This window comes from Jiangella ureilytica, from assembly GCF_004348545.1.
Classification (GTDB): domain Bacteria; phylum Actinomycetota; class Actinomycetes; order Jiangellales; family Jiangellaceae; genus Jiangella; species Jiangella ureilytica.
Genome location: NZ_SMKL01000010.1, coordinates 57672 through 113525, shown reverse-complemented (window position 1 = coordinate 113525; position 55854 = coordinate 57672). Strand labels below are relative to the sequence as shown.

The 55854-nt window shown below is 69.7% G+C and carries 46 protein-coding genes and 2 pseudogenes (1 of these 48 cut by a window edge); 29 read left to right on the top strand and 19 right to left on the bottom strand.

What is annotated here, in order from left to right; genetic code table 11:
* A partial coding sequence (locus E1212_RS30715; RefSeq protein ID WP_162605355.1) for a DDE-type integrase/transposase/recombinase occupies positions 1-379 on the top strand: 379 nt, incomplete at its 5' end.
* A pseudogene (locus tag E1212_RS06490) lies at positions 307-912 on the top strand (transposase); the annotation flags it as partial. The gene E1212_RS30715 and the pseudogene E1212_RS06490, both read left to right, overlap by 73 nt.
* Positions 913-1056: 144 nt before the next feature.
* Here E1212_RS06490 and E1212_RS06485 read toward each other — a convergent pair.
* The 5 genes from E1212_RS06485 to E1212_RS29285 form a co-directional block, all read right to left on the bottom strand.
* Positions 1057-1713, bottom strand: a complete 657-nt coding sequence (locus E1212_RS06485; protein ID WP_203416510.1) for a class I SAM-dependent methyltransferase — start codon at positions 1711-1713, stop codon at positions 1057-1059.
* A gap of 260 nt (positions 1714-1973) precedes the next feature.
* Positions 1974-2342: an IS110 family transposase gene (locus E1212_RS06480; RefSeq protein WP_131980515.1), complete on the bottom strand. Its 369-nt coding sequence runs from the start codon at positions 2340-2342 to the stop codon at positions 1974-1976.
* Positions 2343-2576: 234 nt separating this feature from the next.
* Complete coding sequence (locus E1212_RS29290; protein WP_162605354.1) at positions 2577-2747, bottom strand: hypothetical protein; 171 nt, start codon at positions 2745-2747, stop codon at positions 2577-2579.
* Between the two features lie 121 nt (positions 2748-2868).
* Entirely contained in the window at positions 2869-4404 is a 1536-nt protein-coding gene (locus E1212_RS06475; protein ID WP_162605353.1) for an Ig-like domain repeat protein, read from the bottom strand.
* Positions 4405-4962: 558 nt separating this feature from the next.
* Complete coding sequence (locus E1212_RS29285; protein ID WP_162605352.1) at positions 4963-5145, bottom strand: hypothetical protein; 183 nt, start codon at positions 5143-5145, stop codon at positions 4963-4965.
* A gap of 9 nt (positions 5146-5154) precedes the next feature.
* On the opposite strand from E1212_RS29285, the gene E1212_RS06470 reads away from it, so the two are divergent.
* The 10 genes from E1212_RS06470 (at position 5155) to E1212_RS29280 (ending at position 16827) form a co-directional block, all read left to right on the top strand.
* Positions 5155-6306 (top strand): ABC transporter substrate-binding protein, encoded by a 1152-nt coding sequence (locus E1212_RS06470; RefSeq protein ID WP_162605351.1) that lies wholly within the window; start codon positions 5155-5157, stop codon positions 6304-6306.
* A 114-nt stretch (positions 6307-6420) separates the two neighbouring features.
* The gene (locus E1212_RS06465) at positions 6421-7368 is read left to right on the top strand and encodes a carbohydrate ABC transporter permease (RefSeq protein WP_131980509.1); all 948 of its coding nucleotides are present in this window, start codon (positions 6421-6423) and stop codon (positions 7366-7368) included.
* 3 nt (positions 7369-7371) lie between these two features.
* Positions 7372-8241: a carbohydrate ABC transporter permease gene (locus tag E1212_RS06460; RefSeq protein WP_131980507.1), complete on the top strand. Its 870-nt coding sequence runs from the start codon at positions 7372-7374 to the stop codon at positions 8239-8241.
* A 110-nt stretch (positions 8242-8351) separates the two neighbouring features.
* Entirely contained in the window at positions 8352-9884 is a 1533-nt protein-coding gene (gene arfA / locus E1212_RS06455) for an arabinosylfuranosidase ArfA (RefSeq protein WP_131980505.1), read from the top strand.
* Between the two features lie 170 nt (positions 9885-10054).
* Positions 10055-12091, top strand: a complete 2037-nt coding sequence (locus E1212_RS06450) for a family 43 glycosylhydrolase (protein WP_162605350.1) — start codon at positions 10055-10057, stop codon at positions 12089-12091.
* Positions 12092-12264: 173 nt separating this feature from the next.
* On the top strand, positions 12265-13053 hold the full coding sequence (locus tag E1212_RS06445; protein ID WP_131980501.1) for an IclR family transcriptional regulator: 789 nt from the start codon (positions 12265-12267) through the stop codon (positions 13051-13053).
* A 409-nt stretch (positions 13054-13462) separates the two neighbouring features.
* Positions 13463-14245: a FadR/GntR family transcriptional regulator gene (locus E1212_RS06440; protein WP_162605349.1), complete on the top strand. Its 783-nt coding sequence runs from the start codon at positions 13463-13465 to the stop codon at positions 14243-14245.
* Positions 14242-15411: a mandelate racemase/muconate lactonizing enzyme family protein gene (locus tag E1212_RS06435; protein WP_131980497.1), complete on the top strand. Its 1170-nt coding sequence runs from the start codon at positions 14242-14244 to the stop codon at positions 15409-15411. The genes E1212_RS06440 and E1212_RS06435 overlap by 4 nt, the downstream gene beginning before the upstream one ends.
* 23 nt (positions 15412-15434) lie before the next feature.
* Positions 15435-16355 carry a U32 family peptidase gene (locus E1212_RS06430; RefSeq protein ID WP_131980529.1) on the top strand — a complete coding sequence of 307 codons (921 nt, stop codon included), beginning with the start codon at positions 15435-15437 and terminating at the stop codon, positions 16353-16355.
* 304 nt (positions 16356-16659) lie between these two features.
* Positions 16660-16827, top strand: a complete 168-nt coding sequence (locus tag E1212_RS29280) for a hypothetical protein (protein ID WP_162605348.1) — start codon at positions 16660-16662, stop codon at positions 16825-16827.
* A gap of 18 nt (positions 16828-16845) precedes the next feature.
* On the opposite strand, the gene E1212_RS06425 is transcribed toward E1212_RS29280, so the two are convergent.
* Complete coding sequence (locus tag E1212_RS06425) at positions 16846-17493, bottom strand: DUF305 domain-containing protein (protein ID WP_162605347.1); 648 nt, start codon at positions 17491-17493, stop codon at positions 16846-16848.
* A gap of 194 nt (positions 17494-17687) precedes the next feature.
* On the opposite strand from E1212_RS06425, the gene E1212_RS06420 reads away from it, so the two are divergent.
* Positions 17688-19430, top strand: coding sequence for a hypothetical protein (locus E1212_RS06420; RefSeq protein WP_203416504.1), 1743 nt, complete (start codon positions 17688-17690; stop codon positions 19428-19430).
* Between the two features lie 236 nt (positions 19431-19666).
* Here the strand turns inward: E1212_RS06420 and E1212_RS06415 are convergent, their stop codons facing one another.
* Positions 19667-20047, bottom strand: coding sequence for a nuclear transport factor 2 family protein (locus E1212_RS06415; protein WP_131980491.1), 381 nt, complete (start codon positions 20045-20047; stop codon positions 19667-19669).
* A 604-nt stretch (positions 20048-20651) separates the two neighbouring features.
* Between E1212_RS06415 and E1212_RS06410 the strand changes: the two genes are divergently transcribed.
* A complete protein-coding gene (locus E1212_RS06410; protein WP_131980489.1) occupies positions 20652-21728 on the top strand; it encodes an NAD-dependent epimerase/dehydratase family protein in 1077 nt (358 codons plus the stop codon).
* Between the two features lie 593 nt (positions 21729-22321).
* Positions 22322-24910, top strand: coding sequence for an immunoglobulin-like domain-containing protein (locus E1212_RS06405; protein WP_131980487.1), 2589 nt, complete (start codon positions 22322-22324; stop codon positions 24908-24910).
* Between the two features lie 364 nt (positions 24911-25274).
* On the opposite strand, the gene E1212_RS06400 is transcribed toward E1212_RS06405, so the two are convergent.
* Genes E1212_RS06400 through E1212_RS06390 form a run of 3 tightly spaced genes read right to left on the bottom strand, consistent with a single transcriptional unit; the run spans position 25275 to position 28098 of the window.
* On the bottom strand, positions 25275-25985 hold the full coding sequence (locus E1212_RS06400; RefSeq protein WP_162605346.1) for a GerMN domain-containing protein: 711 nt from the start codon (positions 25983-25985) through the stop codon (positions 25275-25277).
* Positions 25982-27346, bottom strand: coding sequence for an ATP-binding protein (locus E1212_RS06395; protein WP_131980483.1), 1365 nt, complete (start codon positions 27344-27346; stop codon positions 25982-25984). Before E1212_RS06395 ends, E1212_RS06400 begins: the two co-directional genes overlap by 4 nt.
* Positions 27347-27381: 35 nt before the next feature.
* Positions 27382-28098, bottom strand: a complete 717-nt coding sequence (locus E1212_RS06390; protein ID WP_203416502.1) for a response regulator transcription factor — start codon at positions 28096-28098, stop codon at positions 27382-27384.
* Between the two features lie 113 nt (positions 28099-28211).
* Here E1212_RS06390 and E1212_RS06385 point away from each other — a divergent pair, with 113 nt between their 5' ends.
* A complete protein-coding gene (locus E1212_RS06385) occupies positions 28212-28595 on the top strand; it encodes an STAS domain-containing protein (protein WP_162605345.1) in 384 nt (127 codons plus the stop codon).
* Positions 28592-29119 (top strand): hypothetical protein, encoded by a 528-nt coding sequence (locus E1212_RS06380; protein WP_131980477.1) that lies wholly within the window; start codon positions 28592-28594, stop codon positions 29117-29119. The genes E1212_RS06385 and E1212_RS06380 overlap by 4 nt, the downstream gene beginning before the upstream one ends.
* A gap of 154 nt (positions 29120-29273) precedes the next feature.
* On the opposite strand, the gene E1212_RS06375 is transcribed toward E1212_RS06380, so the two are convergent.
* The gene (locus E1212_RS06375) at positions 29274-29744 is read right to left on the bottom strand and encodes a hypothetical protein (protein WP_131980475.1); all 471 of its coding nucleotides are present in this window, start codon (positions 29742-29744) and stop codon (positions 29274-29276) included.
* Positions 29745-30210: 466 nt separating this feature from the next.
* Between E1212_RS06375 and E1212_RS06370 the strand changes: the two genes are divergently transcribed.
* The 6 genes from E1212_RS06370 to E1212_RS06345 all read left to right on the top strand — a co-directional run bounded on the left by E1212_RS06370 (position 30211) and on the right by E1212_RS06345 (position 35672).
* A complete protein-coding gene (locus E1212_RS06370; protein ID WP_203416500.1) occupies positions 30211-30777 on the top strand; it encodes a TetR/AcrR family transcriptional regulator in 567 nt (188 codons plus the stop codon).
* Positions 30770-31498, top strand: a complete 729-nt coding sequence (locus E1212_RS06365) for an ABC transporter ATP-binding protein (protein ID WP_131980473.1) — start codon at positions 30770-30772, stop codon at positions 31496-31498. The genes E1212_RS06370 and E1212_RS06365 overlap by 8 nt, the downstream gene beginning before the upstream one ends.
* A complete protein-coding gene (locus E1212_RS06360) occupies positions 31495-32253 on the top strand; it encodes an ABC transporter permease (protein ID WP_131980471.1) in 759 nt (252 codons plus the stop codon). The genes E1212_RS06365 and E1212_RS06360 overlap by 4 nt, the downstream gene beginning before the upstream one ends.
* Positions 32254-32323: 70 nt before the next feature.
* The gene (locus E1212_RS06355) at positions 32324-33013 is read left to right on the top strand and encodes a TetR/AcrR family transcriptional regulator (RefSeq protein WP_203416498.1); all 690 of its coding nucleotides are present in this window, start codon (positions 32324-32326) and stop codon (positions 33011-33013) included.
* Between the two features lie 92 nt (positions 33014-33105).
* Positions 33106-34020, top strand: coding sequence for an ABC transporter ATP-binding protein (locus E1212_RS06350; RefSeq protein WP_131980469.1), 915 nt, complete (start codon positions 33106-33108; stop codon positions 34018-34020).
* Positions 34017-35672 carry an ABC transporter permease gene (locus E1212_RS06345; protein WP_131980467.1) on the top strand — a complete coding sequence of 552 codons (1656 nt, stop codon included), beginning with the start codon at positions 34017-34019 and terminating at the stop codon, positions 35670-35672. The genes E1212_RS06350 and E1212_RS06345 overlap by 4 nt, the downstream gene beginning before the upstream one ends.
* A gap of 222 nt (positions 35673-35894) precedes the next feature.
* Here E1212_RS06345 and E1212_RS30340 read toward each other — a convergent pair.
* From E1212_RS30340 to E1212_RS06330, 3 genes and pseudogenes are all read right to left on the bottom strand, one after another.
* A pseudogene (locus E1212_RS30340) lies at positions 35895-36299 on the bottom strand (four-helix bundle copper-binding protein).
* A 160-nt stretch (positions 36300-36459) separates the two neighbouring features.
* Entirely contained in the window at positions 36460-37830 is a 1371-nt protein-coding gene (locus E1212_RS06335) for a serine hydrolase domain-containing protein (RefSeq protein WP_203416496.1), read from the bottom strand.
* Positions 37831-37947: 117 nt separating this feature from the next.
* Positions 37948-39615: a PucR family transcriptional regulator gene (locus tag E1212_RS06330; RefSeq protein ID WP_131980523.1), complete on the bottom strand. Its 1668-nt coding sequence runs from the start codon at positions 39613-39615 to the stop codon at positions 37948-37950.
* A gap of 275 nt (positions 39616-39890) precedes the next feature.
* Here E1212_RS06330 and E1212_RS06325 point away from each other — a divergent pair, with 275 nt between their 5' ends.
* A complete protein-coding gene (locus E1212_RS06325; RefSeq protein WP_131980463.1) occupies positions 39891-42176 on the top strand; it encodes a S9 family peptidase in 2286 nt (761 codons plus the stop codon).
* A 270-nt stretch (positions 42177-42446) separates the two neighbouring features.
* On the opposite strand, the gene E1212_RS06320 is transcribed toward E1212_RS06325, so the two are convergent.
* The 4 genes from E1212_RS06320 to E1212_RS06305 form a co-directional block, all read right to left on the bottom strand.
* The gene (locus E1212_RS06320) at positions 42447-43448 is read right to left on the bottom strand and encodes an ABC transporter ATP-binding protein (protein ID WP_131980461.1); all 1002 of its coding nucleotides are present in this window, start codon (positions 43446-43448) and stop codon (positions 42447-42449) included.
* Positions 43445-45448 carry a dipeptide/oligopeptide/nickel ABC transporter permease/ATP-binding protein gene (locus E1212_RS06315; protein WP_131980459.1) on the bottom strand — a complete coding sequence of 668 codons (2004 nt, stop codon included), beginning with the start codon at positions 45446-45448 and terminating at the stop codon, positions 43445-43447. The genes E1212_RS06320 and E1212_RS06315 overlap by 4 nt, the downstream gene beginning before the upstream one ends.
* A 3-nt stretch (positions 45449-45451) precedes the next feature.
* On the bottom strand, positions 45452-46444 hold the full coding sequence (locus E1212_RS06310) for an ABC transporter permease (RefSeq protein WP_131980457.1): 993 nt from the start codon (positions 46442-46444) through the stop codon (positions 45452-45454).
* Positions 46445-46591: 147 nt separating this feature from the next.
* A complete protein-coding gene (locus tag E1212_RS06305) occupies positions 46592-47332 on the bottom strand; it encodes a TetR/AcrR family transcriptional regulator (RefSeq protein ID WP_162605344.1) in 741 nt (246 codons plus the stop codon).
* Positions 47333-47432: 100 nt separating this feature from the next.
* On the opposite strand from E1212_RS06305, the gene E1212_RS06300 reads away from it, so the two are divergent.
* Genes E1212_RS06300 through E1212_RS06280 form a run of 5 tightly spaced genes read left to right on the top strand, consistent with a single transcriptional unit; the run spans position 47433 to position 55230 of the window.
* The gene (locus tag E1212_RS06300) at positions 47433-48821 is read left to right on the top strand and encodes a serine hydrolase domain-containing protein (protein ID WP_131980453.1); all 1389 of its coding nucleotides are present in this window, start codon (positions 47433-47435) and stop codon (positions 48819-48821) included.
* A 17-nt stretch (positions 48822-48838) separates the two neighbouring features.
* Entirely contained in the window at positions 48839-50446 is a 1608-nt protein-coding gene (locus tag E1212_RS06295) for an ABC transporter substrate-binding protein (RefSeq protein ID WP_131980451.1), read from the top strand.
* Entirely contained in the window at positions 50443-52050 is a 1608-nt protein-coding gene (locus E1212_RS06290) for an ABC transporter substrate-binding protein (RefSeq protein ID WP_131980449.1), read from the top strand. Before E1212_RS06295 ends, E1212_RS06290 begins: the two co-directional genes overlap by 4 nt.
* The gene (locus E1212_RS06285; protein WP_131980447.1) at positions 52047-53891 is read left to right on the top strand and encodes a CocE/NonD family hydrolase; all 1845 of its coding nucleotides are present in this window, start codon (positions 52047-52049) and stop codon (positions 53889-53891) included. Before E1212_RS06290 ends, E1212_RS06285 begins: the two co-directional genes overlap by 4 nt.
* A 4-nt stretch (positions 53892-53895) precedes the next feature.
* Complete coding sequence (locus E1212_RS06280; RefSeq protein ID WP_131980445.1) at positions 53896-55230, top strand: amidohydrolase family protein; 1335 nt, start codon at positions 53896-53898, stop codon at positions 55228-55230.
* On the opposite strand, the gene E1212_RS06275 is transcribed toward E1212_RS06280, so the two are convergent.
* Positions 55217-55854: the 3' portion of an ornithine cyclodeaminase family protein gene (locus tag E1212_RS06275; RefSeq protein WP_131980443.1), read on the bottom strand. It continues 358 nt past the right edge of the window; only the last 638 of its 996 coding nucleotides appear in the window; its start codon lies beyond the right edge, outside the window — the gene reads right to left on this strand; it ends in the stop codon at positions 55217-55219. The two genes, E1212_RS06280 and E1212_RS06275, sit on opposite strands and share 14 nt — an antisense overlap.

The following is a 55854-nucleotide window of genomic DNA, read 5'->3' as shown; positions in this document are numbered from 1 at the left end:
CGGGTTCTGCTACGTCGCGTTCGTCGTCGACGTGTTCTCCCGCCGCATCCTGGGCTGGCGGGTGAGCACCTCACGAGAGGCCTCGCTGGTCATCGACGCGTTCCGGCAGGCCCTGCACACCCGCCACCGCGCCGACGCGGCCTGGACCACGACCGGGCTGGTCCACCACTCCGACGCCGGCAGCCAGGGTGGATTCAAGTGGTCGTCGCAACACCTCGATGATGGAGGTGTGCGGTGGGAGGGCCGAGGAAGCAGTTGCCGGAGGCGCCGGCGGGGGCGCGGCGGCAGTGGGCCGCGGATCGGGCGATGCGGGTGCCGATGCGGTCCCCGGGCCGGCCGGAGCCGTCGCGTGCGGTGCAGCGAGAGTTCTGGCGCCTGATCGCGTCGGGGGTCACGACCGTCGAGGCCGCCGCTGGGGTGGGCGTGTCGGCTCCAGTCGGGATCCGATGGTTCCGTCACGCTGGCGGGATGGCGCCGCTGAGCCTGGAGGAGCCCTCGGGCCGCTACTTGTCGTTCGCCGAGCGGGAGGAGATCGCGCTGCTACGAGCCAAGGACGTCGGCGTGCGGGAGATCGCACGCCGACTCGGGCGTGATCCCGGGACCATCTCCCGGGAACTGCGTCGCAACGCCGCGTCCCGGAGCGGGAAGCAGGAGTATCGGGCACTGGTGGCGCAGTGGAAGTCACAGCAGGCCGCGAAGCGACCGAAGACCGCGAAGCTGGTGTCCAACGATGAGTTGCGTGAGTACGTGCAGGAACGCCTCGCCGGGAACGTCCGCCGACCCGACGGCACGGTCGTCGCAGGCCCGACGCCGCCGGCATGGAAGGGGCTGAACAAGCCACACCGGCAGGATCGGCGCTGGTCGCTGGCGTGGAGCCCGGAGCAGATCTCTCACCGGCTGAGGGTCGACTTCCCCCGATGATGAGGTCATGGACGACGAACGGACGGTGACGTGGCCGGTGGCAGGTTGGAGGTTCGCATGAGTATTGACGGTTGGGGTGCGAACCTGAGCATCCTCGGTGCTGGGAGCGGGCGTGGAGGCTCGAGCTCGCCGTGCCTAGGCCCCGATCCTCTGCGCGTTGGGCAGAGGGGCGGCGTCCAAGAGGTAGTCGGCGAGGAAGCGATCGTCGCTGTACTTCGCCTCGCGGATCTCGAAGCCTGCCGCCTCGATCATCGGTTCCAGGAGCCACGAGTAGGTCGAGTGCTCGTCGCGCACGTGCTCCTCGGCATCTTCGCGGGTCCATTCGGTGTCGTCTGCTCCGATGACGGCGCACCACTTCTCGATCCGCTCCTCGGCTTCGCCCAGGCCGAAGGAGAACACGACGTCGGACAAGCGCAGGAGACCTCCAACCGGGAGCATCGCCCGCATCCGGTGCAGCGCGATGGACTTCCAGAAGTCGGGCAGGTGGTGAAGAGCCCAGCGGCTGTAGACGACGTCAGGTGCCACACCCTGATGCTGATACGTCAGGAAGCCGGCTTCGACGACCTCGAGGTTCGAGGCGCGGTGCCGGACAGACTCGCGCAATCTGGCCAGCATCACCGGAGACGGATCGACCGCCACGACTCGGCCGAACGTCCGAGCGGCCTCGAGGGCGAACTGACCGGTACCGGCTCCAAGGTCGACGAGCACGGTCTGGGTCCCATATCCCAGCGACTCGAGCAACGCAACCTCCTGCGCTGCTCCGGCATCCTCCTTGTCGTCGTATCGGGCCACGTGAGCCGGGTCCAGGTTCTCTCGGCCGATGGACGCCACCTCGTCGATCTGCCAGCCGGCCCGTGTCGTTGTCATATCCGCACGATAGCCCGCCCTTTGTACCTCACGACCCGGGCAGGACGGGATGATCGAGACTCCACCCGATCTCAGTCCCGGCCGCTGATGGTGAGGTCGGCAGATGCGGCGGATGTCTCCGCCGGTGACGTGGATCTCGTGCAGAAGCGGTCTTCGCGCAGTGCCCGGGGGCGACGAGGTCGACATCATCGGTCTTGACCCTGGACCCGCCGCTGCTCGGTGACATGGGCCGCGTTCAGCTCCAACAGCTCCCACCCGGCCGGCCACGCCGCCGGCGTCAGGAGCGGCTGGTGATAGTGGCCGGCCGCCTCGAGGCCGACCTTGACGCCTGTCTGCGGCGCGATCACCTCACCGATCCGCGCCAGCGTCGCCTCCAGACCCGAACGGGTCATCGCGACATCCACCGGCCCCAACAGCCGGTGCCTCTTCTCATCGGTCACCGACGACGCGACCGTGCTCTTACCCACGTCCACAGCCACCACCACCGTCGATGCGCGATCATCGACAGACATGGACGACCTCCGGAGGTCAGCCAGGAAGACCGGCGCGCCCACGCCAGATCCTCGAAGGAATCGGACCGATCCCTTCTGGCACCTCCGGAGGTGTCTTGTGAAGGACTACAGACCTCTATCAGCCGTCGTTGGTTGGCCGTAGGGCACGTGTGCGGAAAGGGGCGTGGCACCCGTCCGCAACCGTACGGGGCACGCAGCGGCGGAGTTGCTGTAGCGCACCCGGTCACGGCGCCACCTCGGCGACGACGTCGCCGAAAGAATCGCCGCCGGCCGCACCTACAGCGACATCGCCGACCTCGTGCGCCGCGCCGAGGTCCCCAGCCCGCCCTCGACGCGCTCGCCACCGCCGGCGCGTTCGCATGCTTCGGCCTGGATCGCCGCGCCGCACTCTGGAAGGTCGGCGGCCCAACCGGCGCCGGGCTGGCCGGCCGGGCCACCGTTGGTCATCTAACTACACAAGATCGCGTCGTACCCGGCATCCACCGACACCGATTCCCGTTCGAGACATGCGCCGTCACCATCGCCCGACCCGGACACGCTGGGTGTACGCCACGGCCGACATCTCCAACTACGGCGCATCATCCGTGGGCCCGCTGTCAGAGCCGTTGAAGAGATCGTCGCCCAGATAACGGGCCTCGATGCCCTCCGCCGCCCCGGGAAGGGGCGGGCGTAGGCGGGCGGTACCACGGGCGTTCAGTTTGGCGACGCCCAGGACCTCGTCACCACGGCGGAACTCCACGAGCCCGGTCGGAACCGCCTGACTGGTGCCCAGTGGTTCGACAGTGGCGGAGACATGGGTGACCCTGTGGCCGCGGGTCTCGACCAAGAGGGACGTCTCCGTGGTACGGAAGACGACGCTCTTCAGGAAGTCCTCGAGGAGCGGACGGGCGGCAACCCAGGTATGGGTGCCGTCCACGTTGTGTTCCACCACCTCAAGGCCATGGCTCCGCAGGGTCGCCGCCCGCGCAATCGAGTTCGGGCCGATGTTGCCGACGAAGTCCTGCAGACCCGTGCCCATGTGGATGCCGCCGCGCACACCTCTCATGTTCTCGACCTGGGTCGCGTTGGGGTTGCCGCCCCCAGCCGCTGCCCACAGGCCGTAGTAATGGAAGGTAGGTGTGTGGTTGTACAGCAGGCTGATGCCTCGTTGCGCGCCCATCGACTGCCCGCCGAACGCCCTGTCCTCCGGGAGCGTGGACACGTTGTACTCCCGCTCGATGAACGGGATGACGTTGTCTATCAGGTCCCGCGCATAGCCTTCGTCGCCACCCGGGATCCCGTTGAAGTTGGTCGCGACGATGACCATCGGCTGCACGTGGCCGTCGGCGACGAGGTTCTCCATGAGGTAGTTGGCGAGAGCCTGCACGAAGAAGTGAGATTCGTTGCCCCCGAAGCCGTGGCTCAGATAGAGCGTGGGATAGGGCACTCGACGGTCGGCGTCGTAGCCGGCGGGCAGGTATGCCACGAGGTGGTGCTTGCCCGGCGGATTCGTCGAAGCCGGCGAGACATATTCGCGGTGCTCGAACGTCCCGGTGAGCTCCGGCGGCGTCGGTGCATGGTTGCGGGTGTCGTAGGTCGGGAAGTCCGGGTGCTCCGGCACGAAGACCGAGCTCAGTGTCTGGGCGCCCGTAGGGGTCAGCCCAGCCGACCACGGCGGATTCGCCGGGTCGTAGTGATAGGTGCAGCCGTCGATGCCCGCAGGCCCCCCGCAGTCATGGACGAAGCGGTAGGAGTGCATCCCGGAGGGCAGCGGCGTGGTCCAGGTCCATACGCCATCCTCCCCCAGGGTCATGTCCGAGGCTGGGAAGGCGGGGAAGAACCCGGGACCGGCAGCGGCCACAGTGTCCCCTGGCCTCCAGTCCCATCCCATGCGGCCGTCTGAAGTGCGCGTGTTGACGAGGGTCTCAATGCTGGAGAACTGCCACTCCCCCCAAATCCGCACCTGCTCGACATCGTCGGGCGCCTTGTATCGGAACGTGACGGCGTACCCAGTGGGACCCTCGTCCGTCTTTATCACCTGGGGACCGAGGTCGAGGTCGTCGACGGTGTTCGCGACAGCTGGGGCGGCGGCTCCGGCGAGGAGAAGACTGCAGCCAACCGCCACCGCCGCAAGGCTCTGCGCGCGAGGCTTGTCGACCTTCGTCGTCCCCCCACGAGAGCGAGTCCGTGCGGCAGAGCGGCAGGCTGATTCGATGCGAGTGGCCAACCTCGTGATGATGCTTCGACGTTTCATGAGTCCCTTTCCTTCTCGACGGACCGGCTGACTTCAACGAGTCCACCTGTCGGGAGTGACATGGCCGCCTCGCGCATCGCGAACCTGTTGACCTCGAACTGGTCGGCGCGCGTACTCAGCACCTCCTCCCGCGCCATACTTATCAGACAGGTCGGACCGCGCTCCAGCGTGACAATGATCGCAACGGGACGATCCTAGGCCACCATCGGCAGGGCGTTCCTCAGGAAAATAGCATTGCTGGAAGCTGGGCGTAACGAAGAGGTAACGAAGCCTATCAGATGTCTTGACCGTGATCTGGGTCACGACTAGCTTTCGAGCTGTCCGATGACCCGGACGGGATCCGCCCCATCGGACGAAGTCGTGTAGCTGCCCTCCGCGGCGAACTGCGTTCCAGTCAGGTCAGGCTCAACGTCGAGAGGATCGAGCATGTTAGCGATCACAGGATTCGGTCGCCGTCGGCTTCGATGGAAGGCGGTCCTGATTGCCGGACTCCTCGTCGCCGCGAGCTGTGGGTCGGGTGATGACGACTCGGCTGCGGACGGAGATGGCGGCGCGGCGAACGGTGAGGCTCAGGACATCGAGCTCGAGTTCTGGACGTTCGTCGACGCTCATACCGACTTCATGCAGGCGCGGGCGGACGAGTTCAACGAGCAGAGCGACGAGTACAACATCATCCTGAACGCCTCGAGTGCCGACTTCGAGGACATGCACGACCGGCTGCTGGTCGCCCTCCAATCCGGCTCCGGCGCCCCGGACATCGTCGACATCGAGATTCAGCGCTTCGCGACGTTCCTCCGCGGAGACGTGCCACTGCACCCGCTGACCGACATCATCGACAACCACCGCAGCGAGTTGGTCGAGGAGCGGACCGCACCGTACCGGGCCGACGGCGTCGAGTACGGCATCGACTATCACCTCGGCGCGTGGGTCATGTACTACAACTCCGAGATCCTCGACGCGGCGGGCGTCGACGTCGACTCGATCGTGACCTGGGACGACTACATCGCGGCCGGGCAGCAGGTCGTCGAGAACACCGATGCCTGGATGGCGTCGATCGAGACGACCGACCGCTTCTCCGTGCTCGGCCCCATGTTGCAGAACGGCGGCGGGACCTACGACGAGAACAACGAACTCATCCTGGACAGCCCGGAGAACATCGAGGCGCTGCAGCTCATCTCCGACATGGTGCACGAGCACGAGATCGCCACGGCCAGCGCCGGCGGCCAGCACCACAGCGAGCCCTACTACCAAGCATTGAACGAGGGCCAGTACGCCTCGGTGTGGATGCCGTTGTGGTACGTGACGCGCTTCAAGGACTTCATGCCCGAGACCGAGGGCAAGATCCTCATCCGGCCGATGCCGGAGTTCAGCCCGGACGGGTTCATCAGCACGATGGGCGGCGGCACCGGGACTGCGATCACCACGCAGATCGAGGAGGACAAGCTCGAAGCGGCCAAGGCGTTCCTCGAGTTCGCCAAGCTCACCTATGACGCCCAGGTGTCGTTGTACACCGACCTCGGTTTCGACCCGTTCCGTAACGACGTGTACGACGACGAGGCCCTGACCGCGCCCGACCCGTGGTTCGGCAACGAGCCGGTGATGACCAACGTGCAGGCGATGTTCGACCGGCTGGCGCCCGAGTTCACCGGGCCTCGGTACCCGGAGGCCGTGCTCCAGTTGCGCGACGTCGTCGCCTATCAGGTCGTCGAGGAAGGCGCTGATCCGGCCGAGGCACTTCGCCAAGCGGCCGAGGAGATCCGCTCACTCGACTAGGGAGGCCGGCGGACGACGCCGAACGACCTCCATCTCCGTCCGTGGCTCGGGGCTCGTAGCCAGGCTGCGAGCCACGAGCGCGGACGGTATCAGCGGGACGGAAGGAAGCAGTCGATGGCGACCGACACCACACACGCCGATGCGCGATCCGGCACCTCCCCGCGCGGGCGCAAGCCGAAGAGGCCGTTCCTCCACCGTCCGGCAGTCGTGGCGATGGTGTTCCTCCTGCCGTTCCTCGTGCTCTACGTCGTCTTTCGTGTCTACGCGGTCGGCTACGCCGTGGTCCTGAGCTTCCAGGAGATCCAGGGAATCGGCTCGTCCGAGTGGACGGGCCTGGACAACTACCAGCGAGTTCTGACGGATCGGACAGGCTTCACGGCACTTCGGAACACCATGCTGTACACGATCGGAACGCTGTTGGTGCTGATCCCTGTACCGTTCGTCCTCGCCGCGATCCTGCGCTCGCGCTGGGTGGCACGACAGTCGATGTTCCGCTCCATCCTGTTCCTGCCGGTGCTCACCTCGCTCGTCGTGGTGGGCGTGGTGTTCTCCCTGCTGCTGTCCACGAACGGCTTGCTGAACGGCTTCCTCGGACTGTTCGGAGTGCCCGCACAGGCGTGGCTGGAAACCCGGCATCTGGCGATCCCGGCGATGATCATCATGGCCACGTGGCGGTGGACCGGGATCAACATCATCTACTTCACCACCGGCCTGTCCAACATCCCGAACGAGCTCTACGAGTCAGCTGCTGTCGATGGCGCCGGACCGATCCGGCAGTTCTGGCATCTCTCGGTGCCGCTGTCGAAACCGATCATCCTGTTCGTCACCGTCCTGACGATCTTCGGCGGATTCCAGCTCTTCGTCGAGCCGCTGGTCCTCTGGGGCTCTGGCGGTGGGCCGGGCCAAGGTGGGCTGAGCGCCGTGGTGCACCTCTACCGCACGGCGTTCACGTCCTTCGATCTCGGCTACGCGTCCGCGATCGGGGTCGTCCTGGCCGCGATCATCATGGTGTTCTCGTTGATCATGCTGAAGGCGTTCGGCTTCTTCGCAAAGGACCGATGAACGATGACCGTTGCCCAGCGAAAGCCACTCATCAGCAGCGGTACGTCTCATCGGCCGACGGTGAAGAAGATCGCCATGACGTCGGTGGTCGCGGTGATCGCGATAGCGTTCCTGATCCCGTTCTACTGGCTTCTGGTCAGTTCGCTGCGCGAGCCGCAGCGCATCTTCGCCGACGCGGGTCAGTTCTTTCCGTCGTCGCTCACGCTGCAGAACTTCCGGACCGTGTTCAACGAAACGCCCGTCGTCTCGTGGTTCGCGAACTCGGTGATCCTCACCGTGGGGTCGACGGTCGGCTCCCTGGTCGTCGTCACGATGGCTGCCTATGCGCTGGCGCAGATCAGGTTCCCGTTCCGCAACACGATCTTCGTGTCCATCCTCGCCTCGCAGATGTTGCCGTTCCATCTGTTGCTGATTCCCTTGTTCCTGCTGATGATCCAGCTCAACCTGATCGACACGCATCTCGGGGTCATCGTGCCGATGCTGGCGCATCCGTTCGGGCTGTTCTACATGCGCCAGTACATGCTCGGCCTGCCACAGGCGGTGTTCGACGCGGCGCGGGTGGATGGAGCGTCGGACTACCGGATCTTCTTCCGGATCGTGCTCCCGATGGTGAAGCCGGCGCTGGCAACGCTGGCGATCATCTTCGCGCTCGAGCAGTGGAACGATCTGCTCTGGCCGCTCATCGTCATGCGATCCGAGGGCAACTACCCCCTATCCGTCGGCATGACCACGCTCGTCGGCCTGTACCGGCCGCGATGGGACCTGGTGATCGCTGTCGCAGTCATCGCGGTAGTGCCGATCATGCTCATGTTCGTGCTCCTCCGAAAGCAGTTCATCAACGGACTCGGGCAGTTCGGCACTGGCACCAAGTGACCCTCCGCCCGCGGAAGAAGCTCAGTACGGCCCAGCGCGACCTGTCCGCGGTGCCGGCTGCCCTTCTCCGGCCACCGTGCTCCAGCCCGAACGATGAGGAGTGACCTTCGGTGCAAAGCGCAATCCTGACCATCGACCCTGAGTTCCGCATCGCCGAGGTGCCGCCGCGATTGTTCGGCTCGTTCGTGGAGCACCTGGGCCGGTGTGTGTATACGGGGATCTTCGAACCTACTCACCCATCGGCCGATGACGATGGGTTCCGAACCGACGTGCTCGATCTGACCCGAGAACTCGGAGTGTCCACGGTGCGGTATCCAGGTGGGAACTTCGTGTCCGGGTATCGGTGGGAGGACGGCGTCGGGCCGCGGGAGACCCGGCCGCAGCGGCTGGACCCGGCATGGCGCTCGACCGAGACCAACGCCTTCGGCCTCGGCGAGTTCGCCGCCTGGAGTCATCGGGCGGGCATCGAACCCATGATGGCGTTGAACCTCGGCACGCGCGGCGTCCAGGACGCCTGCGATCTGCTGGAGTACTGCAATCACCCGGGCGGCACCTACTGGTCCGACTTGCGCAAGGCGCACGGCCACACGAAGCCATTCGACATCCGTCTCTGGTGCCTCGGCAACGAGATGGACGGACCGTGGCAGATCGGTCACAAGACGGCCGCCGAGTATGGCCGGCTGGCCGCGGAGACCGGCCGCGCGATGCGGATGATCGATCCGTCGCTGGAGCTGGTCGCCTGCGGGAGCTCGCACTCGGGAATGCCGACCTTCGGCGCGTGGGAAGCCACGGTTCTGCAAGAGGCTTACGACCAGGTCGACTACATCTCGCTGCATGCGTACTACCACCTGCAGGATGGCGACCTGGCCAGCTTCCTGGCATCGGCTGTCGACATGGAGGCGTTCATCGACGACGTCGTCTCGACCGCCGACCACGTGCGGGCCAAGCGGCGGGCGAACAAGCGCATCGATCTGTCGTTCGACGAGTGGAACGTGTGGGACCAGACCGACTGGCGGGAGCAAGGACCTCCGGACGACTGGCCCGAGGCGCCACCGTTGATCGAGGACACCTACACCGTGGCGGACGCTGTCGTGGTCGGCAGCCTGCTGATCGCGCTGCTGCGGCACTGCGACCGAGTGACGGTCGCCTGCCTCGCCCAACTCGTCAACGCGATCGCGCCGATCCGCACCGAGCCGGGCGGACCGGCATGGCGACAAGCGAGCTTCCACCCTTTCGCGCTCACCGCCCGGCTGGCCCGTGGCCGCGTACTGCGCGTCGACCCGGTGGCACCAGTCATGGCGACTGCCCGCTACGGCGACGTGCCGGCGGTCCACGCCGTCGCCACCTACGACGACGACTCCGGCGACGTGGCGATCTTCGCCGTGAACCGGAACCCGGCCGAACCGGTCGAGCTCACGATCCGGCACGACGCGTTCGCACGACACCGGATCACCGAGCACACCGTGCTGTCCGGAGACGACCTCGCAGCGACCAACAGCAGCACGAATCCGGACCGTGTGATCCCCGTGTCCGTGCCCGTCGACACCTCCGGCCACGGCTCCGCACGGGCCTACCTGAAGCCCGCGAGCTGGAACGTCGTCCGGCTCACCGATCCAGACCGACCGCGTGACCGAGAGGAGTGAGCTGAGCATCAGCGACAAGGCCATGTACGCGCCGGGCTGCCGTTGCACGCATGACGAATGAGTGGGCGGGCCAACGCGGCAGATCAGGAAGGTAGCTGGTAATGCTGGCAAAACACGATACTGCAGGACCGCACCGGCCGTGGCGCACCCAGGCTGCGGCGATCCTAGCGGTGGCCGCGATCCCGGCGGCGCTGCTCACCCAGACCGCGACGGCCGCGGAACCGCCGAAGGCGACGGCCGAGGCAGCACCGGCGGACCAGGCCGGCGAGCTGATCGATGAGTCGCCGGGCCAGATCCCGTTGACCGGGTCCGTCTCGCTGCACGACCCGACCTTGTGGAAGGACGACGACACCTACTACGTGTCGGCAACCGGAGGCCTGGTGCGCAGCGCCCCGAGCCTCGAGGGGCCCTGGACCAACCTCGGCAGCGTGCCGGCGGCGGGCTGGGCACCTCACGTGCAGCGTATCGAGGACACCTATTACTACTACTACTCGAGTTCTTCGTTCGGCACGAACAACTCGTCGATCAGGCTCAAGACCACGAAGACGCCCGACGACCCAGCGAGTTATGTCGAACGCGGCACGGTGATCAGATCTGGTTCGCAGGATCCCGGCCACGCGACCTTCAACGCGATCGACGGCGCGATCTGGCCTGATGAGAACGGTGACTGGTGGATCGTGTGGGGCTCGCACTTCGACGGCATCATGATCCAGCAGCTGGGTGAGGACATGGTCTCGGTCGTGGGCGAGCGCCGAATGATCGCTCATCGGGAGAGCGATCTGTTCCCCATCCTCACCCCGGGGTGTCCGTATCCGCAGCCGAGTTGCCCGAACTTCAACCGCATCGAGGGGCCGTCCATCTTCGAGAAGGACGGCTACTTCTACCTGATGGCGGCCTGGGACTGGTGCTGCCGCGCGAACGGGAACGACAACACGTACAAGATCATCGTCGGTCGCTCCGAGAACATCTACGGACCGTACGTGGACAAGAACGGTGTCGACCTTGCCGAGGGCGGCGGCAGCATCATCCTCAACAGTCGGGTGGCGGCTGCCGATGTGACCCCATCAGGGCTGTACCGGGCTCCTGGAGGTGCGGACATCTTCGTCGAGGACGACGTGTACCACCTCGTCTACCACGCGTACCGGCCCCAGAACACACTGGGCATCTGGCCGATGAGCTGGCACGACGGCTGGCCGTACCTGAATGAACCGGACGGCGGCCCGTACGACCTGCAAGACGGCGCCCACTACCGGCTGGTCAACCAGGACGGGAGCATCAGCGACCCGAACAGCCTGCAGAACCCGGTCGTCAGCGACCGCTGCCTCACAGCGGACGACCGCAACGTGATCCAGGCACACTGCGACGACTCGGCACCGGAGCAGATCTGGGAGATGCACGCCGCACCTGACGGCACATGGCGCCTCCGAGGCATGGGCGCCGACGGCGAGCTCTGCCTCGCCATGGCGGACGACTCGGGCGAGATCGCCACCGATGTGGTGACCGCGCCATGCGACGAGTCGTCGGATCTGCAGAGGTGGAACCTCGACGACACCGGACACGGCTTCCATCGAGCCGTGTCCGAGGGAACCAACCTCGCCGTCGAGATCGAGAACGTCTGCGACCCAGCCGCCTCGTACAACTGCGACGGCGACATCGGCACCGACGTCGTCGGCGGCATCCGGCGCGACGGCGACCACACCGCGGGCAACCTCACCCAGGCGGCGAAGTGGCCACCGCAGCAGTGGAGGTTCACCAGGGTCGACGAGCTTCCGTGCTTCGATGTCGTGACCGGACGCCATGCCGGCCCGATGACCATTTCGCACGGCGTGACCTGCCTCGATGGCGCGACGGTCAACGGACCGATCACCGTCGCGGCGGGGGCGGGGCTACGTTCGGCGGACTCTCGTGTGTCCGGGCCGGTCCGTGCCACTGATGCGCTCGAGATCGAGTTCTGCGGTTCACGGATCACCGGGCCGGTCACCATCGCCGGCGGAGCCCGCGTAGCGCTCGGGAGCCCTCAGGACGGCTGCGACGGCAACATGGTCACCGGCCCGGTCAGCGTCACCGGGGTCCGTGGTGTCACCGTGATCGCCGACAATCGGATATCTGGTCCACTCGCCTGCTCGGACAACGAGCCGGCGCCCGTCGACCAAGGCTTCGCCAACGTCGTCCGGGGACCGACGAGCGGTCAGTGCGACGACCTGTGACAGCCGGCGACGAGTGATGGGCAAGAGTTGACGGTGGCGACCCCGTCGGCGGATCGGCCGGCCGTGGTGCGTACGCGCATGCGGCCGGCCGATCGTGGCCGGTCGACCGGACCGGGCAGCGATACGAGTGGTGCGCGGGCGCTGACGGGCCACCTGGGCGAATGGCGGTGAGGATGGCTGGACCAGGACGTGAGGTGCCCGCAGTAGCGCGGGCGCTGGAGCTGCTGGGTCTCTTCCTCGACGGGCAGGGACCGCGATCGGTCCCGGAAATGACGGCGGCGCTGGGACTGCCGCGTAGTACGACCTACGAGCTGGTGCAGACTCTCGTGGCTCGCAACTGCCTTCGCCCGACGGACCCGACCGGGCGCCGATTCGGCCTCGGTCTGCGCCTGTTCGAGCTCGGCAGCGCTTACGCCGAGGGAATCGATGTGACCGAGCAAGGCCAGCAGGTGGCCGACGACGTCGTGCGGCAGTGCGATGAGACCGTCCACATCGCCGTCCTCGACGGCACAGAGGTGGTCTATCTCGTCAAGGCCGACAGTCCGCAGGCGGTGCGCATGGTGTCGGCCGTGGGCAAACGTCTCCCCGCTCATTGCACCGCGGTGGGCAAGGCGATGCTCGCCGGCTTGAGCGACAGCGAGGTGGCGGCACGCTACGCCGGCCCATTCGAGTGGGCGCAGATGACTCCGCACTCCCTCGCGGGGCTCGACGCCCTGCTAGCGGAGTTGGCCAGGGTGCGACAGCGCGGACTCGCCTACGACGACTGCGAGTCCAACCTCGATGTGCGCTGCGTCGCCGCCGCGGTTCGGGACGCCAGCGGAAAGGTCGCTGCGGGGTTGAGCATTTCCGTACCGGTGCACCGGTCGGATCGGCTTGAGACCGCGCTGGGGCGCTACGCTGCCGTCGCGGCCGAGGAGTTGTCGGCGCGGCTTGGACATCGTCGATTCGTTGGGCGCCCCTGATGGCGACCGTGATCGGGTCGCTCCGTTCCGGCTGCGGCCCGCGCCGGGCCAGGTCTACCGCGGACTCCGCCACGGCCTCACGCCGCTGGCCCCCACAATGAGCAGGTTGACATGGAATGCGTTCTGGGCGCCGACCCGCAGCATTCCCGTCGCCTCATCAGATCTACCGTTCTCGGGCCGGTCCACATCTGTCCGTCGCCAGAATGTGCTGACACCTATCAGATGCGTAGCCGACCCTTTACGATCACGGGTGCCGCCGAGGTCTCCGCCGCCACCGCCTCCAAGCGGTCAGTTGACGCCGGATCCCCGCCCTCCACCAGTGGATATAGCGCGCACAACCTGATAGCGCCGATCCAATAACCGCGACCACCACTTGGAAGCTCATCAGATATCTGTCATAGTGACTCACGTGGCGGAGAGCATTGCGGCGAACAACCAGGACGGCGACGATCGATCCGAGCCCCTGACCGATCGAGCGGTCCGGCACCTCGAGGACCTGATCTTCGCCGGTGACGCGCAACCCGGTTCCGCGCTGCCCTCGGAAGCCGAGCTCGCGGCGCACCTGGGCATCAGCCGGCTCACCGTGCGGGAGGCTGTGCGCAACCTCAGCGCCCGCGGCCTGCTGGAGATCCGGCAGGGCCGCCGGCCGACGGTGTCCTTCCCCAACGCCGCACCGGTCAGCGGGTTCTTCACCGCGGCGCTGCGCCGCGACCCGCGAGCCCTGCTCGACCTGCTCGAGGTGCGGATGGCCATCGAGGTCCACGCAGCCCAGCTGGCCGCCACCCAGGCCAGCCGGACCGATCTGACCGCTCTCGAACTGAGCCTCGAGTCCATGTACCGGGCCGAGGGAGAGAAGGCGCTGAACCTCGCCGATGTCCGTTTCCACGCCGCTGTCGCCGCGGCCAGCGGCAATCAGATGCTGAGCTTCCTCGTTGAGGGCATGGAGGAACCGCTGCACAACAGCCGGTTGGAGAGCCTGCGCGGCTACCTCGTGCGCGGCAAGTCCATCGACGCTCTGCTCGCCGAGCACCGAGCCATTCTCGACGCCATCAGCTCACGCGATCCGGAAGCGGCGTCCGCGGCCATGCGCTCGCACCTCGTGCACACCCGACACGACCTGCGAACGGCGATCTCCCGCCCGATCGACCTCTCGACCCCGAACATCGATTCCACCGGCAGGGAGCTCGCGTGAAGATCACTGATGTCCGAAGCACCGTCGTCGGCACGCCGTGGCGTGAGCTGACGTTCGTCGAGGTCCACACCGACGACGGACGCACTGGTCTCGGCGAGGCACGCATGCTGAACAAGACCGACACGCTGCTCGCCTGCATCGCCGAGTTGTCCCAGCGCCACCTCATCGGCTCCGACCCGTTCGACGTTGAACGGCTGGCATGGAAGGTGTCGTGGGAAGAGTACGGCCGGGTCGGCGAGGTCACCGCCACCACGCTGGCCGTGCTCGACATGGCCTGCCACGATCTGATGGGCCAGGCGCTTGGCGTGCCGATCCACCGTCTGCTGGGCGGCACCATGCGCGAACGGATTCCGGCGTACGCGAACGGCTGGTACCAGGGGAGCCGCGATCCCGAGCAGATCGCCGAGCTCGCTGCCGCCGTGGTGAAACGCGGCTACCGCGGGTTGAAGATCGATCCGTTCGGCGCCGCGACGGCGGAGTTGTCCGCCGCGGAGCTGCGCCGGGCGATCGACATCGTCGGAGCCGTGCGCGATACCGTCGGCCCCGATGTCTCGATCATGGTCGAGATGCACGGCCGATTCACCGGCGCGGCGGCGGCCCGTATTGCCCGTGAGCTGACGCCGTTGAGCCCGGAGTGGCTGGAGGAGCCGGTCCCTCCGCACGACGTCGACGGGTTGCGGCTGGTGCGCGCGGCTACCGCCGTCCCCATCGCCACCGGTGAGCGGGTGCACACGGTGCCGGAGTTCCGCGAGCTGATCTCCGGCGGGTTGGTCGACGTCATCCAGGCCGACCTCACCCACATCGGCGGCTTCACCGGCCTGCGCAAGCTGGCCGGCTGGGCCGAGGCGTACAACCTGCAGCTCGCCCCGCACAACGTCTGCGGTCCGGTCGGAACGGCGGCGAACGTGCACTTCGCCACCAGCGCCCCAGGCCTGAAGGTGCTCGAGCACTTCAACGACTTCGCCGATTCGTGGGTGTCCGGGCTGACGACCGATTCCCCGACGGTCGACGCCGTCGACGGCGCGTTCGCAGCTCCGACGGCACCCGGCCTCGGGCTGCGGCTCGACCACGACGCGTGCGCCGAGCACCCGCGCACGCACGTGCACTTCAACCTCGTCCGCGAGGGCTGGGAGCGGCGCGACTCTCTCGCCGGGGCGCACTCGTGACGGCGCCGACGCAGGCCACGCCGATGGAGCTGGTGAGCCGGGCGGGGCTCCCCGGTGAAGACGCCTACAACCTGCCGGCCTCGGCACTGCGGTTCGCCGACGGCGCCGAGTACCGGGTCGAGATCCCCAGCGTCGAGGGCCCGGCCTGCCTCGACGCCGTCCTCGACACCGCCCGCACACTGGAGGTGCCCGTCACCCGAGTCTCACAAGGCACCGGCGTCGGACTCATGACCGACACCGAGCTGGACCGCATGGCTGCCACGGCCGCCGCCGCCGACATCGAGGTCAGCCTGTTCGCCCGGCCTTGCGCCGGCTGGGACACCTCGGCAATGGCACGCTCCGCGGCCGGCGCGGTGCTCGCACCCACCACCCGCGGGCAAGACCAGCTGGCCGCCGTCGTCGACGAAATCGTCCGAGCCGCCGAACACGGCATACGCAGCGTCCTCATCGCCGACATCGGCGTCCTGGACGTCTTCAGCCGGCTACGCGCCACCGGTGATCTCCCCGCGGACATGCAGGCCAAGACCTCCGTGATGCTGCCGGCCGCCAACGCCGCCACCGCCCGCGTCCTCGAGGACCTCGGCGCCAACACCATCAACGTCCCCACCGACCTCACGCTGCCACAGCTGGCCGCGATTCGGGCCACCGTCGACGTCCCGCTCGACGTCTACGTAGAAGCACCGGACAACATCGGCGGCTTCGTCCGCCACTACGAGATCGCCCGCATCGTCGAAATCGCGGCGCCCGTCCACGTGAAGTTCGGCCTACGCAACGCGCCAGACGTGTATCCGGCCGGCACGCACCTCGAGGCAACCACGGTCGCGCTCAGCCAGGAGAGAGTGCGCCGGGCCCGGCTGGGATTGGATCTACTGACCCGGCAGCGCCCGACGTCGGTGGGTTCGCGGCCCGGCGCGGCCGGCCTCGCGATCCCGACCATCCCATGACGCCCCATGTGGGTCGTACTCGATGGGTGTGAGTCGACCGAGGCGTGCTTGGCGGCGGTAGCTGGGTTCGAACCAGGTGAAGCGCCCCAGGTTCTCTGCCGCTCTGATACGGGTTGCGGGTCTTGGTTGAGAGCAGCGTAGTGGGCGTGCTCGTACTCGACGGGCGGGAACATCCCGAAGCTCGCGTGGAGCCCGCGGTCCCCGCCCGAGCGGCCATCATGAGCGCGACCCAGCGCCCCGTCACCGAGCTCGCCATGACTACCGGACTGCCCACCGACAGCCCGGCCCGGCGGACGATCCCGTCGTGCACCGCTTCATGGCCGACCGGGCCGGCGCCAAGTCCGTCCGTGAACTGGCCGGCGCCTCGGTCGTGATCGGCGTCTCGGACTCGCCGTCCATCGAGGACGACATCGCCCCGCGCTTCTTCGAGACGTCCACGCGGCACCTGCTCGCCACGGAACGCGAGGTGTGAGCGTGAGTAGCCGGTCGCTCAAGAGCCCGGGGATGCGGCTATCTCTGCCAGCAGGCTCTTCATCCGGGCGATCTCGATGCTCTGGTCGGAGTCGATGTGCTGGGCGAGCTGGAACAGCGCCGACTCCTGGCCGCCTTCGCCCCCGGAGAGCAGCTCGCCGACCATGACCAATGCGCCCTCGTGGTGGCGGATCATGTACAGGAGGAACAGCTCGTCGAAGTCCCGGCCGGTTGCGGCCTCCAGCCGGGCCAGGTCGTCGTCGGTCAGCATGCCGGGCATCGACTGGCCATCCTCGCCATGCTGACCGTGCTGGCCGTGCTCGCCGGACGCGTCGGGGACGTCCTCGCCCCGGTTCTCCAGCCACTCTTCCAGTTGCGCGATCTCGTCGCGCTGGGAGACGTCCATCCGCTCGGCCATCAGGGAGAGGTCGTCGCTACCGGCGCGGTCGGCGACGAGGTCGGTCATGACCAGCGCCTGCGCGTGATGCTGGATCATGCCCTGGACGAATGCGACGTCCGCATCGGTGTACTGGGGCTGGTCCAGCCCAGTGACCTCGTCGTCGGTGAGTGGTGTGCCCGTCTCGCCCGGCGGGCCGAGCTGGACGACCGGAGGTGGGTCCGCCTCGTCGTCGGACGTACACCCCGCGGCGACGCCGACCGCCAGCACGGCGAGGAGCGTTCGACGAGCGATCAACATCGGCAATGATCTCCCCAAATGTCTGAAATAAGAGAATAGTAGGCTTTCGCAGCTCAAGCCCGGATCGGTACTTCGGAGGTGGAGAGCCCGTGGCAATGAAGCCAGCAGTTCCCACGCGGAAACCGCGCATCAGACGCCGCCGCAGCGTCACGGTCATCGGGGCCATGGTCCTGCTCGGCGGCCTTCTCCCCGCGGCGGCTTCCGCGCAGGACGACGACCCTCGGGTCGGCCTCGAGCCGGGATATTTCCCCTGGTCAGAAGCCAGCAGCAACCTCGACCTGCTCGACAACGACCCGCGGGTGGCGCCGTTCGACGGCCCGCCGGGCAACTTCGGGTTCGCCAACTCCGACCTGGCATTCACCGGCGACCACGCGATCGTCGGCAGCTTCAACGGCTTCCAGATCTACGACATCTCCGACCAGACCAACCCGGTCCTGCGCAGCTCGTTCGTCTGCCCGGGCGGTCAGGGTGACCCGTCGGTGTTCGGCGACCTGCTCTTCATCTCGGTCGAGGAGACGCGTGGGCGCATCGACTGCGGCACGCAGGGCGCACCCGGCGCGGTGAACCCGGAGCGGTTCCGCGGCGTGCGCATCTTCGACATCAGCGACCTCGACAACCCGGTCCAGCTGCCTGGCGTGCAGCTGTGCCGCGGCTCGCACACCCACACGCTCGTGACCGACCCGGACGACCCGCACAACCTCTACGTCTACAACTCGGGCACCGCAGGGGTGCGCTCGCCGCTGGAGTTGGCGGGGTGCGAGAACGCTGCGCTCACTCAGGACCCGGTGACCAGCGGGAACCCGACGCAGTGGCGCATCGACGTCATCAAGGTCCCGCTGGACGCTCCCGAGGACGCCGAGGTCGTCAGCCGACCGCGGATCTTCACCGACCCCGACACAGGCGCCTTCAACGGCCTGCAGAACACCCTTCCTGGCGCGCTGCACCCGTCCGGTACGGCCTACTCGCCGCTGCCCAACACCAACACCTGCCATGACGTCACCGCGTTCCCGGAGGTCGGGCTGCTCGCCGGCGCCTGCCAGGGCAACGGCATCCTGCTGGACATCTCCGACCCGGTGAACCCGGTGCGCCTGGACGCGGTCTCCGACCCGAACTTCTCCTACTGGCACTCGGCCCAGTTCAGCAACGACGGCACCAAGGTCATGTTCACCGACGAGTGGGGTGGCGGCACCGCCGCCCGCTGCCGGGTGACCGACCTGCCGGAGTGGGGTGCCGACGCACTGTTCGACATCGTCGACGGACAGATGGAGTTCGCGAGCTACTACAAGATGCCCGCAGCGCAGACGTCGCAGGAGAACTGCGTGGCGCACAACTCGTCGGTCATCCCCGTGCCCAACCGCGACATCTATGTCCAGGCCTGGTACCAGGGCGGCGTCTCGGTCGTCGACTTCACCGATACCGCGAACCCGGTCGAGATCGCGTTCTTCGACCGTGGCCCGATCAACTCCCCGAACCCTTCTGGGCTCAACCTCGGTGGCTTGTGGTCGGCCTACTGGTACAACGGCTTCATCTACGGCACCGAGATCGCCCGTGGCTTCGACACGTACGGCCTGTCGGCGAACGAGCAGCTGACCGCGAACGAGATCGAGGCGGCCTCCGAGGTACAGCTGGACCAGTTCAACTCCCAGCTGATGTCTGAGCTGGTCGCGGCGCCGAGCTTCGCCGTGGTGCTCGCCAACCTCGACCAGGTCGTCCGGGCCGCTGACATCGATGCCAAGTCCGCCGTCAGGGTCCGACAGGCTGTCGACAAGGCCGAGGAGCAGGTCGACAAGGGACACACCAGGCCGGCCTTGGCTCAGCTGAACAACGCCCTCAGGCAAGTCGACGACTCTGCCGGCCAGGCCACGCTCAAGCAAGCACTGCTGGATCTGATCGACGCGCTCGGCTGAGTCACCGGGCCCACCGGCGGACGCGGCGCGCCAGGCATCACGCCTGGCGCGCCGCACCTGCCGCAGCGATTGCGCCGATGGCTGCCGGATCAGTACGTCAGGAGCCTTGGCGCCACGCGATCCTGCGCGGCGCGGAACAGATCGTCGTCGACCAGTGGCTCATGAGTGCGGTTCGCCGGTGCGACCCTCACTGAACCCGCCGGACCCCGCAGACCGGTCAACTGACAGACCCCCAGTCACTGCTGAGCAGGAAGGAACGCAGCGGTATCGAAGTAGGTGGCGAACCGGCGTACCTTGGCCTGGTCGTCGAAGGTCAGCACCGAGACACCGTCGTACTCGATCGACCGGCCGGCGTCCAGCCGAGCACGGGTGTGCCACTCGAGCACTGCGAGGTCGCCGCCTTCCTGGATCGTCGTGAACTCGGTCCGCACCTGGGAGAACTGGTTGCGGTAGCTGCTCCAGAACTCGGCCACGTCCTGCGGGGTGGACCTGTTGCTTTCGGATCGGACCAGCTCGGGCGACTCGGCGAAGCAACCGACGAGCTGGTCCCCGTCGCCGCTCTCCTCGAACTGTTGCAGGGCATCCGCGAACGTCTGGGCGCGGCCATCTGTGCTCATGAACGGACCGGTGCCCGAGTCACGGCTTCCTAAACAGTCTCTGCTGTCCCAGCCCCGGTTCAGTCAGACCTGCACCCCTCGGGCTTCCGGGACCGGGACGCCCGGGAAGGTCTCCGATCGTTCCCGACCCGGCACACGCCCGTTTACCGGAAGACACAGGCGTGTCTGCCCGAAACAGCTGGGTATGGAAAGACCCCATCGCCCTGGTTCGTCATGCACACCCCTGACTACGCCAGCGAGCGACGGAACTGAAGAGCCGACCCGTCCGGACCCGTCATCGCACCAACTCGACCGCGCGAACGGCGAAGTGAAGGAACCGCACGATGACACACGACAGAACCCCCCGGCGCCATCGGCGCCACGAGTGTCGTCCGTGGGACCGGCAAGGTCGCCATCGGCCTGGCGACGGGGCGGGAAGAACGGGACCGGCAGGCGACACCCCGACCACACTCGGTGACGCACCGCCGGGTCGCTGCTGTTGGAGCGCGTCGTCTGCAGCCCCTCGTCCGGCGACATGGTCCGGTCGGCCACGCGCGCCGCGTGCTGCCGGTCTCGCCGGACGGGACCGCTGGCCTGCGTCGGCGGCACGGCACGGAGGCTCGCCATGAGGATCGTCATCACCGGCGCGACCGGCAACATCGGCACGGCGCTGCTGCGTCGGCTCGTGCGCGCCGGCGGGCACCAGATCGTCGGTCTGGCCCGTCGGCTGCCGGACGACCCCGAGGTCGTGCCGGGCGGCGACGCGGTCGAGTGGCACGCGGTCGACCTCAGCCTCGACGAGTCCGTGCGCACACTCATCGAGGCGTTCCGCGGGGCCGACGCCGTCGTCCACCTTGCGTGGGGCTTCCAACCCTCCCATGACCTGAAGTACCTCGAGGAGCTCGGTGTCGGGGGCACCCGGCGGGTCCTCGAGGCAGTCACCGCATCCGCCGTACCGCACCTCGTGCACATGTCCTCGGTCGGCGCCTACTCCCCCAAGTCCGACGACGTGCGCGTCGACGAGTCCTGGCCGACCAGCGGGGTGCGCAGCTCGCGCTACAGCGTCCACAAGGCCGCGGCCGAGCGGCTCCTCGACCACCACGAGGCGACAGGCCACAGCACCGTGATCAGCCGGATGCGGCCCGGCATCGTCGGGCAGAAGACGGCGGGGAGCGCGCTGCTGCGGTACGGCGTACCTGCGATCGTCCCCGCGAAGGTGCTCGACCACATCCCTGTCGTCCCGCTCGACCGAGGCCTCCGTTTCCCGGTGGTTCACGCCGACGACGTGGCCGACGCGGTCGTCCGCGAGCTGGACCGGATGGTCGGCGGGGCGTTCAACCTGTCAGCCGAGCCGCCGATCACGACCGACCGGATCGCCGAGGTGCTCGGTGCGCGCCCGATCCATGTGCCGTCGCTCGTCGTGCGCACGGTGATGTCCGCGGCCTGGCACGCCCGACTCCAACAGGTGGACACCGGGTGGCTGGACATGGGGTTCGCGCTGCCGCTGCTCGACTGTTCGCGGGCTAGTCGTGAGCTCGGCTGGTCGCCCAGCGTCGACGCCGTGACGGTGTTGCGCGAGATCGTCGATGGCATGCGCGAGACCGCCGCGGCCCCAACCCCCGCGCTGCGGCGCCGCAGCGTCCCGCGTGCCCTGCGCGACTTCGTCCGCCGGGGGTCAGTGGGCCAGCGGAACCGGCCCTGACCACCGCCACGGTACGACTCGCGCCCCGCTTCCCTGCTGCAAGCCGCCCACATCGCCGGCGGTCAGCACCGTAGTCGGTCGTCTCGTGCGTCAGTGACGTGCCCGGCCGACGCCAGGCCACGCACGAGCCGCCGCGCCGTGCATGGCACACGATCGTCAGGGCTGAGCACGTCGGCGTCCCCTCGTCCACGGCAGCGGCAGCGCGTGGACCTTTCCGACGATCCACCGGTCCAGCATCGGCGGCTCGCCGACCGGCCGCCCAGTCGATCGCGGGTTCCTCGCGTACGGGTCCTGATCCCCGTCACCGTCGTGGCCGACGGACGCGGCGTTGCTGAGCTGTGCGTGGATCCGGCCCCCGGTCGCTCGAGACCCGGGCTCGCGGCCCGCCGCACAGACGGCCTCGAGACGACCCTCGATGCCCGCGTTATCAAACCGTGATCTGAGCCAGCCCCCCTCCACTCGTGTTACCGCTATCATCGGCACAATGTGAGCGCTCACATCACACTGTCCCCCGCAGCGGGCAGTACGAGCATGATTCCCGTCGACCGCTCCGTCGCGCGGCGGAGCGCGAGTGCTCCACAAAGGAGTGAGCAATGTCGAATCCCCTGTCGCCCTCCTTCCGCAAGAGGTGGAAACTACGCAGCCGTGCCGCGGCCGGCCTCCTTGCCATGGGCACAGCAAGCGCTCTCTGTTTCGGGACGCCGGGAACGGTGTCGGCGTCGGCCCAGCTGACCGAGCCCTTCGACAATGAGAAGGCGCAGCTGGATTGCACCGCGGCGATCAAGGCGGACGTGTCCGATGTGCGCGGGCATCTGATGCTGCCGACCGTCGGCACGGAGTGGGGTTCGACGATGTCCTGGGAGTCGAGTGCACCGAACGTTGTCTCGACATCGGGCTGGGTGACTCGTCCAGGGGCGGGTGCGTCCCCTGCCATGGTGCAGTTGACGGCCACGGCGACTCAGAATGCGGCGGTGGCGACTTGCGACTACGACGTGACGGTGACGCCGTTGCCGGAAGAGAAGACTTATGACCATTACCTGTTCGCGTCCTTCCATGGTGGGGACGATGGCGGCAGGAACGGCGAGCAGATCTGGCTCAGCGCGTCGAAGGGCAACGATCCGTTCAACTGGTATGAGCTGAACTACGACCAAGGAACAGCCGTCTCACAGCCGATTCTGCAGACCGTGAATCCGCCTAAGGGGCAGACCGGTTTGCGTGATCCGTCGTTGATTCGTTCCGCCGACGGCGACCGCTTCTATCTGCTGGCCACTGATCTGAAAACCTTCCAGGACGGCCAGTCGTGGTCTTACCGGCAGTCCAGAGGCTCGCGGAATCTTGTGGTCTACGAGTCGGACGATCTAGTGAATTGGTCTGAGCCGCGGTTTATCAAGGTTGAGGATGACCATGCGGGAAACGTGTGGGCACCAGAGGCCTTCTACGATGCCGAGTTGGGTCAGTACATCGTGTTCTGGGCGTCGAATCTGTACCCGGACGACAATATCGCCACGCGTAACACTTCGCAGATCTCCTACAACCGGATTCGAGTTTCAACGACCAGAGATTTCGTGACATTCACTGAACCGACCACCTGGATCAACCTGGACCGGTCGACCGGCCAGCAGGGGTGGGGCATGATCGACTCGACGATGATCCAGGCCAATGACAAGATCTACCGCCTGACGAAGGACGAGAACGGGTTCCGGGTTCTGCTGCAGTACATCGATTCCCTGGACGACCTCTACGACACGTGGGGCGTGGAAGAGACCACGCCATATGTGACGAACCGAAATCCCATCACTGCATTGGCCGAGAGCCCGAACGCGTGGACCATGGTCGGCAATCCCAACGGCTCCAGCAAATGGCAGATTCCGGGCCTGACCGGCGGCAACCTCGAAGGTCCGCTGGTGTTCAAGGACAACACCGAGGACATGTGGTACGTGTTCATCGACTACGCGTCCGGCGGCGGCTATGTGGCCTGGCGCTCGGACAGCATGGACAAGGCGCCGAACGAGTGGGAATTCCTGGGCCAGTCCTGGTGCAACATCACGGGTCGTTCCACCGCGTGCACAGCGCAATCGCCGACGTCGCCGCTCTGGTCGCTGCCGGTCAGCCCGCGCCACGGGTCGGTGCTTCCCATCACGTCCGAGGAGTGGGAGGCCGTGATGACGAGCTTCAACTCCCCGGTTCACGTGGACGCCTCTGTGGTCAAGGCCGACGGCACCGTGGTGGAAGACGGCGCCTGGGTGAACGAGGTGCCGCGATTGAAGGTGGACTGGACCGACTTCAACGGCACTGGCCTGGCACCGGCATGGTTGCAGTTGATCGAGGGCCACAATGGCGGGCCTCGGATGATCTCGCCTGAACAGATCACTACCGGGATCGTTCAAGGCATGACGTTGCCTCTGAATGCTGAAGAGGGCACGAACTGGGCTCAAGTCGAGTATCGAGACGCTTCCCTGGGTGGCGACGCGGTCAGGTTGTGGACTCCTGATGTGTCGTACAACGTGGACACGGTCGCGCCGGTGCTGGAGCCGCTGGACGACATCGAGGTCGAGTCGACCAGCTTCTCCGGAGCGACGGTCGACTACGCCGCCAACGCCACTGACGCTACCTCGGGCGTAGCCGGCGACGTCGCCTGCACGCCCGCGTCGGGCAGCGTGTTCCCGCTGGGCACGACGACAGTGGAGTGCTCCGCCATGGACAACGCCGGCAACACCGTGTCCGACCGCTTCGACGTGACGGTCAGGCTGAAGGTGCTGTGCGATCGGACGATCACGGACCGGGTGAACCGCGGCCTCCAGGTCACAGAAGGCGTCACCTGCGTCACCGAGGGCGCTCGGGTGCTCGGGGGCGTCACGGTGTCCGAGGGCGCCGGTGTGATCGTCGACGGCGCCTTCGTCAGCGGCGGCCTCACCGCGACCGGTGCCACGGTCGTGGACGTCCAGAACACGTCGATCAACGGCGCGGTCGCAATCACCGGAACCACCGCGAGCGTCACGTACGTAGGAAACACCGTGCGCGGCTCGGTCACGATCAGCGGCAACGCCACCGGCATTCTCCCGATCGTCATCGGCGGCAACACCTCGACGGGACCGCTGTCCTGCACCGGCAACACCCCCGCCCTCGTGAACGGTGGCACACCCAACACGGGCGTCCGGACAGGGCAGTGCTCCGGCCTGTGATCATCGCCGGCTCGGTGCTCTGGCGCTGAGACCGATCACGGTGAGGGGCGAGAGCCAGGAGGCGCTCGCCCCTCACGCCTGTTGCTCGCCGTGACTGGCGGTCCCGACCATCACACGATGGCCACTCCCGACGTGGCGCCCATGCCGACAACGGCCCGACCGTTGCACCACCAGGTGGGACGTCACCCTGACGGGCGGTTCACTCGAGCACGAAGCTCGTCGGACGGTGGTCGTGGACCCACGGATGGTCGCCCTGACCCTCGACGACAAGGGCGAGGTGTGCAGGCGCGGTGGCGACCGGTCGCCCGAGCCGTGCCGGCGGCGCCCGTGCCGGCGGCGCCCGTGCCGCCGGCTCGTGCCGGTGCTACTGCACGGGGGTGGCGGGTGAGGGACAGCTGAGGTCGCTTCCCAGGGCAGAGCCGGTGGGTGGTGGGTCCTGGGGTGTCGCGAGAAGGGTTGCGTAGTCAGAGGCGCCCAGTGGACCGGTGGCCAGTTCGCCGTCTGGCAGCGGCACCTGGAGCTCCTCCTGGTCGTGGAGGAGCTCGACCCGGCTGATGCCGGCGATCGAGGTGACCGAGAGCACGACCTGCGCGGCGGCGAGAGTGACGCGGCCGGCGCCGATCGCGTCGTTGGGTGTGACCTGGAGTCGTGCGGTGTCGCCGTCGAGGTCGGCTAGGGTGACCCATTCCTCGGGTGGGAGTGCGGTGCCGATGCCGGCGGTCCGGTCATTCTCGGGAGGACCGGCCTCCAGCTGCTCGAGGACTTCCTCGACGACCTCCGCACGTGTGGCCACGCAGTAGCCGGCCGGGGTTCTGGCCACCAGGTGCTCGGTGGTGTCGACCCAGTACAGGTGAGGTGTCAGGGACTGCTCGGGGGCCGGCCCCGTCGGCGGTGTCTGTTCCGGGTCTTCCAGGAGTTGATAGGGCACCTCGGCGTCGTTGATGACTCGGACGGCGTCGTCGGAGGGTACGCCGCACCCGCCGAGCGGACACAGCAGCACGGCCAGTAGTGCCGCGGTGCCCGACGGAGACGGTCCGGCTCGCTCGGTGGTGCGTCTCCTGGCCCGCGGGGTCACGGCTGCCCTCCGGATGCGGGGAGGGAGAAGACGAAGTCGGCGCCTCCGGTGGCGCTCTCTCGACACCACACCGAGCCGCCGTGGACGGCGACGGTCCGCTCGACGATGCTCAGCCCGAGTCCGCTGCCGCCCGTGGCGCCGCGCGCGCCGATTCGGGCGAACCGTTCGAAGATGCGCTCCCGCTCCCCGGGTGGCACGCCCGGGCCGGCGTCCTCCACGTGAATGTCGATGAACCGGCCACGGGCGGCGATCCGGATGCCGGTCAGCCCGCCGCCGTGGGTGTCGGCGTTGCGAATCAGGTTGGACAGGGCGCGGCGGGTCTGGAGCCGGTCGACCCGCACCCGCAGGCCGGTCGCCTCGGGCTCCGTCGTCACCACATCGGTCGTCTCGACCTCGGCCGGATCTGCGGTGGTCGCGGTGCGGTTGTCGGCGAGGGCCAGGCGGACGAGCTCGGTCACCGGGACGGTCTCCCACTCCGATTCGCGGACGCCTGAGTCGAGGCGGCCGAGGGCGATCAGGTCCTCCAACGCTTGGCGGAACCGCTCGAGTTCGGTGCCCATCAGCTGAACCGCAAGCGCGGACGACCCCGACAGGCCGGGCGTGCCCTCCAGCACCCCGAGGGCGGTGATGAGGGTGGCCAGCGGAGTACGCAGCTCGTGGGCGACGTCCGCGGCGAACCGGGCGTCGCGATCGATCCGTTCGGTGACGGTGTCGACCATGTTGTTGAACGATCCCACCAGGGTGGCGAGATCGGGGTCGTCGATCGGATCCAGGCGGGTGGCGAGGTCGCCGCCGGAGATCCGGGCGGCGGCGATCGTGACCTGGTTGAGCGGGCGCAACACGGCGCGGGCGGCATACCACCCCAACAGCGCGCCGGCGAGCGTCGTGACCAGCGCGGAGACGATGAGTGCGGTACGCAGGGTGTGCAGTGTCCCGTCGAGCTCGTCAGCCACGGTGACCTCGTAGTACTCCGCATCCACCGCGGCAAGCGGCATGCCGACCACGATGGCGGGCGGATCGGTCGCGCGGGTCCAGCTCAGGCCGGCAGACCCGTCGGCGACGACCCCCGCGACGTGCTGGGTGGCCGCGTGGCCTTCCTCGGCCAGGCCGGAGGAGTACCACTCCCCGCCGGTGCGCACGTAGGCGATGGTGCGGTTGGGCAGCGCGACCGCATCGAGCACATCGACCACGCTAGCGCCGGAGGTGCGCAGCCCGTCCTTGACCAGGGCGGCGTCGGTGTAGGCCTGCTGCAAGGCGGTACGCTCGCGCTGCTCGATCAGGTAGTGCCGGGCCGAGAGATACGTGCCCAGGGCGAGGATCACGCTCATCAGCAGCGCCCCGGCGGCGAAGGCGGCCAACACCGAGGACCGCAGTCCTCGCGGGGCCAGCCGAGCCCTCACCGCAGATCCAGCCGGTAGCCGAGACCGCGGATCGTGAGAACGATCGCGGGGGCACCGGGGTCCTGCTCGATCTTGGTCCGCAGCCGCCGAATGTGCACGTCCACGATCCGGTCGTCGCCGAAGTGCCCGTCGGTCCAGACCCGCGAGAGCAGGCTGCCGCGGCCCATCACCTTCCCGGCGTTCTCGGTCAACGCATGCAGGAGCTTGAACTCGGTGTGGGTCAGGTGCACCTCCTCCTCGCCGCGCTTGAGGGTGGCCGCGACCGGGTCGAACACCAGCGGACCGTGCCGAGAGTCCAGCACCACCGCGGTGCCCGGGTCGGACGCCCCGTGAGCGGCGATGTCGGGCCGTCGCAGCGCGGCCCGTAGCCGGGCTTGGACCTCGGCGACGTCGAACGGCTTGCGGACATAGTCGTCGGCGCCTGCCTCGAGTGCCGTGACGACGTCCCGGGAACCGTCCCGGGCGCTGATCACGATGATCGGGGCGGTCGTCTCTGGCCGGGCGCTGCGGATGAAGGTGTACCCGTCCAGACCGCCCAGCATCAGGTCGACCAGCATCACATCCACGTGCTCGGAGCGCACGAGAGCCAGGGCGGTCACCGCGTCGGCGGCCTCGGCAACGGTGTATCCGTCCTGCTCCAGCACCAGCCGTAGCGAGGTGCGCAGGCCGTAGTCGTCCTCCAACACCAGCACTCGCCTCGACACACCCGGCATCGTCTCACCGACCCCGAACCCGCACGCCCGCAGCAGCGACCCGGGCCGGCATTGTCATGGAATTGCAAAGCGGCCGTCGGGGCACCTCCACCTGGCCGGGGAAGCCTGTGCGCATGCACCAGAACCCCCCACCGCCGCGTCCGCACCGAATGCCGGCCCGTCGAGCGGTGTTCTACACACGGGGCGACTGGGCCGTGGTGCCCCTGTCCGACCGGACCTTGCGCGAGTGCATCCACGACCTGCGCTGGCGTCTGGAGGAGATGCTGGCCGACGGTCCGTCCGCCCTGGTCGTGGACGTGTCCGGGCTGACCAGGCTCTCCTCTCCGACCATCGCCGCGCTGCTGTGGGCCAAGCGGCGCTGCACCGCCCGCCGGGTCCGGGTGATGCTCAGCCAGCCGGACCAGGCCATGGTGGATCTCCTGCACCGCGCGGGACTCGACGACGTCCTGGAGATCCAACCTCCCCGCGATTCGGCCCTCGGAAAGGCAACCCGATGAACAACCACACCCGGGGCGACTACGGCGTCCACGACGGCACTCCCTCGCCGGGAACCGTCGAGCTGATCACCCCCCAGGAGGCGATGGACAAGGTCCACGCCTGGACGGATTCCCGGGTCGTCGGCGAACGCGCCGCCACCCATCTGGAGATCCTCGCCGCCTTCGGCGTGCACCTGGGCATGTCGGCCTCGTCGAGGGAGATCACCGTGAACCTCGCCTGGCGCGACCCCAGCTGCGTGGAACTGACCATCGCCTGGTCGCCTTCCCACAACGGACCTGTCGACGACCCCGAGCCCTACGTCGCTGACGCCCTCACCGTGCTCACCAAGGAATGGTCCCTCCACCACACGCGGCACACGGCGGAACTGGTGTGCGTCGTCGAGGACAACGAGAACGCCGACCGCAGCGATCAGGCCGAAGCGGAAGCCGGACTCATCTTCGAGGTCGATGAACCGGAGGCGGGAGCACCTTCACGGTCTGCTCTCGGCCGAGGCCGACGCCGTGTGGCACCGCATACGGCATGACCTCGCGGTCCCGGACGAACCCGGGCCGACCGGCGCAACGGGTACCGCGCCGTCGGCGCGCGGGTCAGCGACACCCGGGCGAGTCCTGACGCCACGATCCTCTGTCCGGGTCCTCGCGGATCCACCGTCGCATCCGTGATGGCGAACTTCGTGATCAAGGCAAGGTGGGTCGGCTCGGCCAGATGACCTTGACCGGAACCCTGCGCCAGATCGCTTCACGGATGACGTCGGCGGGGCCGCCGGCCGTGTCGGGATCGCGCCTGTCCCAGACCGCGACGAGTTGATCGGCCCGTTCGAGCATGTGGCGCGCGGCAGCCAGGTACGCCTCGGCTGTGGGCTCGCCGAACCGAAGACTCACCACGTCGAATGCCCGGCGCACCAGGGCGTCGTAGTTCTGTCTGGTGGATGGCGGCAGGTTCTCTCGATGCCCTTCCGCTGGGACCACCACGAGGAGCTGACCGCCGGCTTCGAGAACGGCCCTGGCGAAGATCTGCTCGGCGCCATCCGTCAAGCAGGAGATGCCGACGAGTCGGTCGATCGTGGCAAGGTGCTCTCGAAGCGCCTTGTCCACCCCGTCGGCGGTCGGCCCGTCCAGTTGACGATGACCACAGACAGCGACTCGCATCGACGACGTCTTCTCCCCCCGGACTCGGCAGACCTCGCTCGCGCATCATGAATACGGCAGACGAACACCCACAACCGTGCCGAACCGCGCCAAACCGCGCAACCCGAGGAAGGGCGCGCCTTGTCGCCCCGTCCAGCGCCCCGGCGGGCTGGAGTCGGTTGGCCGGGCCGTCGACGCCACCGCCCTCCGGACCTCAGCTGCGGGCGGTGGCGGGCCAGGCAGGTCGAGCTCACCCTTCCACCGGTCCCGCAGTTCGACCGCCCATCGATCCTGCAGGCGCTCCAAGGCCGGCCGCCGACCACGCACGCAGCAGGAGTCGCGGGGTCCGATCGACGAACCTTCGACCACCACGCGATGCTCGCTGCCCATGCCGCGGACGTACCCCCGGCGATGCCCCAGGTGGGGGCTGGACGACGGCCCCTTGGACGACTGGCGGGGACAGAATGTTAGTGGCTAACATGAGAAGGTGCGTACGGAGCAGCAGGGCAAGCGCGAGCGGACCCGCGCGCGCATCGCGGAGAACGCGCTCGAGCTGTTCGAGCGCCAGGGATTCGAACGAACGACGGTCGCCCAGGTGGCAGCGGCGGCGGGAGTGACGGAGATGACCGTCTTCCGGCACTTCTCCAGCAAGGAGCAGCTGCTTTTCGACGATCCCTACGATCCCGTCATCGCGGCCGCGGTCGGCGATCAGCCGCGAGCCTGGAGCCCGCTCGCGCGTGCCGTGGGCGGTCTCCGTCAGGCATGGGCCCAGCTCCCCGAGCCCGAGGGTGACACCGTCCGCCGCCGGGTTCGGATCGTCGCCGAGAACGACTCATTGCGGGCGGCCGCGTGGCGCAACAACGCCGAGACCGAGCGACTCATCGTCGAACGGCTCGTGCACGACGGCACCGATCCACTGCGGGCGCGTGCGGCGGCCGGTGCGGTCCTGGCGGCGCTGATGGCGGCCCTGTTCGAGTGGGCGCGCCACGACGACCACACACTCAGCGAGGCGGTCACCGTCGCCCTGGACACCTTGGACGAGAACCATGGCTGAGGCCCGACTGGCCGCGCGCGGGCTGGTGCGCGAGTACGCACCCGGCACCGGCGTATCCGGCATCGACCTCGAGGTCGGCGCCGGCGAGATCCATGCTCTGGTCGGACTGAACGGAGCCGGGAAGACGACGCTCATGCGATTGCTGCTCGGGATGCTCCGCCCGTCGTCGGGGGTGGCGACCATCGACGGCCATGACGTCGTGACGGCGCCCGCCGTCGTCTGGGCGGGGGTGGGGCATCTCGTCGATCACCCGCTGGCGTACAGCGAGCTCACCACCCGAGCCAACGTCGCCGTCGCCGCGCGGCTACAGGGGCTGCCCCGCCGGCAGGTCGATGCCGCTGTCGACCGGGTCATGGCCGAGCTCGATCTCGGTCGCTATGCCGATGGCCGGGCAGGCACTCTGTCGCAGGGCAATCGGCAGCGTATCGGACTCGCAGCCGCCCTCGTGCACGATCCGTGCGCGATCGTCCTGGACGAGCCGACCAACGGACTCGACCCGGCCGGCGTCATCCTGCTGCGCGAGCTGCTGCTGCGTCGCGGCGCCGCTGGTGCGGGGATCCTCGTATCGAGCCACCATCTCGACGAGGTCGCCCGGGTGGCCGACCGCATCACCGTCGTCAACCGAGGCCGTCTCGTCGGCGAGCTCGACCCGGCCGGTGTCGACATCGAACGAGCGTTCTTCGCGCTGGTTCACGCGGCCGAGGAGCGTCGGACCCCATGAGCGGTACGAACGCGGCCATCGCCGTCGAGATCGTGAAGACCACCGCCTCAGGGGTCGTCAGGTCCGCGACGATCTTCCTGGTCGCCGGCATCGTCGCACTCGCCGGGTCCCTCACCTGGGCCGCCGAACGGGGCAACGAGCAGGTGCTCGCCCAGCTGGGCGGCCTCGCGAACGCCGAGGGCTGGGATCGCTTCCTCGGCGTGGCCGCGCAGGTCACGGCGGCCGGCGGCGTCCTCGGCTTCGGTGTCGTGCTGAGCTGGATGGTCGGCCGGGAGTTCGCCGACGGCACTGTGGCCGGACTGTTCGCCCTCCCGGTCAGCCGCTCCGCCGTCGCTCTCGCGAAGCTGGCGTCCTACGCCCTGTGGGCGGTAGCGGTCGCCGCGATTCTCGTCGTTCTTCTGGCCATCGGCGGCGTCGTCCTCGGCCTCGGCCGGGTCGACGCGGAGGCACTGGACGGCCTCGGTCGTCAGCTGACGCTCATGGTTCTGTCCGCGGGCCTCGCCGTCCCCGCCGCGTGGGCGGCGACACTCGGCCGCGGCCTTCTCCCGGGCATCGCCACCACGATCGGGATCATCGTCGTCGCGCAGGTGCTCGTGATCGCCGGAACCGGCGCCTGGTTCCCGCTGGCCGCGCCGGCGCTGTGGGCGCTCGAACCCGACGAGGTGTCGAGCGGCCAACTCGCGCTCTCCACACTCGTACCTCTTGTCGTCGGATGGGCGACGCTCGTCGCGTGGCGCCGGCTCCAGCTCGACTAGCCACGAGGCAGCGGACCGCGACGGCGAAGCCCTCTTGCGCCCCTGATTGAACGACTGTTTAATCAGGAGGGTGCGTGACACGAGCACGAAACGCGATGCCCGGCCCGCGGGAGTGGCGACGGCCGAGCGGATTCGTGACGCCGCGATCGTGCGGTTCGGCCGCGACGGCTTCGCCATCGGGTTGCGGACGGTCGCGGCCGACGCAGGAGTGACGGCCGGCCTGGTCGTACACCATTTCGGATCGAAGGACGCTCTGCGTCGCGCGTGTGACGAGCACGTCCTGGCCGTCATCCGCGCGGAGAAGACGAAGGCTGTGACCACCGGCACCGCTGCGATGCTGTTCGCGCAGTTGGCGCAGATCGAGCATTTCGCACCGATGGTGCGCTACCTGGTGCGTAGCCTGCAGTCCGGCGGTGACTTGGCGTCGGCACTGGTCGAGCACCTGATGGCCGATGCGCAGCGGTACCTGGCCGCGGGCGTCGAGGCGGGCGTGATCCGGCCCAGCCGTGACCCGGAGGCGCGGAGTCGCTTCCTCGCGTACCAGAACATCGGCGGCATGCTGCTGTGGGCGTCGATGCACCTCGACGATCACCCGGACGACTTCAGCGCCGCGTTCCGGCGCTACTCCGAGGAGATCACACCGCCGGCGCTGGAGTTGTTCAGCCAGGGCCTGTTCGTCGACCGTTCGATGCTGGACGACTACTTGATGTACGTGCCGGATCCGCCATCGGCGGACGACGCGGCTCCAACCGCGAGCTAGCCGCTGACGCACGCCCCCGTGCCCCGGGGACCCTCCTCCGTCACGACATCGTTCCCAGGCCACCGGCCCGGGCTCACGCATCGAGGTGCACGATGACTCCTGCCATCCAGATCGAGCAACTACGCAAGTCCTTCGGGACCGTCACCGCGCTCGACGGACTCGACCTGACCGTCCAGACCGGCGAGGTCCACGGCTTGCTCGGCCCGAACGGCGCCGGCAAGTCCACCACCATCCGCGTCCTGCTCGGCCTGCTGCGCGCCGACGCCGGCCGCGCCGTCGTGCTCGGTGGCGACCCGTGGGACGACGCCGTCGACCTGCACCACCGCCTCGCCTACGTCCCCGGCGACGTCGAGCTGTGGCCCAACCTCACCGGCGGCGAGGCCATCGACCTCATGGCCCGGCTGCGCGGCGGCCTGGACCCCGGCCGCCGCCGAAACCTGGTCGAACGCTTCGACCTGGACCCGTCGAAGAAGGCGCGCACCTATTCCAAGGGCAACCGGCAGAAGGTGGCCATCATCGCCGCCCTCGCCTCCGACGTCGAGCTGCTCATCCTCGACGAACCCACCGCGGGCCTGGACCCGCTCATGGAGACGGTGTTCCAGCAGTTCATCGCCGAGGCCAAGACCGACGGCCGCACCGTGCTGCTATCGAGCCACATCCTCGCCCAAGTCGAGAAGCTCTGCGACACCATCAGCATCATCCGGCGCGGCGAGGTCGTCCAGACCGGCACACTGGCGCAGATGCGGCACCTGACCCGTACCACCATCGAGGCCGACACACTGCGACCGGCGGGCACGCTGGCCGAGTCGGCCGGTGTACACAACTTCCACGACGAGAACGGCCGGGCCCGCTTCGACGTCGACAGCGAGCACCTCGACGCCGTGATCCGCCGGCTCGGTGAGTTGGGCGTCCGCAGCATCACCAGCCACCCGCCCACCCTCGAGGAGCTCATGCTCCGCCATTACGGCGACGAGCTCGCCGGCGCCGGAGCGAGGGGTGCACGATGAGCGCCGCCACCACGCTGCCGACGCACGCCAGGTCATCGTCGCGGTCGCGGAGCGCGCTGGCCGGCACCGGGGCGATGACCCGGTTCATGCTGCGCCGCGACCGCGTCCGCCTGCCGGTGTGGATCGCCGGGCTGACGCTCTTCGGGGTCGGCACGGTGGGCAGTTTCGAGCAGACCTACCCGACCGCGGCCGATCGCGCGACGGCGGCGGACCTGTCCAGCCTGCCGGCGGTGACAGCGATGGTGGGCCGCATCTACAGCCGCGACGACTACACGTACGGCGTCATGACCGGCCACCAGATGTACGTCTTCATGGCGCTGCTGCTGGGACTGATGAGCATCCTGGCGTTCGTCCGGCACACCCGCGCCGAAGAGGAGACCGGCCGCGCCGAACTACTCCGCTCGAGCGTGCTCGGCCGCCACGCTCAGCTGACCGCGGCGTTCATCGTCGTCGGCGGTGCCAACGCCGTCACCGGCCTGCTCATCGCCGCCGGGCTGAGCGGCTCCGGCGCCGACGGCGTCACGGGCGAGGGATCCCTGCTGTTCGCCGCCGGCCTGGTGGCCGCCGGGCTGGTGTTCACCGCGGTCGCAGCCGTCACCAGCCAGATCACCGAGTACGCCCGCGGCGCCTCCGGCATGGCGCTGGCGGTGCTCGGCGTCACCTACGCGGTCCGTGCGGTCGGCGACGTCGCCGAAAGCGGCCTGTCGTGGGTATCGCCGCTGTTCTGGGGCCAGGTCACGCGCTCGTTCGCCGCCGACCAGCGCTGGTGGCCGCTGCTCCTCCTGGTCGCACTTGCGGCGCTGCTGGCCGCCGTCGCCTACGCGCTCCGCGTGCGCCGTGACGTCGGCGCCGGGCTCCGCCCCGCTCGGCTCGGCTCGGCCACGGCGTCGCCGGCCCTGAGCAGCCCGCTCGGCCTCGCGTTCCGGCTCCAACGCGCCACCCTCATCGCGTGGTCCGTCGGGCTGCTCGTCCTCGCCGTCACCTACGGCTCACTCGTCGACAGCATCCAGGACATGTTCGACCAGATCTCCTCGCTCGACGACCTGATCCGCGACATCGCGGGCGCGACCCTCATCGAATCCTGGCTCGTCACCGTGCTCAGCCTCACCGGCATGATCGCCTCCATCCAGGCCGTCCTCGCGGTCCTGCGGCTGCGGTCGGAGGAGACCGCCGGACGAGCCGAACCCATCCTGGCCACCGCCGTCTCCCGCCACCGCTGGGCCGCCAGCCACCTCACCATGGCCTTCGGCGGCAGCGCCGCCGTCATGATCCTGGTCGGACTGGGCTTCGGCATCGCGACCGCCCTCGCCACCGACGACGGCGGCTGGCTCGGAGACATGCTCGCCGCCGCCTTCGTCCAGCTCCCGGCGATCTGGGTCGCCGCCGGCTTCGCCATGGCCGTGATCGGACTGGCCCCGAGGCTCAGCCCGCTGGCCTGGCTCGTCCCCGCCTACGCGATCGCGGTCGTGTACATGGGCCAGATCCTGCGATTCCCCGAGTGGACCAGGGCCCTATCGCCCTTCGGACACGTGCCCGAACTCCCCGCCGGCGACTTCGAACTCGTCCCCGTGATCCTGCTACTCGCCATCGCCGCCGCGCTGACCTGGGTCGGACTTGCCGGCCTGCGGCGGCGCGACATCCCGGTCGGCTGATGGCCGTCGGGCAGGAGTCCACCCGGACCGGCCATGACTCCCCCGGTCCGTATGGCGTCCTGGTCCCCAGGGCTCGGCGATCCGATCCGTCGTTCCCATGCGTTCCCACCTCTCCTCGCCGTGGTCAGCCCGACCCGAGCCACTCGCGTCCACGCAGCGCCGTCGCTCGATGACACCCAGTCGTGGAGAGCCCGCGACGACACCATCGCCGTCGTCGGTGCCTCAGCCGAGCGCGGCCATCAGCTCGTCACATGCCACGGCACACTGCCGGCACGCCTCCGCGCACACGCGGCAGTGCTCGTGGGCGTCCGCGTGCCGGCCGCACTCGTCGGCACAGGATCGGCACACGGTCATGCACGTCTGCAGCATCGCTCGGGTGATGTTCGCGTCGTAGCCGGTGTGCCGCGACAGCACCCGTGCCGTGGTCTCGCAGATGTCGGCGCAGTCCAGGTTCGTCCGGATGCACGTGCGCAGCTCGGCGACCATGTCCTCGCTCAGGCACGCGTCTGCGCACGCCGTGCAGGCCTGCGCGCAGTCGATGCACGACTAGATGCACGCCAGCAGCTTCTCGCGGTCGACGTCGCCGAGGTCCTTGGGATACGTCCTGAGCATCTCCGCGATCGGCATCGCAATCCCCTCCCGGGTCGTTGAGCGGCGTTCTCGGCCCGCGTACCCGAGCGTGCGGCCGTCATGCGCCCCTCGGGATTCGTGGGGCCGGCGCCGTGGGCGATGAGAACGGCCTGGGTGCGTGATGGCGCCGACGGGCGTGCGCCACTCGCCGCTCCGCTCAGGCGAGCTTAGGGGTGGCCCGGCCGAAGTGCAGGTACGGCGTGCCATCGGCGAGCTCGTAGAACACCACCGGACTCCACGTCTCGGCACCCGGGTCCCGGACCGCGAACACGTTCTCCGTCACCGGCACCAAGGCATAGTCCTTCGGCGCCCGGTCCAGGCCGGGCGTGGTGTCGGTGCTGATCATCCGCAGCCGCGGCCCTGCCTCGTCCTGCCAGACCTCGAAGCGGACGCCGGTGCGTTGGTAGCGGCCCGCGTGCGCGGAGACGTCGACGGCGGGCGGCTCGACCGGCGGTGTGACCGGCGCAGCCATCTCGACGCCGGCCACGTCGCGAAAGAGCTCCCGGAACAGCTCGTGGTAGAGGTCGAGCGCCTGGCCGCCGTTGGTCAGCAGGACCACGGCCAGATCCAGATCCGGCAGCACTCGGAGGAACGAGAACTGGCCGATCGTGCCGCCGTCGTGACCGACCAGCCGGTGCCCGTTCCAGTCCAGGCGGCACCATCCGAGCCCCCATGAGTCGGACTTCGAGTACGGGTGTGGCAGCCGAACCTGCTCGGTCTGCATCGCCGCAACCGACTGCGCGGTCAGCACCCGTGTGCCGTCGGCGGCCACGCCATCGGACAGATGCATCCGGGCGAAGGTGAGCACGTCGCCCACCGTCGACGCGATGAGCCCCGCGGGCCCGGCCGAGCGCGGCAGCACCCACACCTGTGCCCGTCTCGGGGGCTCGTCGCCCTCGTGGACGTGGCCCACGGCGGCGCGGTGCAGGAGCGCCTCCTCCGGGAGTGTGACGGTGTGGTCCAGCCCCAGCGGGGTGACCAGGACGTCGCGCAGCGCCGCGTCCCATACCTGGCCGGTGAGCTTCTCGATGACCCGGCCGGCCAGTATGTATCCGGCGTTGCAGTACGACCAGGTCGCACCCAGCGGGTGGTTGGCGGGCACGGTCGCGAGCGCCGCGACGTATTGCTCGACGCAGTCGTCGCCGCGGCCGGTGTCGTGGAAGAAGTCGCCGTCGATCCCGCTCGTGTGGGTCAGCAGATGCCGCATCGTGACCCGTGCGGTCATCTCGTGATCGACCAGGACCAGTTCCGGCAGATAGGAGACGACCGGCTCGTCGAGGTCCAGCTTCCCGCCGTCGACCAGCGCCATCGCGAGGCTTGCCGTCCATACCTTGCTCACGGAGCCGATCTGGAACAGCGTGTCGGTCGTGACGTCGACGCCGGTCTCGACGTTCGTCACACCGACGGCCACTTCGAGCGTCTCAGCGCCCTGGGCGACACCCAGCGCGGCGCCCGGAACCCGATGGCGCGTCGCAAGGTCGGCGAGGCGGCGGCTCCAGTGATCACGGTCAAGTGCGGTGGTCGACATCGCGCTCCTCGTGAGACGGGTCGGGCAGGGGTGCCATGGTGGCATCGTGCGACCCACGGTGGTTCGTCGTCGGCGCAGAAGATCGGCCGCCGTGATAGGTGGCTCGAACAGGGGCGCTCAGCGGTCCTCCGGCGCGACCCTGGCCGCGGATGCCAGGGGCCGATCGAAGATCCGCAGCTGGAGCATGGCCGCGAACCGGGCGTCGGCGTCGTCGAGGTCCAAGCCGCCGAGGGCGCTGAGCCGGCGCAGGCGGTAGCGCAACGTGTTGGGGTGCACGTGCAGCGAGGCGGAGGCGACGGTGACGTCGCCGAACGCGTCGAGCCAGGCATGCAGCGTCTCGACCATACGTCCGTTGTGCTCCTTGTCGTACTCCCAGAGCTTGGCCACCGCACCGGTCAGCCCGTCGCCGCGAGCGGTGACGAGGTCACGCAGCTCGAGCACGAGCGCCTCGACCGTGACGTCGCCGAGCCGGGCGACCCGCGGGCCGGAGCCGTGCCGCGAGCGCAGCACCCGCACCACCCGGTCGGCGGTGGTGCGGGCGTACGCGAGCTCGGCGACGTCGCGCGCGACCGGCCCGACGGCGATCGCCGCGCGGTCGCGGTGGCCGACCCGGCCCAGGAACTCGGCGGCGATGCGAGCGGCGCGATCTTCGCCGTCGGCCGCGTCCCCGCTCAGCGGCAGCAGGCCGTACGCGACGTCGCCGACCAGTGCCGCCGCCGAGCGTGCGTGCACGGCGCTCAAGTGCATCGCGAAACCGTCGCTGAGCTGCTGCCGTTCGGTGGCCAGGCCGGCGTCGGACGGCCCGGGCTGCATGCTGCCGGGCTGCTGGATCGTCGTCAGGGCCAACACGACCACCGGCTGGTGCGCCAGGCCCAGCCGGCTCAGCGCGTCGCGGGCGCCCGCGCCGCCCTCGAGCGCCGTGCTCAGCAGGTCGGTGCGCAGCCGGCGCTCGACGTCGGCGCCGGCCCGGATCCGCAGCATGTGCAGCGCCACCAGCTTCGCGGCGTCGCGCAACGCGCGCAGGCGATCCTGGCTCAGCGGCTCCCGGACCGCGGCCCAGATGGAGCCGAGCACCTCGTCGCCGGCGCGCACGGCGACGGCTACCCGGGGCTGCTCGTCGCGGCCCAGCGGCAGCGGGTCGATCCAGACCGGCTCGTCGTCGCGGTAGAGGCGCCGGAAGACGCCGCGTTCGGCGAGCATGCGCGTGTACTTCTCCGGGACCTGCCGACCGAGGATCGTCTCGATGCGCGACTGGTCCGCCTCGTCCTGGCGGCCGGAGAACGCGAGCACGCGCGAGCTGCGGTCCTCGACGGTGATCGGCGCGTCGAGCAGCGCACTGACGGCGTTGGCCAGCGCGAACAGGTCGCCCGACGGGATGCCGCCGAGGCTCTCCGCGTCGACCACACCGACGTCGCCCTCGGCCAGCAGTGACCGCAGGATCGCCACCAGCTGGGTCCACGACGCCCCCGGGGTGAGCCCGAGCACCGCCACGCCCGACTCCTCGGCCGCCGCCGCGACCGCGTCGCCGTGGGGCACCGGCGCCCGGACGATCAGTGCGGCGACCTGCTGCCGTCCCAGCTCCGGCAGCAGCGCGGTGATCTCCTCGGCGTCGCGCAGGCCAACGCCGAGAACCAGGGCGTGCGGTGGCAGGTCCGGCCGGTCGGCGGGGTCGTGGATGACCACGCCGCCGATCTCGGCGCCACGCTGCGGCTGCCCGTGACCGAGCGTCAACAGGGTCGAACCGAGGTCGTCGAGCACCCGGCCGAGGCCGGCCCGTGGTCGCATCTTCACGCGGCGACACCACCCCACCACCGAGGGACCTGTGCGAGCCGGGGTACGGGCCCGCTCGCGTGGTTCGATCGAACGACAAGGACCATAACGTACGTTGTACTTTATTGCCTACTCCAACGACTCCATGGTGTCCCGGAACGGGCTCGCCGACATGCTGCCGATGCTGCAACGACCGGCCGCCGATTCGTCGGATCGCACGAACCGGGGCCGTAACTTACGCCGTACAGTAGGGCCGGACCCCACCGTCGTTCCCTCGAAGGAGGCCACCCATGACCAGCGACCGGTTGCCCAGGTCGGCGTACGAACGTGCGGAGCGGATGATGGGGCATCACCGGTCCCGCCTGGCGTTGCGAGCCTCGGTGCGGCCGCGCTGGACCGGCGACGGCGGGCGGTTCTGGTACCGGGTCGACACCGAGCGCGGCACCGAGTTCGTGCAGGTCGACCCGGCCGCGGGAACGCGGGTGGCCGCGTTCGACCACGAGCGGCTGGCCACGGCCCTGGCGTCGGCCGGCGGTGAGACGGTGCAGCCGTACGCGTTGCCGTTCGACGCCATCGAGCTGTCGGGCGACGCCGTGGAGTTCGAGGCGTTCGAGGCCCGGTGGAGCTGCCGGCTCGACGACTACATCTGCGTCCAGGACGACAGCCGGCCGCGGCGGACCCCGCTGGCCCGGGTGTCGCCGGACCGGCGGTGGGTGGCGTTCCGCCGGGGTCACGACCTGTGGGTGCGGTCGGTGGCCACCGGTGAGGAGCTCCCGCTCACCACCGACGGCACCGCCGAGCGCAGTTATGCGACGAACCCCGACGTCGGCAGCAGCCGGTGGTTCCTGCGCCGCCTCGGCGTCTTCGAGCCGGTGCCGGTCCTGGCATGGTCACCGGACTCGCGGCGGATCCTGACCCACCGCACCGACCACCGCGGGGTAGCGACCATGCCGCTGGTCGAGGCCGCACCGGCGGATGGCGGACGGCCGCTCTTGCACACGTACCGGTACGCCATCCCCGGTGAGACGCTGCCGCGTGGCGAGTGGGTGGTCTTCGACGTCGCGACGCGGACGGTGGTGCCGGCCGCCACCGACCCGTTCCCGCTCGGCTACGTGTCGCCCTTGCGGTTCGGCAACGCATGGTGGTCCGCCGACGGCTCCACGGCGTACTACCTCGAGCAGCCGCGCGACCTGAAGACGCTCCGCCTGAAGTCGATCGACGCGGCCACCGGTGAGGTGCGCACGCTGGTCGAGGAGACGGGCCAGACCCGGGTGGAGGCCGCGCAGTCGCTGGTGCAGAAGCCCATGGTGCACGTCCTCGCGGGCGGCCGGGAGGCGTTGTGGTACTCCCAGCGTGACGGCTGGGGTCACCTCTACCTGTACGACCTCACCACCGGGCAACCGGTCGCCCAGGTCACCAAGGGTGAGTACGCCGTGCAGGAGATCCTGCACGTCGACGAGACCACCCGCACCGCCCACCTCAGCGTCAGCGGGCTGGTCACCGACGACCCGTACCGGCGCAGCCTGGTCAGCGTCGGACTCGACGGCGGGAACCTCACCCGCCTCACCGACGACGACCTCGACCACGTCGTCACCGCCTCGCCAGACGGGCGCTGGTACGTCGACTCCGCCTCCACCGTCGACACCCCGCCGGTGACCACGCTGCGCGACCACACCGGCGCCGTCGTGCTGGAACTGGAACGCGCCGACATCACCCGCCTGCTCGCCGCCGGCTGGACTCCGCCGGAACGCGTCCGCACCCTCGCCGCCGACGGTGTCACCCCCATCTACGGCGTGCTCTACAAGCCGTACGGCTTCGACCCCACGCAGAAGTACCCCGTCGTCGACCACCCCTACCCCGGGCCGCAGATCAAACGGGTGGAAGCCGCCTTCGACTGCGGCCGCTACGGGCACGACGCCGAGGCCGTCGCGGCCCTGGGCCTCGCCGTGCTGGCCGTCGACGGGCGCGGAACCCCGGGGCGGGACAAGGCCTTCCACGACCACACCTGGGGGAACATGGGCGCCGCAGGGTCGCTGGAGGACCACGTCGCCGCCTTGCACCAGCTCGCCGAGACCCGGCCCTGGCTCGACCTGGACCGCGTCGGCATCTTCGGCCTGTCCGGCGGCGGGTTCGCCACCGGGCGCGCTCTGCTGGCCTTCCCGGACCTGTACAAGGTCGGCGTCGCCGAGGCCGGCAATCACGACAACCGCGCGTACCACGCCATGTGGGCGGAGACCTATCACGGCCCCTACGACCCCGACGCCGGCCAGCTGCTGTCGAACACCGCGCTGGCCGAGAACCTCGTCGGCAAGCTGCTGCTCATCCACGGGGAGATGGACGACAACGTCACGCCACATCTCACCATGCGCCTGGTCGACCGGCTCATCGCAGCGAACAAGGACTTCGACCTGCTCATCGTCCCCAACGCCGAGCACTCCTTCGCCGGGTACCAGCACTACGTCGCCCGCAAACGCTGGGACTACCTCGTCCGCCACCTGCTGGGCGTCGAGCCGCCGGAGTACCGCCTGGCGCCGGTGCCGGTCGACCCCGACGTGATGGAGTTCTACCTGAGCTAGGTCTGCACACCCGCGCGGCCGTAGCGGGCGCCCACGCTCCGCGGCCGAAGAACGGGCAGCCATCAGGGGACGGGGCGCATGTGGGCACGTCAGCCTCTCCTGGCGGTACGCGTCGTCACGGTGTGCCGTGACCGTACGCGTCGTCACGGTGTGCCGTGACCGCCTGCGGACAGTCATGATCATCAACGATCCGGCACGACACCAGGCGTTCTCCCCTTCACCCGCGGATGCCCCCGTCCACGTCGTGACCAAGCAGCCGCGCCGCAGCCATCAGAGTCGGGGATCACCCAGCCCGCGGGCGGTGAGCATCTCGGTCGCGTAGTGGCAGGCGGCGTGGTTGGGGTGGTCCATGCCGGGCTCGACGGTGAGGCAGTCCGACCGCTCGGGCAGGACCAGGGGGCCGACGGGGCAGCGCGGATGGTACCGGCAGCCGGCTGGCGGGTGGTGCGGGTCGGCCGGCTCGGCGTCGGCGATGGCGCGCAGGACCGGGTCGCTCTCGATGCGGGTCAGGTTGTCGACGTCCGCGTCCGGCGCCGCCGCGAGCAGGTCGCGGGTGTACGGGTGGCGCGGCGAGCCCAGGACGTCCTCGGCCGGGCCGTGCTCGACGATGCGGCCGAGGTACATGACGGCGATGACGTCGCTCACGTAGCGCACGACGGCCAGGTTGTGCGAGATGAACAGCATCGACAGGTTCAGCTGCCGCTGCAGGTCGCGCACCAGGTTGAGCACGGTCCCCTGGATCGACACGTCCAGCGCGGAGGTGATCTCGTCGGCGATGATCACCTCCGGCCGGCCCGCGAGGGCGCGGGCAAGCGCGACCCGCTGCCGTTGCCCGCCGGACAGCTGGCCCGGGTATGCGTCGGCCCGGCCGGCTTCGAGGCCGACGAGGTCGAGCAGCCGGACCACCTCGGCCCGCCGGGCAGCGGACCCGCGCAACGCCCGGCGCGGGATGGCCTCGGCCACCGAGTCGCCGATGGTCATACGCGGGTCCAGCGACGAGTATGGGTCTTGGAAGACCATCTGCACGGGACGTTCGGACCGGCCGCGCCCGCCGTGGCTCAGCGCGACGCCGTCGAGGGTGATCCGCCCGTCGCTGACGGGAGCCAGCCCGACGGCGGCCCGGGCCAGCGTCGACTTCCCGGACCCGGACTCCCCGACGAGACCGACGACCTGGCCGGACGGGACCACGAGGTCGACGCCGTCGACGGCGACCATGCCGCTGCGCCCGGTCCCGAACCGCACCCGCACACCGTCGAACCGCAGCTCGCTCACGATGCCTCCCCCACTCCCACGTTGTCCTCGGTCACGACGGGCAGCGGCTCGCCGGCGTGCCAGCAGGCCACCCGCCGCCCCGCACCGTCAGTAGCCAGCGGTGGGTGGGCGGCGCGGCAGTGGTCGTCGGCGAGCGGGCACCGGTCGGCGAACGCACAGCCGGGCGGGAAGTGCGCCGGGTCGACCGGCCGGCCCGGGATGATGGTCAGCGGCCGGTCGCGGTCGGCGGCCATGCCCGGCACCGCCGCCAGAAGCGCCCGCGTGTACGGATGCCGTGCCTCGGTGCGCAGCTCGCTGCTGGGCAGGTCCTCGACCACCCGGCCGGCGTACATGACCATGACGCGGTCGCACACCTGCCCGACGACGGTGATGTCGTGGCTGATCAGCAGCACGGCCACCTGCTTCTGTGCCCGGATCTCCTCGAGCAGCCGGAGCACCTGCCGCTGGACGGTGACGTCGAGCGCGGTTGTCGGCTCGTCGGCGACGATCAGGGCCGGGTCGCCCATCATCGCCATCGCGATCATGGCGCGCTGCCGCATGCCGCCGGAGAACTCGTGCGGGTACTGGTGCGCCCGCCGCTCCGGCGCCGGCACCCGGGCGGCTCGCAGCCGGTCGACGGCGCGGGCGCGGGCCTCGCCGCGGCTCTTGCCGAGGTGCCGGCGGACGACCTCACCGAGCTGCCGGCCGATCCGCATGGTCGGGTTCAGCGAGGTCGTCGGGTCCTGGAACACCACGCCCAGCGACGTGCCGAGCAGCCGGCCGATGCCCTTGGCGCGACCCCGCGTGTGCAGCAGGTCGGTGCCCTGGAACTCCAGCCGGCGGGCGTCGACGCGGCCGGGCGCCTCGATCAGCTGTGCCACCGCGAGCGCCGTCAGGCTCTTCCCCGACCCGGACTCCCCCACCAGGCCGACGGCCTCGCCGCGGCCGATCGTGAACGAGACGCCGCGGACCGGGGTCACCGGCCCGGCCGGCCCGGTGACGGTGACGTGCAGGTCCTCGACCGCGAGCACAGGCGCCGTGTCCTTATCGGACGCGGGCCGCGCCTCGTCGACGGCCGCGGCCGGCACGGGGCCGTACGCCGACGCCGTCCGCACGTTCGCCGTCCGCAGCCCGACCTTCTTCGCGACGACCTCACCGGCCAGGTTGAACGCCAGCCCGGCCAGCACGATCGTCACACCGGGCGCCAGCGCGCCCGCCGGGCTCACATAGATGCCGTTCAGCCCCTCGTTGAGCAGCAGGCCCCAGTCGTATGACGGCGCCTGCACGCCCAGACCGAGGAACGACAGCCCGGCGAACGCCAGCAGCGCGCCACCGGCGCCCAGGGTGGCGTTGACGATCAGCGGCTCGCCGATGTTCGGCAGGATGTGCCGCAGCAGGATCCGCATGCGGCCCAGGCCGGCGATGCGCGCGGCCGCGATGTAGTCGCGTCCGGACACGCCGGCCACCAGCGTCGACGTCACCCGGGCGTAGTACGGCGCCATGCCGAGCCCGACGGCGAGGACGGCGCCGCGGATACCGACGCCGAAGATCACCGCGAAGAACAGCACCAGCAGCAGCGCGGGGAACGCCACCGCGACGTTGATGGTCGCGACGGCGAACCGGCCGACGCGGCGGCCGAGCAGCCACGGCGCCGCGCCCAGCAGCACTCCGGTCGCCACGCCGATCGCCGTCGCGAGGAGCGCCAGCGCCACCGACAGCCGGGTCGCCACCAGCACCCGGTAGAAGATGTCGCGGCCCAAGCTGTCGGTCCCCAGCCAGTGCGCTGAGGACGACCCCTGCGACAGCGAGCTGGTGTCGATGGCATCGGCGCGATCGCCCCACAGGATCGGGCCCAGGATCGCCAGCAGCAGCACCAGGCCGAGCAGCGTGGCCGCGGTGGCACCCAGCGGCGACCTCAGCGCCTGTCCCCACCGGCCCAGGCCCGCGGCCCACTTGCGGCCCCCGCCGGCCCGCCAGCGCGACAGACCCTCCGGCCGTTCCACACCCGTGAACACCTGCATCGCTCAGCTCTCCCGAATCGTCGACCGCGGATCGAGCAGCGCCAGCGCCACGTCCACCACGAGGTTGATCACCAGCACCCCGACGCCGTACACGAGGACGATGCCCTGCACGACCGGATAGTCCTTGGACAGGATCGACGACACGATCGTGCTGCCCAGGCCAGGCCACGCCAGCACGTTCTCGACCAGCACGGTGCCCGCGACGAGCCCGCCGAGCAGCAGCCCGCCGACCGTCAGCGTCGTCGTGACGGCGTTGGGCAACGCATGCCGCAGGTAGATCCACCGGGCGGGCAGCCGTTTGGCCCGGGCGGTGCGGATGTAGTCGGCGTCCAGCACCGTCAGCATCTCGACCCGGACGAGCCGGGACAGGACCGCGGTCGGCCCGATGGCCAGCGCGAGCACCGGCAGGAGGTACGACTCGACGGTGCTCTTCCCGGCCACCGGCACCCAGCCCAGGCTGACGCCGAACACGTAGACGAGGCCGACGGCCAGCAGGAAGTCGGGGATGGCCGCGATCACCACGCTGGACGAGGTGAACGCGAGCTCGGTACGGCGGCCGCGGCCGCCGCGAGTCAGCGCCGCCATGAGCACGCCCACCGGCACCGACACCAGCATGATCAGCACGAACGCGTAGGCGGCGATCTCGACCGTGGCAGGCAGCCGGTCGGCGATGATCTGCGACACGTCGACGTCGGTGGTCATCGACGATCCCCAGTCGCCGGTGACGAGGTTGCGCAGGTAGTCGACGTACTGCTGCCAGATCGGGTCGTTCAGTCCGAGTGCCTCACGGCGTGCCTCGACCAGCTCCTGCGGTGCGGTGGCGCCCAACGACGCGCGCACGGGGTCGCCGGGGATCAGATGGATCATGAAGAACGCTGCCGTCACGAGGACCAGCAGCGAGATGAGCAGGCGCCGCAGGCGGCGCAGCACGAAGCCCACCCACGGACTCTCGACGACACCCCTCAGTGCACCGGGCGTGGCAGTTGCGGTCGTCACCGGCGCGGCTCCTCCCTCTTGGGGTCCGGATCATTCGGTCATGGTGCCCGGGTCAGGCCGGGTGGTGTTCATCGCAGCGGACAACACGAGGCTGCCCCTCTCGTCCCGAATGATGAAGCTGTGAAGGTCTCGCTTGGGTGTAATACCCTACACCTGTCGGTCGTCGCTGCCCAGCCTCAGCGGTACATCGGCCAGCGGCTCGACACCGGCCGCCCTCGCCACCGTGTACAGGAGCGCGTGCAGCCCGAACTCGAACGCCTGAAGCTGCGTGAATGCCGGGAAGTCGTGGCTGGCCAGCTCGTGCATGGCCGGATACGCGTCGGCCGGCAGGGTGAGCCAGCGCAGCCGGACCCGCTCCCAGTGGTCCGGCTCCTCGTCCCACATGCGCCGGGTCGGGTAGACGTAGGCGCTGCCGAGGATGAGCCGCATGAACGTGGCCACCAGCCCGACCGCGGTGTGGTGGTCGAACCGCAGCCGCCGCATGCAGCCGTAGACCGCCTCGGTGAGCCGCGCCTCGGCCGGGTTGATGTCGTCGCCGAACCCGGCCTTCTCCAGCTGCAACAGCGCGGGGTGCTCGACGAACAGGCGGAAGTAGGCGCGCATGATGTCGCGCAGCTGCTCCAGGTCAGAGCCGGTCTGCTGGGGCAGCTCGAAGCGGTCGAACATCTCCGCGGCCACCGCGTGCAGGATCGCCTCCTTGTCGCGGAAGTGGGTGTACAGCGCCATCGGGCGCACGCCGAGGTCGTCGGCGAGCCGCCGCGTCGTCATGGCCTCCAGCCCGTCGGTGGCCACGACGTCGATGGCCGCACGCACGATGACCTCCGGATTGAGCGTGCCGCGAGGTGCGCGGCGGCGCTTGGCCGTGCGGTTCGTGCGAGTCGACGACACAGGATCCCTCGATTCTTCCGATCCGACCATCCGGCCGACGTTAACTTACGGTGTACTGTATCACCTACTCCAGCCGTCCCGACCTCTCTGAGGAGCCTCGATGCCCATCAGCCCCTCCGGTGTCTCCGAGTCTGAGCTGCGCGAGCTGTGCGAGAAGACGGTCGCCCGGTTGGACATCGCGGGCGCGCAGATCGCCATCGCGACAGGCGAGACGGTGGTGCAGGCCGAGGCCGGCGTCGCCAACGCCGAACGGGACACACCGGTCACCGCCGACACGGTGTTCCAGATCGGGTCCACCACGAAGGTCTACACGGCCGTACTCATGATGCAGCTGGCCGACGAGGGCCTGGTCGACCTCGACCGGCCGGTCGCCGAGTACCTGCCCGGCGTGCGGCTGGCGATCGGTGACGCGTGGCGGTCCATCACGCCGCGCCGGCTGATGGCCATGAACAGCGGCCTGGACAACGGGCCGTACACCGACACCGGCCGCGGCGACGACGCCGTCGCCCGCTACGTGGACCTGATGGCGCAGATCCCGCTGGTGTTCCCGCCTGGGTCCGCGTACGGGTACAGCAATGCCTCGACGAACGTGTCCGGGCTGGTCATCGAGACACTTACCGGGCAGTGCTGGGACGACGCGCTGCGCGAGCGCGTGCTGGACCCGGCCGGGCTGACAGAGTCGGTCACCCTGTTCGAGGAGCTCCCCTACCACCGGCCGGCGGTGGGACGGCTGCCCGGTGCCGACGGCGTCGTCCGGCCGTGGTGCTTCAGCCGGGGCATGGGACCGGCCGGCTCGTCGCTGTCCACCACGGCCCGCGACCTGGCCCGGTTCGGCCAGCTGTTCCTGCGTCGCGGGCGGGCCGCTGACGGCACCCGCATCCTCTCCGAGACGGCCGTCGCGACGATGCAGACGCCGCAGGTCGACGTGCCGTCGCGGGTCTTCGCCGACGCGTGGTGCGTCGGTCCGTACCGCAAGGTCTGGGGCGGCGTCGAGGTCTTCGGACACAGCGGGACCACGCACAACGGCTCGTCCACGCTGCTGTGGATCCCCGAGCACGACGTCGCCGTCGCCGTCGTCGTCAACACGCCGCCCCGTGGCTACCCGTTCGCCGACGCCGTCTTCGACGCCGTGCTCCGCGACGGGCTGGGGCTGCCCAAGCCGCCGCGGCCCGAACCGGACGCCGGGCTGACGTTCGACCCGGACCACTATGTAGGCCGCTACGACGCCTGGGGCGTGCGTTACGACGTCGCTCGGCAGGACGGCGGCCTCGCGCTCACCGTCCGGCAGATGCGCGACAACGACCCCGCCACCGGCGAGGCCGAGGAGCCCATCCACACGCTGCTGCACCCCATCGCGCCGCACCGCTTCCTGCCCGCCGACGACGCCGTCACCGGCAACCACACCTGGGACATCGCCTTCACCCCCGGCGCCGGCGGCCGCGTCGCGCTGCTGCACAACGGCGCCTTCGCCGCCCGCCGCGGGGACTGACCCGGAGGGACACCCTCATGCGCACGTCGCACACCCTGCTCATGCTCCTCGCCGCCGCACTCGCCGGCAGCGCCGGCTGTGGTGCCTCGTCCGGCCCGACCGGCGACACCCGTGGCGCCGGTGAGACGCCGGACTACGCCACCGACGGAACCTTCACCTACGCCGTCAACGCGGATCCGGGTGGCTTCGACCCGTACCACAGCCAGCTGATCTTCGGCCTCGCCTACCTCGCCTACGACTCGCTGGTGAACCTGCGTCCCGACGGCGAGTTCGTGTCCGGCCTGGCCGAGGAGTGGACCGCGGACGCGGACGGCGCCACGTTCACCCTGCGCGACGACGTCACCTGCTCCGACGGCGCACCACTCACGGCCGGCGACGTCGCCGCCGCCATCTCCTACGTCGCCGACCCGGCCAACCAGTCGCCCCACTACGGGACCATGGTGCCGACCGTGCCGCTGACGGCCACCGGCGACGACGCCGCCCGCACGGTGACGGTGACCTTCCAGGAACCGTTCGGGTTCCCGCTGCACACCATCGGCAACCTGCCCATCGTCTGCGCCGGCCGCCTGGCCGACCCGGACTCGCTGAAGACCGGCTCCAACGGCACCGGGCCGTTCACGCTCACCGAGGTGGTCCCCGGGCAGACCTACACCTTCACCCGCCGCGACGACTATGCGTGGGGCCCCGACGGAGCCAGCACCAGCGCACCCGGGACGCCGGCCCGGGTGGTCCTCCGGATCGGCCTCAACGAGACGACGATGGCGAACCTGCTGCTGTCCGGCGAGGTGAACTTCGCCCTGATCAGCGGGCCGGACGGTCAGCGGCTGGACGCCCAAGGCCTGACCCGGCTGGACACCCCTGGTTCCGGCGCGTGGCTGTGGTTCAACCAGCGGGACGGCCGCGCCACCGACGACCTGCGGGTCCGGCGGGCGCTCGTCCATACGCTCGACCTGGAAGAGGTCATCAAGGTCAACGGCAGTGGCCGCGGCACCACGTCGACCGGCCTGGTCACGATCGAGCCACAGGTCTGCCCCGGCGACACCGTCAGCGGCCAGTTGCCCGAGTACGACGTCGCCGCCGCCGAGGAACTGCTCGACGACGCCGGCTGGGTGGCGGGCGCCGACGGCGTCCGGGAGAAGGACGGCCGGACGCTCACCCTGAACCTGCACTACTTCGGGCCCGGGTCGGTGTACAACGAGCCGACCGCCGAGCTGATCGCCGCGCAGTGGCAGGCCATCGGCGTTCAGGTGGAGCTGACCGGCGACGACGGAACGGGTCTGAACCGAGTCATGTTCGAGACCGGTGACTTCGACGTCTACATGCAGGGGTTCGGCTACAGCCTGCCCAGCCAGGCGATCTCCTACAACACCGGCCCGGTCCCGCCGGACGGCACCAACCTGGCCGGCATCCACAACGAGGAGTACGAGGAGCTCGTCGTCCAGGCGCAGGCACTGACCCCGCCCGAAGCGTGCACCTACTGGGACCGGGCCGAGCAGGCGCTGTGGCGCAACCTCGACATCGCTCCCATCGCCAATCGGCCCAACACCTGGTTCCTGCAGCACGCCGACGCCGAGATCGCCGGCTTCAACTTCCCCATCCCGACCAGCATCCGGGTGTTCTCATGACCGCGACACGTACGCCCGCCGTCCTGCTCGTCGCCTTCGCGGCCGCCTGCCTGGCCACCGCCTGCGGCGCGACGTCGGACGACGACACCGGCAGCACCGGCGGGTCGGCGAGCTACGCCATCGACGCCACGTTCACGATCGGGCTGCGTGACGATCCCGGCACGTTCGACCCCTACCACAGCCAGCTGATCTTCGGCGAGGCCTACCTGGCCTACGACTCGCTGCTCAACCTCGCCCCGGACGGCGAGTTCGTGTCCGGGCTGGCCGAGACGTGGACGGCCGACGCCAACGGCGCGACGTTCACCCTGCGCGAGGACGTCACCTGCTCCGACGGCGCGCCACTGACCGCGAGCGACGTCGCGGCGGCGATCACGTTCGTGAGCGACCCGGCCAACCAGTCGCCGCAGTACGGCGTCTACACGCCGACCGTCTCGCTGACGGCCACCGGCGACGACGCGGCCCGCACGGTGGAGGTGACCGTCGCCGAGCCGTTCGGCTTCCTGCTGCACACCGTCGGGCAGTTGCCGATCGTGTGCGCCCGCGGCCTGGCCGACCCGGACTTGCTGAGGACCGAGTCCGACGGCACCGGGCCGTTCGTGCTCACCGACGTCGTGCCCGGGCAGACGTACACGTTCACCCGCCGCGACGACTACGCGTGGGGGCCCGACGGCGCCGGCACCGACCAGCCCGGAATGCCGAAGCAGGTGGTGCTGCGCATCGTCACGAACGAGTCGACGCGGGCCAACCTGCTGCTGTCCGGCGAGATCAACTTCGCCCTGATCACCGGACGCGACTGGCAGCGCCTGGACGCCCAGGGCCTGGACAAGGTGGTCGTGCCGTCGTCCGGAGCCTGGCTGTGGTTCAACCAGGTGGACGGGCGGGTCACCCAGGACAAGAAGGTGCGCCAGGCACTGGTCCAGTCGCTGGACTTCGAGGAGCTCGTCGCGGTGTCGACGGGAGAGACGGGCAGCCTGTCGGACGGGCTGATCACGGCCGAGCCCAAGGCCTGCCCGGGCGACACCGTCAGCGGCCAGCTGCCCGGGTTCGACGTCGCGGCGTCCGAGGCGCTGCTCGACGAGGCGGGCTGGGCCGCGGGCGCCGACGGCCTCCGCGCCAAGGACGGCGTGCCGCTGACGATCGACCTGCACTTCGTCCCGTCCATCACGCCCGACTACCAGCCGGCCGCCGAACTCGTCGCGCAGAAGTGGGAGGAGCTCGGCATCCGGGTCGAGCTCACCTCCGACACCTTCACGACGATGAACCAGTTCATGTTCGAGACCAGCGACTACGACGTCTACCTCGGCGGGTTCGGCTTCGGGTTGCCGCACCAGGCCGTGCCGTACCTGTCCGGGCCGGTCCCGCCGGACGGGACCAACCTGTCCGGCCTCCACAACGCCGAGTACGAGGAGCTGGTCGCGCAGGCCCAGGCCCTGACGCCGCCGGAGGCCTGCGAGTACTGGGGCCGGGCCGAGCAGGCGCTGTTCCGCAACCTGGACCTGGTGCCGATCTCGAACCGGCCGTGGCCCTTCTACCTCCAGCACGCCGAGGCGCGCACCAGCAGCACGAACTTCCCCGTCCCGACGAGCATGCGGGTGCTGCGGTGAGGACGCTCGAGCGGCTGCTCGCGGCGACGGCGAGCGGGACGCCGGAACCCCGGTTCGATGCCGATGCGATCCGTCGCGAGACGGTCCGGATGGCGGTGCGTGACGGAACCCTGCTGGCGACCGACGTGTACCTGCCGCCCACGACGCCCGCGCCCGCCGTCGCGCTCCGCACCCCGTACGGCCGGGACCAGCTGGGCGAGTGTCTGCTCGTGCTGGCCCGCCGCGGCTACGTCGTGGTGGCCCAGGACTGCCGCGGCACTGGGGACAGCGAGCCGGACCATTGGGACTTCATGGTCCACGAGCGCGAGGACAGCGTCGACCTGGTCGACTGGATCACCCGGCAGGACTGGTACAGCGGGTTCGTCGGCGCGCTCGGCGGCTCCTACGCCGGCTGGATGCAGTGGTGCATGGCGCTGCACCCGGCCATGTCCGCCCTCGCGCCGGAGGTGGCCGGCTTCGGCGTCGGCCGCCCGGGCCGCGGGCCGAACAGCTACCTGTTCGTCAACTCGTACTCGCGCTCGGTCGGCAAGGGCGCGGACCAGCTCGCGCTCGGCTACGAGGAGACCGAACGGCGGATGCGGGCGGAGACGCTGGCTGGCGGGTGGTTCAACGAGCCCATGGACGCGCCGTTCTCCGCGCCGCTGCTGGACCGGTACCCGCAGCTGCGGACGCTGCCGGCCGACGCGGCGCAGGAGTGGCTGTGGGAGCGCTACCGGACGGCGGACCCGGCCGGCCGGGCGTCGCTGGTCACCACGGCGCTCGGCGGCGACCGCGTCACCTACCAGGACCTCGGTCGCTGGTCGGGGCTCTTCCCGCACCGGGTCGGCGACGGCTACCTGTTCCCCCGCGCCGTCGACGGCGAGCTGTACGCGTCGCTGCGCACGCCGGCGCTGAACATCACCGGCTGGTACGACTGGGGCCTGGACTACACGCTGGCCACCTGGGAACGGCTGACCAGGCTGGCGCCGCAGCCGGTCCGGTCTCGCAGCCGGCTGCTGATCACCCCGGCGGCGCACAATCAGCCCGGCTACCACGAGGGTCGCGACGATCACCCGGAGTTGGACCGCGTCTACCGGACCGCTCAGATCCTGGACCTGCTCGACCACTGGTACACGGCCGTGCGCGAGGACCGCCTGGACGACTGGCCGGCCGTCGTCTACTACCTGATGGGCGCCAACGAGTGGCGCAGCGCTCCGGCGTGGCCGCCGCCCGAGGCGGCCGTCCGGGAGCTGTACCTGGGCGCGGGCGGGGTGCTGACGACCCGGCCGCCGGGCTCGCCGTCGGCGCCGGACCGCTACACGTACGACCCAGCCGACCCGACCCCGACGGTGGGCGGCAGTCTCGTGTCGTCGGTGTACCTACCGGGCAGTGTCGACGTCGCGCAGGTGCAGGCCCGCCCGGACGTGCTGACGTACACGACCGAGCCGCTGGAGCGCGACCTCGACGTGGCCGGGCCGCTCCGGCTGGTCCTGTACGCGTCGTCCAGCGCGGTGGACACGGACTTCAGCGCACGGCTGAGCGACGTGTTCCCTGACGGCCGGGCGATCCAGCTGCAGAGCGCCACGCTGCGGACCCGGTTCCGCGACCCCGGCGGTGCGGTCGCGCTGCTCGAGCCGGGCCGGGTGTACCGGCTGGACGTCGACCTGTGGGCCACGGCGAACCGGTTCCGCGCCGGGCACCGCATCCGCCTCGACGTCACGTCGTCGGACTTCCCCCGCTTCGACCGCAACACCAACCGCGGCGGCGAACCGGGCCCGCCGGTCCGCGCCGACCAGGCCGTGTACCACGATCCGGCGCGCCCGTCCCGCCTCGTCCTGTCCGTGCTGCCCGGAGGTGAGTAGGCCCATGATGCTGCGAGCGATCACGGGCGCGACCGTGCTCGACGGCACCGGGCGCGCGCCGCTGCCCGGCGCCGTCGTGCTCATCGACGGCGACCGCGTCCGGTCGGTGTCGCGGGCGGCGGACACCGTCGTGCCCGCGCAGGCCGAGGTGATCGACGCGGCCGGGCGGTACGTGATCCCCGGGCTGATGGACGCCAACGTCCACCTGTTCGGCGCCCCCCTGCCCGACGTCCTGATCGAGCACGAGGGCGGCTACGCCGCGTTCGTCGAGGAGGCGGCGCAGGTCACGCTGCGGGCCGGGATCACCACCGTCTTCGACACCTGGGGCCCGCTGGGTCCGCTGCAAGCCGTCCGTGACGCGATCGACCGCGGCGACACGGCCGGCAGCCGGATGTACGTCGGCGGCAACATCATCGGCTTCGGCGGGCCGCTGTCGCCGGACTTCTTCTCACCCGGCGACGGCTTCGGGCCGGACACCGTCGAGCGCATCAACGGGCAGTGGGAGCACGGTGTCGGCGCCGACCTGCTGTGGCGCACCCCGGAGCAGGTGCGGTCGCGGGTCCGCGACTACGTCGACCGGCACCGGCCGGACTTCCTCAAGTACGCGGCCAGCGGGCACGCGACCGCGTTCATCACCTTCTCCGCGGCCGCACAGCGGGCGATCGTCGAGGAGGGGCACCGGGCCGGCATCACCGTCCAGGCGCACACGACGACCGTGGAGAGCCTGCGGATGGAGATCGAGGCCGGCGCCGACCTGCTCCAGCACGGCGACATCACCGGCTTGGAGCCGATGCCGGAGGAGACGCTGAAGGCCATCGTCGACCGGGGGCTTCCAGTCGCCGCGATGCTGTTCACTGAGCGCCACCATGCCTGGGTCGCCGAGCACGGCAGCCCGATGATGCGCCGGCTGTACAACGCGCACATGGACGGCAACGACCGGCGGCTCGTCGAGGCCGGGGCCCGGCTGCTGCTCACCACCGACGCGTTCGTCTGGGGGCCACGTCTCGTGCGGCATCCGGCCTTCGCGCCGTTCCGCGACATGGCCGACACTCCGACGCGGCTGGGCGAGTCGCACATCCTCTGGCTGCAGGGCGCGCTCGAGCGCGGCATGGCGCCGATGGAGGCGCTGTTGTCGGCCACCCGCTACATCGCCGAGGCCTACCACGTCGCCGACGAGGTCGGCACCCTCGAACCGGGCAAGCGTGCCGACCTGGTGATCCTCGAGGCCGACCCGCTGGCCGACGTGCAGAACTACACCCGCATCGTCGACGTGATCAAAGACGGCGCCGTCGTCGACCGCGACGCCCTCCCGCTGCGCCCCGTCATCACGACCCGGTGAGCGGCAGACGGTGGCCGAGACCGGCGCGGCGGGCGCGCTCGAGGACGGCGGCCGCCGCGGCGGCGTCCTGCACACCGAGCCCGGTGCTGTTGTAGAAGACCAGCTCGTCCGGCGCGGTGCGGCCAGGCGTGGTGCCGACGAGCACGTCACCCAGGCCGACCAGCTGGTCACGGAGGAGCGTGCCGGCGTGCAGCCCGGCCACGATCGGGCCAGCGTGCGCGGCCGCCGTCGCCGGGTCGTCGACCACGACGCGCGCGGCCGCGACGACGTCCGGGCCGACCTCGCAGCGGCCGGGCGCGATGGACCCGAGCGAGACGACGGTGGCGCCCGGCGCCAGCCAGCCCCGTTCCACCAGCGGTTCCGTGCTCAGCGTGCACAGCACGACGATGTCCGCGCCGGCGACCGCCTCGCGCGCGGTGGCGCTCGCGCGAACCGGCAGCCCGGTCTCCGCGGCCAGATCGCGGGCCGCGGCGGTGCGGCGTCGCTCCGACCGTCCCCACAGCCGGACCGCCCGGAACGGCCGGATCCGGGCCAGCATGCGGACGTGCTCGTGGCCCTGGACGCCGCAGCCCACAACGGCCAGTTCGGCGGCGTCGGCCCGGGCCAACGCGTCGATCGCCACGG

Excerpts from the sequence above, each read along its gene's own strand:
- E1212_RS29290 (WP_162605354.1), bottom strand. The coding sequence starts at position 2,747 with ATGACCAACGGTGGCCCGGCCGGCCAGCCCGGCGCCGGTTGGGCCGCC.
- E1212_RS29285 (WP_162605352.1), bottom strand. The coding sequence starts at position 5,145 with ATGAGCGTCGACGAACGTCCAGAACTCGAGCTCGATGTCCTGAGCCTC.
- E1212_RS06470 (WP_162605351.1), top strand. The coding sequence starts at position 5,155 with ATGCAGGCGCGGGCGGACGAGTTCAACGAGCAGAGCGACGAGTACAAC.
- E1212_RS06465 (WP_131980509.1), top strand. The coding sequence starts at position 6,421 with ATGGCGACCGACACCACACACGCCGATGCGCGATCCGGCACCTCCCCG.
- E1212_RS06460 (WP_131980507.1), top strand. The coding sequence starts at position 7,372 with ATGACCGTTGCCCAGCGAAAGCCACTCATCAGCAGCGGTACGTCTCAT.
- E1212_RS06445 (WP_131980501.1), top strand. The coding sequence starts at position 12,265 with ATGGCTGGACCAGGACGTGAGGTGCCCGCAGTAGCGCGGGCGCTGGAG.
- E1212_RS06430 (WP_131980529.1), top strand. The coding sequence starts at position 15,435 with ATGGAGCTGGTGAGCCGGGCGGGGCTCCCCGGTGAAGACGCCTACAAC.
- E1212_RS06420 (WP_203416504.1), top strand. The coding sequence starts at position 17,688 with ATGGTCCTGCTCGGCGGCCTTCTCCCCGCGGCGGCTTCCGCGCAGGAC.
- E1212_RS06415 (WP_131980491.1), bottom strand. The coding sequence starts at position 20,047 with ATGAGCACAGATGGCCGCGCCCAGACGTTCGCGGATGCCCTGCAACAG.
- E1212_RS06410 (WP_131980489.1), top strand. The coding sequence starts at position 20,652 with ATGAGGATCGTCATCACCGGCGCGACCGGCAACATCGGCACGGCGCTG.
- E1212_RS06405 (WP_131980487.1), top strand. The coding sequence starts at position 22,322 with ATGTCGAATCCCCTGTCGCCCTCCTTCCGCAAGAGGTGGAAACTACGC.
- E1212_RS06390 (WP_203416502.1), bottom strand. The coding sequence starts at position 28,098 with ATGCCGGGTGTGTCGAGGCGAGTGCTGGTGTTGGAGGACGACTACGGC.
- E1212_RS06385 (WP_162605345.1), top strand. The coding sequence starts at position 28,212 with ATGCACCAGAACCCCCCACCGCCGCGTCCGCACCGAATGCCGGCCCGT.
- E1212_RS06380 (WP_131980477.1), top strand. The coding sequence starts at position 28,592 with ATGAACAACCACACCCGGGGCGACTACGGCGTCCACGACGGCACTCCC.
- E1212_RS06375 (WP_131980475.1), bottom strand. The coding sequence starts at position 29,744 with ATGCGAGTCGCTGTCTGTGGTCATCGTCAACTGGACGGGCCGACCGCC.
- E1212_RS06365 (WP_131980473.1), top strand. The coding sequence starts at position 30,770 with ATGGCTGAGGCCCGACTGGCCGCGCGCGGGCTGGTGCGCGAGTACGCA.
- E1212_RS06360 (WP_131980471.1), top strand. The coding sequence starts at position 31,495 with ATGAGCGGTACGAACGCGGCCATCGCCGTCGAGATCGTGAAGACCACC.
- E1212_RS06350 (WP_131980469.1), top strand. The coding sequence starts at position 33,106 with ATGACTCCTGCCATCCAGATCGAGCAACTACGCAAGTCCTTCGGGACC.
- E1212_RS06345 (WP_131980467.1), top strand. The coding sequence starts at position 34,017 with ATGAGCGCCGCCACCACGCTGCCGACGCACGCCAGGTCATCGTCGCGG.
- E1212_RS06335 (WP_203416496.1), bottom strand. The coding sequence starts at position 37,830 with ATGTCGACCACCGCACTTGACCGTGATCACTGGAGCCGCCGCCTCGCC.
- E1212_RS06330 (WP_131980523.1), bottom strand. The coding sequence starts at position 39,615 with ATGCGACCACGGGCCGGCCTCGGCCGGGTGCTCGACGACCTCGGTTCG.
- E1212_RS06325 (WP_131980463.1), top strand. The coding sequence starts at position 39,891 with ATGACCAGCGACCGGTTGCCCAGGTCGGCGTACGAACGTGCGGAGCGG.
- E1212_RS06315 (WP_131980459.1), bottom strand. The coding sequence starts at position 45,448 with ATGCAGGTGTTCACGGGTGTGGAACGGCCGGAGGGTCTGTCGCGCTGG.
- E1212_RS06300 (WP_131980453.1), top strand. The coding sequence starts at position 47,433 with ATGCCCATCAGCCCCTCCGGTGTCTCCGAGTCTGAGCTGCGCGAGCTG.
- E1212_RS06295 (WP_131980451.1), top strand. The coding sequence starts at position 48,839 with ATGCGCACGTCGCACACCCTGCTCATGCTCCTCGCCGCCGCACTCGCC.
- E1212_RS06290 (WP_131980449.1), top strand. The coding sequence starts at position 50,443 with ATGACCGCGACACGTACGCCCGCCGTCCTGCTCGTCGCCTTCGCGGCC.
- E1212_RS06280 (WP_131980445.1), top strand. The coding sequence starts at position 53,896 with ATGATGCTGCGAGCGATCACGGGCGCGACCGTGCTCGACGGCACCGGG.